This is a genomic window from Gemella sp. 27098_8_155 (assembly GCF_041433725.1).
Lineage (GTDB): Bacteria > Bacillota > Bacilli > Staphylococcales > Gemellaceae > Gemella > Gemella haemolysans_D.
Map to the genome: position 1 here is coordinate 1 of NZ_JAPWCA010000011.1, position 57,671 is coordinate 57,671.

The 57,671-nt window shown below is 34.4% G+C and carries 28 protein-coding genes (1 of these 28 running past the window's edge); 4 read left to right on the top strand and 24 right to left on the bottom strand.

Annotated features, from left to right (window positions below; translation table 11 throughout):
- Nucleotides 1-364 precede the first annotated feature (364 nt).
- From O5Y44_RS05765 to O5Y44_RS05825, 13 genes are all read right to left on the bottom strand, one after another.
- A complete protein-coding gene (locus O5Y44_RS05765) occupies nt 365-3,607 on the bottom strand; it encodes an SIALI-17 repeat-containing surface protein (protein WP_371465689.1) in 3,243 nt (1,080 codons plus the stop codon).
- A 251-nt stretch (nt 3,608-3,858) separates the two neighbouring features.
- Nucleotides 3,859-8,811 carry a mucin-binding protein gene (locus O5Y44_RS05770; RefSeq protein ID WP_371465690.1) on the bottom strand — a complete coding sequence of 1,651 codons (4,953 nt, stop codon included), beginning with the start codon at nt 8,809-8,811 and terminating at the stop codon, nt 3,859-3,861.
- A gap of 480 nt (nt 8,812-9,291) precedes the next feature.
- On the bottom strand, nt 9,292-10,536 hold the full coding sequence (locus O5Y44_RS05775; RefSeq protein ID WP_371465691.1) for a glycosyltransferase family 4 protein: 1,245 nt from the start codon (nt 10,534-10,536) through the stop codon (nt 9,292-9,294).
- 3 nt (nt 10,537-10,539) lie between these two features.
- Entirely contained in the window at nt 10,540-12,123 is a 1,584-nt protein-coding gene (locus O5Y44_RS05780) for a glycosyltransferase family 52 (protein ID WP_371465692.1), read from the bottom strand.
- Nucleotides 12,124-12,497: 374 nt separating this feature from the next.
- The gene (locus O5Y44_RS05785) at nt 12,498-18,260 is read right to left on the bottom strand and encodes a mucin-binding protein (protein WP_371465693.1); all 5,763 of its coding nucleotides are present in this window, start codon (nt 18,258-18,260) and stop codon (nt 12,498-12,500) included.
- Nucleotides 18,261-18,841: 581 nt separating this feature from the next.
- Entirely contained in the window at nt 18,842-24,337 is a 5,496-nt protein-coding gene (locus O5Y44_RS05790; RefSeq protein ID WP_371465694.1) for a mucin-binding protein, read from the bottom strand.
- Between the two features lie 477 nt (nt 24,338-24,814).
- The gene (locus tag O5Y44_RS05795; protein WP_316447421.1) at nt 24,815-26,755 is read right to left on the bottom strand and encodes a PTS fructose transporter subunit IIABC; all 1,941 of its coding nucleotides are present in this window, start codon (nt 26,753-26,755) and stop codon (nt 24,815-24,817) included.
- Between the two features lie 70 nt (nt 26,756-26,825).
- Complete coding sequence (locus O5Y44_RS05800) at nt 26,826-27,743, bottom strand: 1-phosphofructokinase family hexose kinase (protein WP_271965681.1); 918 nt, start codon at nt 27,741-27,743, stop codon at nt 26,826-26,828.
- A gap of 2 nt (nt 27,744-27,745) precedes the next feature.
- Nucleotides 27,746-28,501: a DeoR/GlpR family DNA-binding transcription regulator gene (locus tag O5Y44_RS05805; protein WP_271987962.1), complete on the bottom strand. Its 756-nt coding sequence runs from the start codon at nt 28,499-28,501 to the stop codon at nt 27,746-27,748.
- A 492-nt stretch (nt 28,502-28,993) separates the two neighbouring features.
- A complete protein-coding gene (locus O5Y44_RS05810; RefSeq protein WP_371465695.1) occupies nt 28,994-30,331 on the bottom strand; it encodes a DUF805 domain-containing protein in 1,338 nt (445 codons plus the stop codon).
- Nucleotides 30,332-30,677: 346 nt separating this feature from the next.
- Entirely contained in the window at nt 30,678-31,604 is a 927-nt protein-coding gene (locus tag O5Y44_RS05815; protein ID WP_371465697.1) for a nitronate monooxygenase, read from the bottom strand.
- 60 nt (nt 31,605-31,664) lie between these two features.
- Nucleotides 31,665-32,651 (bottom strand): YeiH family protein, encoded by a 987-nt coding sequence (locus tag O5Y44_RS05820; protein WP_371465698.1) that lies wholly within the window; start codon nt 32,649-32,651, stop codon nt 31,665-31,667.
- 177 nt (nt 32,652-32,828) lie between these two features.
- Nucleotides 32,829-34,010 carry a CD0519/CD1768 family membrane protein gene (locus O5Y44_RS05825; RefSeq protein WP_271965676.1) on the bottom strand — a complete coding sequence of 394 codons (1,182 nt, stop codon included), beginning with the start codon at nt 34,008-34,010 and terminating at the stop codon, nt 32,829-32,831.
- Between the two features lie 491 nt (nt 34,011-34,501).
- Between O5Y44_RS05825 and O5Y44_RS05830 the strand changes: the two genes are divergently transcribed.
- Nucleotides 34,502-40,765: a ZmpA/ZmpB/ZmpC family metallo-endopeptidase gene (locus O5Y44_RS05830; protein ID WP_371465699.1), complete on the top strand. Its 6,264-nt coding sequence runs from the start codon at nt 34,502-34,504 to the stop codon at nt 40,763-40,765.
- A gap of 150 nt (nt 40,766-40,915) precedes the next feature.
- Here O5Y44_RS05830 and O5Y44_RS05835 read toward each other — a convergent pair whose 3' ends face one another.
- Complete coding sequence (locus tag O5Y44_RS05835) at nt 40,916-41,665, bottom strand: DeoR/GlpR family DNA-binding transcription regulator (protein WP_371465700.1); 750 nt, start codon at nt 41,663-41,665, stop codon at nt 40,916-40,918.
- A gap of 264 nt (nt 41,666-41,929) precedes the next feature.
- Here O5Y44_RS05835 and O5Y44_RS05840 point away from each other — a divergent pair, with 264 nt between their 5' ends.
- Entirely contained in the window at nt 41,930-43,270 is a 1,341-nt protein-coding gene (locus O5Y44_RS05840; RefSeq protein WP_371465701.1) for an ISL3 family transposase, read from the top strand.
- 88 nt (nt 43,271-43,358) lie between these two features.
- Here O5Y44_RS05840 and O5Y44_RS05845 read toward each other — a convergent pair whose 3' ends face one another.
- From O5Y44_RS05845 to O5Y44_RS05880, 8 genes are all read right to left on the bottom strand, one after another.
- Nucleotides 43,359-43,967 carry an RDD family protein gene (locus O5Y44_RS05845; RefSeq protein WP_371465703.1) on the bottom strand — a complete coding sequence of 203 codons (609 nt, stop codon included), beginning with the start codon at nt 43,965-43,967 and terminating at the stop codon, nt 43,359-43,361.
- 7 nt (nt 43,968-43,974) lie between these two features.
- Nucleotides 43,975-44,694: a YebC/PmpR family DNA-binding transcriptional regulator gene (locus O5Y44_RS05850; RefSeq protein ID WP_003144482.1), complete on the bottom strand. Its 720-nt coding sequence runs from the start codon at nt 44,692-44,694 to the stop codon at nt 43,975-43,977.
- Between the two features lie 284 nt (nt 44,695-44,978).
- Nucleotides 44,979-45,314: a glycine cleavage system H family protein gene (locus O5Y44_RS05855; RefSeq protein WP_060914166.1), complete on the bottom strand. Its 336-nt coding sequence runs from the start codon at nt 45,312-45,314 to the stop codon at nt 44,979-44,981.
- A 205-nt stretch (nt 45,315-45,519) separates the two neighbouring features.
- Nucleotides 45,520-46,542, bottom strand: coding sequence for a lipoate--protein ligase (gene lplA, locus O5Y44_RS05860; protein WP_371465705.1), 1,023 nt, complete (start codon nt 46,540-46,542; stop codon nt 45,520-45,522).
- A gap of 138 nt (nt 46,543-46,680) precedes the next feature.
- Nucleotides 46,681-47,853: an NADH-dependent flavin oxidoreductase gene (locus O5Y44_RS05865; RefSeq protein ID WP_371465706.1), complete on the bottom strand. Its 1,173-nt coding sequence runs from the start codon at nt 47,851-47,853 to the stop codon at nt 46,681-46,683.
- 32 nt (nt 47,854-47,885) lie between these two features.
- The gene (lplA, locus tag O5Y44_RS05870; protein WP_371465707.1) at nt 47,886-48,908 is read right to left on the bottom strand and encodes a lipoate--protein ligase; all 1,023 of its coding nucleotides are present in this window, start codon (nt 48,906-48,908) and stop codon (nt 47,886-47,888) included.
- Nucleotides 48,909-48,993: 85 nt separating this feature from the next.
- Entirely contained in the window at nt 48,994-49,872 is an 879-nt protein-coding gene (locus tag O5Y44_RS05875; RefSeq protein ID WP_371465708.1) for an SIR2 family NAD-dependent protein deacylase, read from the bottom strand.
- Nucleotides 49,872-50,864: an MsnO8 family LLM class oxidoreductase gene (locus O5Y44_RS05880; RefSeq protein WP_371465709.1), complete on the bottom strand. Its 993-nt coding sequence runs from the start codon at nt 50,862-50,864 to the stop codon at nt 49,872-49,874. Before O5Y44_RS05880 ends, O5Y44_RS05875 begins: the two co-directional genes overlap by 1 nt.
- 376 nt (nt 50,865-51,240) lie before the next feature.
- On the opposite strand from O5Y44_RS05880, the gene O5Y44_RS05885 reads away from it, so the two are divergent.
- Nucleotides 51,241-52,419 (top strand): NADH-dependent flavin oxidoreductase, encoded by a 1,179-nt coding sequence (locus tag O5Y44_RS05885; protein ID WP_371465710.1) that lies wholly within the window; start codon nt 51,241-51,243, stop codon nt 52,417-52,419.
- Between the two features lie 582 nt (nt 52,420-53,001).
- Nucleotides 53,002-56,340 (top strand): SIALI-17 repeat-containing surface protein, encoded by a 3,339-nt coding sequence (locus O5Y44_RS05890; RefSeq protein ID WP_371465711.1) that lies wholly within the window; start codon nt 53,002-53,004, stop codon nt 56,338-56,340.
- 214 nt (nt 56,341-56,554) lie between these two features.
- Here O5Y44_RS05890 and O5Y44_RS05895 read toward each other — a convergent pair whose 3' ends face one another.
- Both O5Y44_RS05895 and O5Y44_RS05900 read right to left on the bottom strand, forming a co-directional pair.
- Nucleotides 56,555-56,716 (bottom strand): LPXTG cell wall anchor domain-containing protein, encoded by a 162-nt coding sequence (locus tag O5Y44_RS05895; protein ID WP_371465712.1) that lies wholly within the window; start codon nt 56,714-56,716, stop codon nt 56,555-56,557.
- A gap of 153 nt (nt 56,717-56,869) precedes the next feature.
- A protein-coding gene (locus tag O5Y44_RS05900; RefSeq protein WP_371465713.1) for a mucin-binding protein crosses the window boundary here: on the bottom strand, nt 56,870-57,671 show its 3' end. 866 nt of this gene lie beyond the right edge of the window; the window shows 802 of its 1,668 coding nt (coding positions 867-1,668); the start codon falls outside the window, past its right edge; it ends in the stop codon at nt 56,870-56,872.

The following is a 57,671-nucleotide window of genomic DNA, read 5'->3' on the forward strand; positions in this document are numbered from 1 at the left end:
ATTATTTTACCGTTTTTTTACATCATTTAAATAAAAAAAATTTTACAATACTAAAAAATAAGATAATACTTATATTACTTATTAAAAAGCCCTATATTTTTTCTTACTTGATTTATGTAAACCTAAATAAAAAACCCAAGAAAATCCTTATTTAAAGGGCTTCTTCACGATTAAAAAAAAAATACAACTTGACATTTATGTCATAAAAAAATATCTAATTATTTATCAAACAGATTGTTTAACACTTCTTAGCTTAAGAACTATAACAATAGCTTAAAATGAAAAAACAACCCAAAAATCAACATCTTTAAAATTGATTTTTGAGTTATTTTCATGTTTTCAAACTACATAGTGTAATTTAAATTTATTTTTCTTTTCGGCGTTTACCCACACTCATTCCTAAAGCAGCTAACATCGTCACAAATCCTAATGTCGCAACATCTGAGGAAGTAGCTCCAGTATTAGGTAATCGTTCAGATTTTTTTCTATTTACAGTGCTAAGAGTCAAGATCTTTTCTTCAAGTTTTTCTACAGTTGGTAGATTCTGAAGTTGTCCCTTAGGATTTGGTATAGGTTCAACAGTACTCGCCAGCACCGAACCTCTAAACTCCGGTACTTCTAATATAGTTGGTCTTTCTGAAGGAACCCCTCCTTCAAATTCTGGTACTTCTAAAACGGGCGGCTCCTGTGATGAAACACCCCCGTTATACTCAGGCACTTCCAATACTGGCGGTTCTATCGGCGATACTCCTCCTTTGTATTCCGGAACTTCCAACACTGGTGGTTCTACTGGTGACATCCCACCTTCATATTCCGGAACTTCTAATATAGGTGGTTCTACCGGTGACACTCCTCCTTTAAATTCCGGAACTTCCAACACCGGAGGTTCTACCGGTGATACTCCTCCTTCATACTCTGGAACTTCATTTATCGGTGCATCTGACGGAACTTGCCAACTCGGTTTTACAGGAGTATCATAATCATATTGATAGACTACTGTCGTCATGCCTTCTACTACTTTTCCTGTTTCTTCAGTTACATTGCTAAACTTAGTTGAAACTGGATAAACTCCATGGTATTTATATGTTTTACCATCTGCTGTTTTTATTTGTTCAACTAATTTTTCTTTTGTATTATAATCTTGTGCAGTAAACTCCCTAACCACTTCTCTAGTCGATACTACCTTATCTCCTGATTTTGTAGTATATGTGTAAGTTGTTCTTAAAACTGCTTCTTTCACCAATGTTTCAGCTGGTTTTATCTCGTTTCCTTCAGCATCAACATACTTAACTACTACAGATCCTACTACTTTTTTTTCTGTAGGCTTAGGATCTTCTTTACTCACTAAACGATAAATATAAGTAACCTGTGTTTTTTCTTTAGCTATTATTCCTTCTTCAGGTTCAGATCCTTCTTTTATTCCTACATATTCATAAGTAAATCCTGTTTTATCACCTATGATTGTTTTATATCTCTTCTCAGTTACATCGTATGTTGGTTCTAATTTTTCTGTAACTTTCTCTTCTCCTACTTTCGTAGCACCTGAAAGAACATCATACGTTTTCACTTTTTCATAAGGAACATCAGATACAACAGCTTCTGACTCTTTTAGGATTTCCCCTGACTCAGATTCATAGTTTACATTCACAGATCCTACTTTTGTATTTTCAATTTTCACAGGTGCATCAGATAGTTTTGTAGATAATCTATAATAATGATTTACAACTGTTTCCGCCTCTCCCATTACTTTATAAGCACGAACAGGAGTAATAACCTCTTTAACTTTGTAATTCGTTTCTTCTTTAGTTTTTATATCTTTCTTAGTTAATTCCATCTCATTTGTAGTTGAATTTTCATTAACAACATTAATATTACTCAAATCATCTGAAATTGCCACTGTACCTTTATTTGCATAAACAGAGTCTTCTCTTGTTTCTACTTCAGGATTAACCTTTTCCCAATCGCTGTAATGTTCTGATTCTGCATCTTTATGGTAAGAGAGTGTATAACCTTCTCGTATCCCTCTGTCAAAGCTAAATTTTAAATAATCATTCTTCGTTTCTGTCACATTTTTATGATTGTCATACATATCAACAATTCTTTGAGTAGAATTCACTAGGACAGATAAATCGTTTAATACGTTTTGTCCTTCCTCAATATGTGTTCTTAATTTTTTAAGAGCTTCTTTATTTTGTTGGAAAAACATAATTCCACGATCAGATTCTACCGCTATATCAATGTTATTTTGTTTAATCATTTCTATTGTACTAGCGATATTTTCATCAAGCTTAGTTTTTTTCGCTTGAATGACCTGCCTTTCCGCATCACTTTTTGAATTTCGACTGAAATATTCTAATATACCATATACTTCAGAATGCATAACCTCTAAAATTTCTCTTAGAGATTCTTTTCTAAAGTCATGAACTTTCGGATCAGTTATACCAGGAGGATAACTTTTTGAACTGTTTGAGTAAAATAAAGTAGTCTCATTATTAAATGTAACCTTACCATCATCTGCCGTTCCGAAGATTTTATCCTCTCCTATCGTTGTGTAGTCCCCAGTTAGCGGTTGATCCCAAAATGCATAAGATGGATAGCCCTGAATTCCTTCACCTCTGACATACGGATCAGTTTTATTATACTCCGGCTTCGCAGCGATTTTTTCTCTTCTATATTGTACTGTATTAACAGTTCTTGTCCCACTACCGTGAGCATATGTATCTCTATCCATCACAAGAATCGTATCACCTTCTTTAAGAGTTACATTTTCCTTAGTAAAATCTTTTGCCACCCCTTGACCATTTTTCCATTTCGCAACTGCATCTTCATCACTAGATACCCCGCTAGCTTCTACGAATTTTCCATAATGTCCATCTGAAGTTTCTTCCACTAAATACACTTTTCCTGTAATTTTTCTGTAGTTAATTTCTCCTAGATTATTGTGCATTCCCTCCGGAGATACCGGAGCTTCTATATCATTGAATGTAGTTTTTTTATAAGTTGCTTTGTTTTCGCCTACTACTTCTGAACGAATCCATTTGTATTCTTTATTGTTAGCTTGAATTACCGCTTCTTTACCTGTATCTTCATCAATAGTGCTACCTGTCTTTTCTACAGTTGATTCGCGATAATCTTTTCCATCTGTATCGTACGCAATTCCTTTTTTATCATAAGGTGTCGATACCGTTCCTTCTTCTCCAGCTACTTTTTTCGAATCTTTAAGTTTTGAACTATCGTCTTCTAATAGGTAATTAACCGTTGCATTAGACTCGAATTTTACAGAGTCTGTACCATCGGCATCTCCTGTATTTTGATTCGCTTTAGCAGGTCGATTATATCGTATATCAGCTACCGCATCAACAGTTACTTTTTTCGCAGGATTTTGATCATCTGTGAAAGTCGTTTTTGCACTCGATGAAACTTTTTTAAATTCACTTACAAGCGTTGTTTCATTCTGTCCGCCAGAACTTACATTGGCAGATGCAGTTCCACCTCCAGCTAACATCGCTATACCTAGAATCGTTATCGCTCCAATTAATTTCGAATCTGTTCTTCCATCTTTGTATTTTCTTAGTGAAAATTTCTCTTTTTTGATGTTTTTAAACATAATTTTCCCCTTTTCTCTGTTCAATACATTATTTTTCGTTATACAAAATCACTAAAACTGAATTTTAGATACTTTAAGAATAACTATGTAATACGGTTTCAATTTTATCATAATAAAAAGATTTTATCAAATATTCACGAATACTCTTTTGAAATATAAAATTCTGAAACATAAAATGTAACAACGCCCCTGGACTTTCATCCAAGGACGTTGTTAGTTTATACGATGAAATCGATCATCTTTTAAACTTATTATTTTTCTTTTTGGCGTTTTCTTATCGCTAACGCTATTCCTGCGATTAAAACTCCAAATCCTAATGCTGCTGTATTAGATGTTTCGCTACCTGTGTTCGCTAAACGTTTCACCTGCGTAGTTACTACAGGTTTAACTGATTCTACTGCTTTTTCAGGAGCTTTTGGAGTTGGTTTTACTTCAGGCATTGGTTCCAGTTTAGGTGCTGGTATTGGTTCTAGTGTTGGCTCTGGATGTGGCGCCGGAGCTGGTTCTTCTGGAATCTTAAGCTCTGGTTTGTCCACGATTGGTGGATCTAACGGAACTACTCCTCCTTCATACTCTGGAACCTCTACTTGTGGAGCACCTATTTGCATTACATATTGGTAAACAATAGTAGTAACCCCTTCTTTAACTAAACCTTTTTCCTCTACAGTATTTTTAAACTTATCTCCTGCCGGAAGAACACGTCTCAATTTGAATGTCACTCCGTCTACCTCAATAGTTTCAGGAGCTGTTACAGAGTATTCTTCTCCTGTAGCTTTGTATGTAGTTTCTTCTTTATCACCAGTAGTTGTAGTTGTCGCTTCAGCTACAATTACATTGTTCTTAACTACTACATCATCTGCAAGGAAGTTTTCATTAATATCTACGAATTTAACAACAACTTTTCCTTTTTTGTCTTTAGCGTAATCACGTACACTATTTGGTTTGTTTTGAGTATATTTAACTACAACCGCTGAATCTTTTGATTCATGTGTTACAGTTAATTCATCTACTTTAGCTTTATCTACAGTATAATCTTTAATTTCCGGTGATACTACTTGAGGTAGTTTTTGTTCTGGAGTCCAGCTTGCTGTGTACGTCACTTCACCTGTTCTACTGTTGATCTCTGCAGTTCTCGTGAAGCGAGCTGTTTGGTTAACTGGTGCACTTGCTTCTTGTCCTGCTTTTGGTCCACTTTCATAAACATAAGTAATATTACGTTTCACTTCTGTTAATAGTCCTAGATCTTTGTATGTACGACCTTTTGGATCGTTAGGGATTTTATCCTCTGGTTTTGGAGGAGTATTCTCTCCTTCGTTAGGTTTAGTTGGATCTACTGGAATTAAGTAGTCGTATCGGTAAACAACTGTTGTAGTTCCTACTTTTACCTTACCTGTTTCTTCTAATACGTTATTATATTTATCAGAAACTTCATATACACCACTGTATTTATATTTCTTACCTTTAGCTTCAATAACATCTTTACGGCTTGCTACAGTGCTATATTCTTCATTTGTAGCTGTATAAGTAGTTTCTTCGCGATCAGCATAAACTTTTGTCGATGCTTTTTCAACAATAACACTATCTTTAACAGTAACTGCAGTGTCGATTTCATTTCCTTGACCATCAACATATTTAACAACTACAGATCCTTTTTTATCTTTTGCTGCATCATGTTCGATAATTTCTGGATTTTCACGATATTTAACAACTTCACTACTATCTTCAGAATCATGTGTTACTGGTAATTCCGCTACTTTTTCTTTATCAACTGCATATTTATCGATTTTTGGCGATACTACCTCAGCAAGTTTTTGTTCTTTAGTCCAGTCACTTGTGTACTTCACTTCACCTGTTCTACTGTTGATTTCGGCAGTTCTTGTGAATCTTGCATTTTGATTAACAGGTGCACTTGCTTCTTGACCTGCTTTTGGTCCATTTTCATAAACATAAGTGATGTTACGTTTCACTTCTTTTGCTAGACCTAAATCTTTGTATGAACGATTTTGTGGATCGCTAGGAATCTTATCTTCTGGTTTTGGAGGAGTGTTTTCTCCTTCATTCGGTTTAGTAGGATCTACTGGAATAACATAATCGTATTGGTAAACAACTGTTGTAGTTCCTACTTTTACCTTACCTGTTTCTTCTAATACGTTATTATATTTATCAGAAACTTCATACACTCCACGGAAGACATATTTTTTACCATCTTTATTGATTGTGTCAACTTTTTTCTCAGCAGCATTGTAGTTTACATCATTTTCTGTTACTTCGTCACGTGTTGATAGTACAACATCACCTGATTTAGTAGCGTATGTTTTCGTTGTTTTTACAACTGCATCTGTCACTACATTTTCTGGATCTTTGATTTCATTACCATCAACGTCTACATATTTAACAACTACCGATCCTTTAGTTTCTTTTAATGTCGGTGTTGCATCTTCTTTTTTATCTAACACATAACTGTAGATAACGTGTTTTTCACCTTCAGTTACGTCTCCTGTTACTGGGGCTGAGTAAGATGTTGGTGCTACATATTTATATACTAACCCTGTTGCTTCATCTTTTAGCGTTGGGTATTGTTTATCAGTAGTGTCATATTTCTCAGTAACTGCTCGTTTTTCTTTACGTTCAGACACTTTTACACCTTTTGAGTAAGTTACATAAGTATCTTCATACTCAACTGGCACTTTATCTTTTACAACTTCTGTTTCTTTTAATGTTTTTAACGTTCCATCTTCGTTGATCACAACGTGTTTCACATCAACAGAACCTGTTTTTGTAACTTCTGATTTAGACGGAGTTTTCTCTTCTTCGCTTACTAGACGGTATTCGTAAACAACTTCTGTTGTCCCTTCTACTACTTTCCCACTAGCAGCTGGAGATCCTTGTTTTAGACCTACATACTCGTATGTAAATCCAGTATCAGCATCTACTAATGTTGGATATTGTTTTGGAGTTGTATCGTAGTTTTGTTCTACTGTTGCGATATCAGTACGCTCATCAACTTTTGTTTCACCTGAATATAGACTTACGATAGTTTTTGTTTCAAGTGTAACATTATCTTTATCAGTTTCTGATTTTAATTGTTTTCCATCAGTAGTGACATACTTGATAACGACACTACCTTGTTTAGTAGCTGTTGCAGTACCCGCTTCTTCTTTTGTAATCTTCAAGTTATAGTAATGAGTTACAACTGGTTTTTCTTCACCCATTACTTTATAAGCACGGATCGGCGTGATGATTTCTTTTTTAGTAAATGTTGCTGATTCAGTTGTTTCTGTACGTGTTCTTGTTCCATTATCACCACTTATGATGTATTTATTTTCAGCAACAGTTTCTGTTGGAATATACTTCTCATCTGTTACTTTAGCATCTCCTGTAACTGTTACTGTACCATCCGCAGTAATTTCAACTTTACCTTTGTTAACTAAAGTAGTTACAGTCGTTTCCTTATCAGGTTCAGTTTCCTCTAATGGAATATCGACATCTGGCTTACCAGTATAGACAGTGTACTCTTTAATATTTTTAGTCGTTTCTACATCGATATAAGCATGTGGCGTATAATCATCAGGAGAATATTTATATACTGTAGTCGTGTGAATTTCTCGATACCTACCATCTTGCAGTTCTGTAGTATCTGTTTTAGCTGCAGTAACCGATACTTCTCCAATAATTTTTGGAAAACCTGCTAAAATATCTTTAAATTTATCAATGGAAGCAGATGAGATAAATCCAGTATTAACGTCTATAGGAGCATGCAGCACGAATTCCCCAGCATGCTTCCCTGTTTTTATCAACCCTAGTTCCAATTTTCCAGATTGGATATCATCTTCTAAAGTTTTTAGATGTGCATCTAAACGTGCTTTAGCTGCTTGCACTTTCTCTCTTTCAGTTGCATCTGTCGCTTTGCCTTCTAAGAATTCTAAAGCTTTATAATTAGCAATTGTGTAATTTTTTAAAATATCTTTTAATGATGATTGTGACTTATTTAACCTATAATTATAACTATATTCATCACCTGTTGCTAAGTTTTTTACTTCAGACCCAGAATAACCAGTTCCAAAACCTAATAATGCATAAGTAGGATTTTCGCTAGGTGTTTTTTCAATATCATCAGCAGTCCCATAGATTCCATCTGGACCAGGTAAGAAGTAGTGATTAGCTCTATAATTATCAAAAGTATAGTCATCGATAATATAAGTTGAGAAAGGGTCTCTGTTTTTCTTAGTTATTTCTGTACTGCTCATCGCAGAGAAAGAAATTGTTCCTTTTTTAGTTTTTGTAACAGATTTCCCTTCACCTACTGCATAAGTATCTTTATCAAGAACAAGAACTGTATCTCCTTCTTGAAGTTTTACATTAGCTTTAGTGAAATCTTTAGCTGTAGCTTGACCAGCCTTCCATTTTGTTACTACATCTTCATCACTAGACACACCGCCATCTGCCACAACATACTTACCGTATTGACCATCAGCTGTTTCTTCCACAAGATAGACTTTACCTTTTGTTTTTGTATAGTCGATTTCTCCCAGTTTATTGTGCATTCCTTCTGGAGACACTGGAGCCTCGATATCGTTAAAATGCGTTTTATCATAAGTAAGTTTATCAGAACCTTCTACTTCAGATTTTCCAGCGTACTCATAAACCTTACCATTCGCTTCTACTGTGTCTTTTTTACCAGTATCTTTAGACACAACAGTTCCTGGTTGAGTTACAGTTGATTCACGGTAGTCTTTACCATCTGTGTCATAAGCTAGACCTTTTTTATCATAAGGAGTTTTTACAGTACCTGTTCCTACTTCTACTGTGTCTGATTTTAGTAATGATTTATCAGAATCAAGTTTATAATTTACAGTTGCTTCTGATTTAACATTTAGAGTGTCAGTTCCATCAGCATCACCAGTATTGCTGTTAGCTTTTGTTGGTTCAGCAGTTCCTTTTTCTAACACTGCATCTACTTTTACAGTTTTTGTTGCATCTTTATCATCCGTAAAAGTTGTGGCTGTCGTCGAAGCTACTTTCGATGTATCAGTCACCATTGTTGCCATATCTGTTCCATTAGAGCTTACGTTAGCTAAGGCAGTTCCACCACTAGCTAATAATCCCATACCAACTAATAGTGTTGCACCTATTAGTTTCGAATCGGTACGTCCATCTTTATATTTTCTTAACGAAAATTTTTCTTTTTTATTATTTTTAAACATAACCTTTCCTCTCCGTTTCTTCAGAACATATAAGCGCGTTAATTTCAGTATAATAATATAAAAAATCAACAATAATTACTTTTGTTTCAAAAATAAATTATATTAGTTAGTATTTCATTAAATCTCCTAGTTATTTTTTCAGAATAACTCTATGTAAACTTGCTTATACATTCATAGTCTATCAACTAAATTTTATCATTTTCAGAAAAGCTAGTCAATTATTTAAACGTGATTCTATCAATATATTTAACACATTCTTTTTCATTTGAAATATATTATCAACTTCTAGACTATAGATTTTTCAAAAAAATGAAAACAATGAAATAATATGTAAATTACATCTAGTCTATACTAATATAAAATTGAAAATTTCGAAAATCTATTTTCAAAAATATAAAAATATCTTCCTGGATTTTTACCAAGAAGATATTAAGTCAACATATATTTATTTACTTTTTAGACACAACAAGTATCTTTTTACTATAGTTTCAATACTTTCTTATAGTGTTCTATCGCCTTACTCTTCACATATTCTCTAGCAAAAGCAGAAGACTTATATTCACCTTTCTGCTGATATTCCACAAGAAGTTCTAACAATTCATCAAAAGAACTGAAGGTTTTCATGTTTTCGCAGATACTTGCGTAATATCTATGACCTAAATCGACATTAGAAAGCAGACAGACTAATCCTTTCGAAGATGCTTCTACCGCCGAGTTGGCGAAGCATTCACTTAAGGAACAAGATAAATAACCTTCATGATTTTCATACGGTACTTGTTTTACAAACCCTGCAAATTTAACATTATCTGGTAAGTTATCCTTGGTATATCCATCTGGTAAGTTACCGTAGATTGTAAGTGTACTATCCGGTGTTCTTCTAAACGCTTCAATCGCGACCTCGCATTTTTTTATAACCGTCATATTACCAACTATACACCAATCTTTTACAGTTGTATATACTTCTTCTTCAACTTTTTCTACATAGACAGGAGGAAGAAATCTTACCTTGTCACTTCCTAATCTTTCTTCTAAAACTGGGCTTGCTACAACATTAGTGCACCAATTTTGCAAGACAAACTTCATGAATGGCGCAAGAATATTATAATGCGTATAAGCAAAAAGCTCTCTACTTGTATTTTGGAAAAACTTCCTTAGTTGTAGAGGATATTCATTAACCATATCTATAATGAATCTATCATTGACAGTTGAATTTTCCGCAAGGTATTCACTCACCAATTGCCATTGCGACATTATCGCACCAGTTTCTTTTATGTGATACTTATGATAATTCTCAGAAACATCACCTTCTAATACTACTCCATTTTTATTAAAAAGAATAAATCTATCTTCTTTAGGGATATATTTATACAATAGTTGCGAAGTATAACACTCTACAGTTCCATCTTTGTAGTGAACTAAACCTACATAACCTTCTTTAGTGTATTCCACTTCTAAAACATCCTCTAAATTTTCTAGAAAACTTTTATCTACGCTAGGTTTATCCCTTGCTATATCTGATTTTTCAAAAATTACATGATAGAAGTTTTTGAACCCTAGGTTTTCAAGAGTCTCTACAAAATTCGGTACAAAATTAGTCAGATTCGTTATGACTAACTTCTGCTCGACACCTATTTCATCAAAAATTTTTTGCCTTGCTAGTTGACTACTCTCGAAACCATAGATAGTGTAAGGAACCCCTTCTTTTATCGTAAATACTTTAACCATTTCCTACTCCAATACATCTTCTAATCTTAAACCGCGACTCTTCGCAAGTCTACTTCTAAACATCATACCTTTATCATCTTCTTCAGGAAGACCATAGTAGGCAGTCAGTGTATTCATCACCATCGCATTATCTTTAGTTACCATACGCGCCCACAGGTGCCAATCTTCAAAACCATCACACTCTGGATCATACCCACCAGCTTCTATAACTGCAGATTTCTTATAAATTACAGTAGAGTGATTGAACATATTTTTATAGGCTAACTTAAACCATAGTTCCTCTCCTGAAAGGTTATTGAAATTATTTCTTTTAATACCACCTTGCAACTTAGTTTTATCAGCTTCAACTTTCGAACCAATGATATCTAACTTGTCGTTTAACTCTAATTCATTAAGAAGAAAATCTAAATGCCAAGGCATCCATTCATCATCGGAGTCCTGCCTTGCGATATACTTCGCAGTCGCTAACGAAATCCCCGCATTAAGACCTCTCGATATACCTCCATGAAGAACTTTGTGATAAACTACTCTCTCATCATTTAAATATTTTCTACATACTTCTTCAGTCCCATCACGCGATCCATCATCAACAATAATCAACCGGAAGTTTTTATGAGTTTGATTCAAAACCGATTCGATTGCGTTACCGACAGTTTTTTCACGATTATAAACAGGCATGACGATGTCTACCACTGTATCCGATAAAGGCAAATCTGTCGATTCAATACCGTAATTACTTAGAATTTCCACCTCATTGGTTGTTAAAAACGTTCTGAAACAATGAACACTTACACCAGGAATATCTCTTACAAGAAGTAGGGAGGTAGAATAAAAACCATAAACCTCTACATTCTCATAGTTAGACAATAGGTCGTAAATTTCTTCTTCAAAGCATTTATCTGACTGGATAATCTCAGCATTTTCTAAATTTACTGAAACACGTGGATGAGCATAGTACAATACATCCTCAAGCATCTCTAAGGCCTTCTGCGTCAGTTTTTCTGTAATTTTTATGTCTTTTTCATCTATATAATTACCAAGTGCCTGCCCTAAAAAGACCTTAAATGTTTTCCCATTAGTTGCTCTAGTGAAATCTTTTGGGTTAATATCGAAAGGCATTTTTATTAATTTTTCAGTTGGGAATACGGTGTTTGTATCAAATATTGTATAGTGACCTTGAGATAAGCTTATAACCTTAGCTAGAGTTATTTCATTTGGTCCAACTACTCTATCGGTATAGCGAGTGTACATATTCGGCGAAATAATAGAGGTACTACCATCATCAAACGTAAATAATCTCATAAAATTAGGATTAAAGATCATGTGTGCGACCGGATTATCTAAACTTGCTAGATAAAACTTGTCAATCTTGATATTTGCTAATTTTTCTCTAAGTTCACTAGCCCACTCTTTATTATCAATAAATAAAGTATCTTCGCAAAACTCCTTCATTTTCTCAGCGTATATTTTCTGCCTATTATCATTAGACATTTTCAAATATATTCCAAAAAACTTCTCACCTATATCCTTAGCAACCTCACGTGCAACTAAGACTTGAAATGGTGAAGTACAAAAAATAATATTCATACACTATACCTCTCTATTAACCACTCTATTAGGCATTAAAAACTACGCCAAAAAGCCTGTTTCTTTCATAATTATAAATATTTTATCACGTGGAAAATTTCTAGTCAAATGTGGTAGGTGGGGAGTACCAAGAGAATAGTGTGATTTTTGAAAGTTTATATATTAGAAATAACTATGCTTATGTAAACAAAGCGTACATCTCAGTAGAGATTATTATTATATTTTAGACTATGTAAATAACAATACGACTTCTGCACAACATATAAATCCAAAAAGAAAGCACCCTCGAAAATTATCAAGAGTGCTTTCAAGCCATTTATTTTATTACTTACTATTTTGTCTTTATGATTTTATTTATTATATGTTTTTTTATTTTATTTTTCTTTACGACGTCTTGCCGCTGTAAGGAGTCCAGCAATTGTTGCTAGTCCTAATCCTGCTAAGCCAGTGTTAGTTTCTGTTGTTCCAGTGTTTGCTAATCTCTTAACTTGAGTATTTGCTTTTGGTTGAACTGGAGTTACTTTCGGACCTTTTTCCGGAGTTTCTTTTGGAGTTTCTTTTGGTTGCTCTTGTTTTGGTTCCGGTTTCGGCTCAGGTTTTGGATCTTGGTTTGGTTGTGGTTGAGGGTTTGCCACGTAGTTGATTGGTGTATCTTGACCCGGATTTGCAGGAATATCTGGTACGATATATCCTTTAGTTGGGTCTTGTGGATCAACCGGTTTAAGTGGATTTCCATTTCCATCAACTGGAGTGTATCCTGGTACGTATGGTAATACCGGTTTGTCACTTCCTGGTTTTGTTGGATCTTGTGGATCGTTTGGATATTTAATTGGATTTGTTGGTTGTCCTGGAATGTTTGGAATCCATGATCCTAATGGTTTGTAAACATATGTTACTGTTGAACCATCTGTTCCAATCTTACCTTTAGCTTCTCCATCTACTCGTACAAGTACGTATCCTGAGATAACTTTTCCAGTTGTTGTATACTCATCTCCTACTTTTCCTTCTGTTGTTTCTGAAGGGATTAAGTCTTTTCCTTTTTCATCTACATATTTAACTACTAATTTTGCTTTGTTCGCTACGTAGTTAATTACTGTATCTTGACTTGGATCTGTTGGAATGTTTGGTACTACATATCCTTTTGATGGATCTTTTGGATCTACTGGTTTAAGTGGGTTTCCATCTTTATCAACTGGAGTGTATCCTGGTACGTATGGTAATGTTTCTGTTGGTTGTCCTGGTTTTGTTGGATCTTTTGGATCGTTTGGATATTTGATTGGGTTTGTTGGTTGTCCTGGAATGTTTGGAATCCATGATCCTAATGGTTTGTAAACATATGTTACTGTTGAACCATCTGTTCCAATCTTACCTTTAGCTTCTCCATCTACTCTTACAAGTACGTATCCTGGGATAACTTTTCCACTTGTTGTGTACTCATCTCCTACTTTTCCTTCTGTTGTCTCTGCAGGAATTAAGTCTTTTCCTTTTTCATCTACGTATTTAACTACTAATTTTGCTTTGTTTGCTACGTAGTTAATTACTGTATCTTGACTTGGATCTGTTGGAACGTTTGGTACTACATATCCTTTTGATGGATCTGTTGGATCTACTGGTTTAAGTGGATTTCCATCTTTATCTTCTGGAGTAAATCCTGGTACGTATGGTAATACTTCTGTTGGTTGTCCTGGTTTTGTTGGATCTTGTGGATCATTTGGATATTTGATTGGGTTTGTTGGTTGTCCTGGGATATTTGGAATCCATGAACCGATTGGTTTGTATGTTACTACTTCTGTAGTGTTTTCTGAGTCTGCAGTTACTTTAGTAGTTGGTACAGTTGCTTTATCAGCTAAGAATCCTTTAACTACTGGTGATTTAACTTCTGCTAAGTCTTGCGCTGGTGTCCAGTCTCCGTATGTAACTTCTCCTGTAACTAAGTTAACTTTTGCTTCACGTGTGAATTTAGCTTCTTGTGTTACTGTTTTTGGTGTTCCATCTTCGTTTAACACTGGAGTTCCATCTTCGTATACGTATGTGATTGTACGTGTTACTGTTTTGTTTAGATCTTTTTCTTCTAATCCAGATGGGTATTTAGGTCCTTCTTGGTTATTTGGATCTACTGGAGTTCCTGGTGTTTTTGGTTGATCTGGTGTTACTGTAACTACTTTAGCTTTAAGTGTTACTTTGAACTCTTGATCTGTATCTTTATCTTTATCGAACTTACCACCTTCTGGGTATGTATTAGATACTAATTCGTATCCTTTGTTTTCAAGTTCTTTGATCTTAGCTTTTACTTCAGCTTCTTTTGTTAATGGAGTTTCTGATCCACCTTCTTCAGTGATAGCGTCTACTCCTGGAATTGGGTTTCCTTTTTCATCTACGAATGTTGTTTTAGCTTTTTGAGTATCTTTTACGTAGTTGATTGGAGTGTCTTGACTTGGATCTGTCGGGATACTTGGTACTTCGTATCCTTTTGTTGGATCTTGTGGATCTACTGGTTTAAGCGGTTGTCCGTTTCCATCTTTTGGAGTATATCCTGGTACATATGGTACCACTTCTGTTGGTTGTCCTGGTTTTGTTGGATCATCTGGATTATTTGGATATTTGATTGGGTTTGTTGGTTGTCCTGGAATATTTGGAATCCATGATCCTAGCGGTTTGTATGTTACTACTTCTTTAATATTTTCTGAACCTGCAGTTACATTTACTACTGCAACACTCGCTTTATCAGCTAAGAATCCTTTAACTACTGGTGATTTAACTTCTGGTAAATCTTGCGCTGGTGTCCAGTCTCCGTAAGTAACTCCTCCTGTAACTAAGTTTACTTTTGCTTCACGTGTAAATTTAGCTTCTTGTGTTACTGTTTTTGGTGTTCCATCTTCGTTTAATACTGGAGTTCCATCTTCGTATACGTATGTAATTATACGTGTTACTGTTTTGTTTAAATCTTTTTCTTCTAATCCAGCTGGGTATTTAGGTCCGTTTGATTTGTTTGGATTTACTGGCGTACCTTCTGATTTTGGATTTTTTGGATCTACTGTAACTTCTTTAGCTTTTAGTACTACTTTGAACTCTTGGTCTGTTGCAGTATCTTTGTCAAATTTACCATTTTCTGGATAAGAGTTTGATACTAGTTCATATCCTTTATCTTCAAGTTCTGCGATTTTAGCTTTAACATCAGCTTCTTTTGTTAATGGAGTTTCTGATCCACCTTGTTCAGTAATTTCAGCTACTCCTGGAATTGCATTTCCTTTTTCATCTACAAATGTTGTTTTCGCTTTTTGGATTGCTGTATATTTAACAACATATTCGTAATCTTCATCTGTAGCTGTTGTTGCTTGCACTGGTACTTTTTCAACACTTGCGATATATCCTTCTTTTTGAGGTACTGCAAGTTCTGGAAGATCAGTACTTTGACCATTAGTTCCTTTCCAGTTAATATAAACTGGTCTGTCATTAGAGTTAATTACCGCTTTACCTTCTGCAGTTAACTTGATTGAACCTGTGTAGCTTACAGTTTGTTTTTGTGATGGGAATACTTCAGTTCCTGCTAGATCTGCAACATTATCAGCGTATACAAATTTAATTGTACGGTTTACTTCTTCTACTTTTGTTTTCTTAACATAATCATATTCTGCTGGGGTAACAAATGCAGATCCATTTATACCTTTAGCTCTTAATTCTTCTTCAGAATATAAATCTCTTGCTCTTGTCTTAGTAACACTTAGTGTTCCTTTTGTATTTTCAGCAGGGATATCTGCAAGAATGTATTCTTCTCCATTAACTTCTTTAACTAAGTCTACGGGATCATTACTTACATCATATTTATTTCCAAGTACATTAGTATAATCTTTTGAACCATCTTCACTTAAAGGAATATTCCCTGTATATCTTGTTGGTTCGAAACCTATAACTTCACCTGTCACTAAATCTTTGAATTTTCTAACAACAGCTCCTGTTGGTGGCTCACCTTGAACTTTACCGTCACCTATAACTTTCCAACCGTTTGGCACTGTAGTTGTAACATCTTCTTTTTCACCATTAATAGATTCTCCACCTGATACAGTAAGAGTTGCTGCAGTTTTATCGTTTCCTACATAACCTTCTTTAATCAATCCATTTTCATAAGTAATTTTAGAATATTCACTTGTTAAAGTTTTATCTTTTATTACTTTCTCAATACCTAAAGATTGAAGAGGCATAGAGACTATAGAATCTTCTTGAATAGTTCCTTCTGTTACAGTAAGCTCTAATTCCGTTGGTGAAATTAATCTAGGTGTTAATGTAAAACCAGTATCTCGACCATCTTGTAAAATCCATACATTGTTTTCATTAGCTCTAGCATTAGACCAACGGTTTTGCGGGCGATAAGTAATACTATCTCCTTTATTAGGGTTAATAGTTGATGCCGTATTTAATCCATTTACAAAGTTAGAACTTCCTTCAAGTTCTTTAAATTCAGTGAAATCTGCATTTGGAAGTTTAATAGTAAATTTAGATCCTACTCCATAACGAACATCTGAATCAGTTCTTAATACGATTGAATCACTTCTTCTTTTCAATTCATTGTTAAGGTAGTCCAATCCATTGTTTTCACTTAGTGATGCACTAGTACCTTGTTTTTGATAGCTAGGTTGTTGACCTTTTCTTGTATAAGTATGTTCAAGAACTATACGCCCATCAATTTTGATAGTCGCTGTATACGGAGTATCTTTTGAAATTTGTGGTGCTAAATATCCATTACCCGATAAATTACTCGCTCCAAACGACACATTCGGATAGTCTTTTACTTTATCGTTCCACTCAATGTTGTAAGTATATGTACCAGTTTCGTTAGCTACCGCTGGTTGCTCAGCAACACGCTGATCATAAGTCATACCACGTTGTGTACGTTGCGCCCAATATGGCGTAGATTTGTTATTGTTGTTCCCTGTAGTTGTTTTATAATCGATAGATTTAACTTTACCAACTACTGTTCCATCAGTCGCTCTGATTTCTGTATTTACAGCCAAACCAGCACCTAGCTCAGCTAAGTTAGTAAGTTCAATTTTTGTAATAGAACCCGCTTTAAGTGTAGATGTACTAATAGTAGTATCAAATCCCCATCCTGTAGGAGCCGTATTATCAGCATTCATCTCAACATAAGCGTTTGTTACTGCTTTAACTGTTTCTCCGTCTTTAAGAACATCTTTTCCTGTGATTTTTGAAGCAGTATCAGCTAATACTGTTTCTACCTTCCCACGGTGTCCTGCACGTTGCATTGTTACGTACACTGCTTCAATTGCTTTTTCTAATTCTTTACGTTGATTATCAGCATCTTCTTTTGTTGAAGAATCTGAGTTGAAGATATCTAATGCTTTTACGATTTCTTTTTCAGATGTCGCTACCGCTGCTTTGATTTCTGCTTTTGGAGCTTCTTCTTTAACTTCTTTTGTTGCGAATGTTGTTACAGCTTGGTTTACTGCTTTTGCTTCTGAAACTGCTTTTTCTAAGTTTTCTTTAGCTACTTTAGTTTCAGATTTTTCTTCTTTTTTAGCTTCTTCTTTTTTATCTGCTGCTTTTTCTGCAGTTTTTTCAACTTTGTTTAAGTTATTGATTGCTGCTTCTAATGCTGCTACTTGTGCATCTACTTCTTCTTGTGTAGCTGATGCTGACGCCACTAAGTCTTTAGCTTTGTTTAATTCTACTGCAGCACTTACAGTTTTAATTTGTTTGTCTTCTGATAACTCTTGTCCTGCTAACGACACGAATAAGTTATCTAATTGACTGATTTTTGCTTGAAGAGTAGTTTTATTTACTTCTTTAGCTGTTGCTTTTTCAGCTTTTGTTTCTTCTGCTTTTTCTTCTTTAGCAGATGCTTCTACTGTAGTCTCTTCTTTAACTTCTGCTTTTGGAGCTACTGCTGGTGTTTCTGCTTTAGCTACTTCTACTTTCTCTTCTGTTGCAGTTGCTTTTTCTGTAGCTGCTACTGTTGCTCCTTGTTTGTTAGTGTCCGCTGCTTGTGCTGCGCCACCTAAGAACATAAAAGCAGATGCAATAAGAACAGATGCTGTTCCCGCATTAAACTTTTTAATACCGTAGTGGTTAACTTTCTCATATTGTTTTTTATTATTCATTTTTGTATTGTTTTTACTAAACATTACCGTCTCCTTTTTCTATTAAATTAAAATTGAATAAATATAAATCATAATGACTATGTGTAACATTTTACAAAAGCAAACTTAAACGTACCTAAAATTACAACTATATTTTTTGTAATTTTTACAACTAATATTTTCATTTTAAAACACAGGAGAAATACTGTTATATCAACATTCCTAAAAACCTAAAACACCATTAACCATTGATGTATAAACAAGTTTTAAGTTTATTTCAACTTAAAGTTAAAGTTGTTATATTTTGAAAGTTATGAAAATACATTTATTAACTAATAAAAAATCTATGTTAAATTATCAATATTTATTATATTTTTACTTTAAATATAATTTAAATTTTAAAAGAAAACGTTTTATAATTTAATTAATTTCTATAGCTTTTTATTTTTTTCTATAATAAACTAATTAAACTACACATCAACGTACTTTAAATTAAAATTTTATAATTAATGTAATTTGCCTTTATACATACGAAAGCACCCTCGAAAATTATCAAGGGTGCTTTCAAGTCATTACTTTATTCTATTTTGTCTTTTATGATTTTATTTATTATATATTTTTTAGTTTTATTTCTCTTTACGACGTCTTGATGCAACAAGCATTCCAGCAAATGTCGCTAATCCTAATCCTGCTAAGCCAGTGTTAGTTTCAGTTGAACCTGTGTTTGCTAATCTCTTAACTTGAGTATTTGCTTTTGGTTGAACTGGAGACGTTTTTGGATCTTTTTCCGGAGCTTCTTTTGGTGTTTCTTTTTTATCTTGTTTTGGATCTTGGTTTTGATCTTCTTTTGGTTTGTTGTTTTCTGATTTCGGCTCAGGTTTTGAATCTTGATTTGGTTGTGGTTGAGGGTTTGCCACGTAGTTGATTGGTGTATCTTGACCTGGGTTTGCAGGAATATCTGGTACGATGTATCCTTTAGTTGGGTCTTGCGGATCAACTGGTTTAAGTGGATTTCCATTTCCATCAACTGGAGTGTATCCTGGTACGTATGGTAATACTGGTTTATCACTTCCTGGTTTTGTTGGATCTGCTGGATCGTTTGGATATTTAATTGGACTTGTTGGTTGTCCTGGGATATTTGGAATCCATGATCCTAATGGTTTGTATGTTACTACTTCTGTAGTATTTTCTGAGTCTGCAGTTACTTTTGTTGTTGGCACTGTTACTTTATCAGCTAAGTATCCTTTAACTACTGGTGATTTAACTTCAACTAAATCTTTAGCTTCTGACCAGTCTCCGTATGTAACTTCTCCTGTAACTAAGTTTACTTTTGCTTCACGTTTGAATTTAGCTTCTTGTGTTACTGTTTTTGGAGTTTTATCTTCATTTAACACTGGAGTTCCATCTTCGTATACGTATGTGATTGTACGTGTTACTGTTTTGTTTAGATCTTTTTCTTCTAATCCAGCTGGATATTTAGGTCCATCTGGGTTGTTTGGATCTACTGGAGTTCCTGGTGTTTTTGGTTGATCTGGTGTTACTGGTACTACTTTAGCTTTAAGCGTTACTTTGTACTCTTGATCTGTGTTCGCATCTTTATCGAACTTACCACCTTCTGGGTATGTATTAGATACTAATTCGTATCCTTTGTTTTCAAGTTCTTTGATCTTAACTTTTACTTCAGCTTCTTTTGTTAATGGTGTGTCTGAATCACCTTCTTCAGTAATAGCTTCTACTCCTGGAATTGGGTTTCCTTTTTCATCTACGAATGTTGTTTTAGCTTTTTGAGTATCTTTTACATAGTTGATTGGAGTGTCTTGACCTGGATTAGTTGGAATATTCGGTACTTCATATCCTTCTTCTGGATTGTTTGGATTTACCGGTTTAAGCGGGTTTCCATCTTTATCTTTCGGCGCGAATCCTGGTACGTATGGTACTTTTGGTTTTTCAGTTCCTGGTTTTGTTGGATCTTGTGGATCGTTTGGATATTTGATTGGATCTGTTGGTTGTCCTGGAATGTTCGGTACCCATGATCCTAGTGGTTTGTATGTTACTACTTCTGTAGTATTTTCTGAGTCTGCAGTTACTTTTGTTGTTGGTACTATTACTTTATCAGCTAAGTATCCTTTAACTACTGGTGATTTAACTTCTGCTAAATCTTTAGCTTCTGACCAGTCTCCGTATGTAACTTCTCCTGTAACTAAGTTTACTTTTGCTTCACGTGTGAATTTAGCTTCTTGTGTTACTACTTTTGGTGTTCCATCTTCATTTAATACTGGAGTTCCATCTTCGTATACGTATGTGATTGTACGTGTTACTGTTTTGTTTAGATCTTTTTCTTCTAATCCAGCTGGGTATTTAGGTCCTTCTGGGTTGTTTGGATCTACTGGAGTTCCTGGCGTTTTCGGTTGATCTGGTGTTACTGGAACTACACGTTCTTTAAGTGTTACTGTAAACTCTTGATCAGTGTTAACATCTTTATCGAATACTCCGTCTGTTGGGTACGTATTAGATACTAATTCATACCCTCTATTTTGAGCTTCTTTAATTTTATTAGCAACTTCTTCTGCTTTTGTAAGTTTTTCTCCATTTGTACCTGTTTCAGAAATAGGTTCATTTCCTTCTACTTGTTTAACATTACCATCTTTATCTTGGTAAACAAATGTTGTTATTGCTTTTTGAACTGGTGTATATGTAACTACTTCTTTAATGTTTTCTGAAGTGTTAGTTACTTTCACTGTCGGTACTATAGCTTTATCAACTGTGTGTTTAGCAATTTCCGGTGATTTAACTTCAGCTAAGTCTTGAGCATCTGACCAATCTCCGTATGTAACTTCTCCTGTAACTAAGTTTACTTTTGCTTCACGTGTGAATTTAGCTTCTTGTGTTACTGTTTTTGGAGTTTTATCTTCATTTAATACTGGTGTTCCATCTGCGTATACGTATGTAATTGTACGTGTTACTGTTTTGTTTAAATCTTTTTCTTCTAATCCAGCTGGATATTTAGGTCCTTCCGGGTTATTTGGATCTACTGGAGTTCCTGGTGTTTTTGGTTGATCTGGTGTTACTGGTACTACACGTTCTTTAAGTGTTACTGTGTATTCTTGGTCAGTATCAACATCTTTATCGAATACTCCATCTGTCGGGTATGTATTAGATACTAATTCATATCCTTTGTTTTGAGCTTCTTTGATCTTCGCAGCGATTTCATCTGCTTTTGTAAGTTTATCTCCACCTTTACCTGTTTCAGTTATTGGTGTGTTTCCTTCTACTTGTTTAACATTTCCATCTTTATCTTGGTAAACAAATGTTGTTTTAGCTTTTTGGATAGCTGTGTAAGTCACTACGTATTCATAATCTTCATCAGTTGGTGTCGTTGGTTGCGCAGCTACTTTTTCTACACTTGCAATATATCCTTCTTTTTGAGGTACTGCAAGTTCTGGAAGAACAGTACTTTGACCATTAGCACCTTCCCAATTAATGTAAATTGGTTTTCTATTAGCATCTACTTCTGCTTCATTTTTATTATTTACTTGGATAGTACCTGTGTAACTTACAGTTTGTTTCGTTGGTTCAAATACTTGTTGTCCTGCAAGACCTTTAACATCATCTGCGTACACATATTTAATTGTACGATTTACTTCTTCTAATTTTGTTTTCTTAACATAGTAGTAAATAACGTTGTTCACGAAAGCTTTAGCCTTCACTCCATATTTTTTTAGCTCCTCTGATGTGTAAATCTCTTCCGCACGTTTTTCACCAACATTTAAGGTACCTTTTATTCCTTTAGCTGGAACATCCACACGGATGTACTCAACACCTTTGATAGTTTTAGTTAAATCAGGAACTTGGTTTGAAACATCATATTTTTTTCCTAGGATACTCTTAGTTTCGTATCCACCTTCTTCTTTAGGCGAACCATCTCCATTATATTCAGTCGCTTCATACGCAAATTCTTCACCTGTTTCTATATCTACTAAGGTAATGATAGCGGCCCCTGTCTCAAACGGACTATTTCCTCCGGCTCCAACTTCAACTTTCCAACCGTTCGCAACTTTAGTAGTTACATTTTCTTCTCCTCCATTAAGAGGTGTTCCACCTGATACAGTAAGAGTTGCTGCCGTTTTATCTGTGTTACCTACTACACTTCCATCTTTTAGACGACCTACCTCATCGTATATAAGTTTAGAGTACTCGTCTGAGAATGTACGGTTTGTTATAACTTTTTCAACCCCAAGTTTATCTAGAGCTATTGAAACTGTTGAATCTTCTTGGATTGCTCCATCGATTACTTCTATTTCTAATTCTGTCGGTGATTTTACAGTAGCTTTTACTGTAAAGTTTGTATCACGTCCGTCGTTAAGAATCCAGACGTTGTTTGCATTAGCTTGAACATTATTCCAACGACCTGCTGGACGGTAACTTATACTATCAGCCTTATTAGTATTTGTAGCAGTATTTTTTGAACCATCAATCGTTTTAAAATATGTGAAATCATCATTTTGTAAAGTAATCGTAAATTTCGAACCTTTTCCATAACGGACATCACTATCAGTATTGATAACTACTGCATCACTCTTTCTAACACGTTCACTTCCTTTATATCCTAATATGTTATCTCCCATAATAGTAGCAGACGTGTTTTGTTTTTGTGCTGCTGATTTTGATGCTTTATGCGTATACTTATGTTCTAGAACTGGTTGTCCATTTACACTAATCGCTGCCGTGTATTCAGTATCTTTAGAAATATTAGGTGCATAGTAATCAATCGCTGTTAAGTTTTCTGCATAGAAAGTTGTTACAGCATAATTTTTCGCCTTATCATTCCATCTAATTGTGTAAGTAGTGGTTCCTACTTCATTAGGAATAGCTGGTTGTTCAGCAAGACGCTCTTCATAAGTCTTACCATCTTTCTTACGTTGAGACCAGAAGGGACTTTCTCCTCCTCTACTTCCTGCAGAGTTAGTAGTCACTTTAGATACAACTTCCCCTATAACAGTCCCATCTGCTGCTGTAATTTTTGTACCAGGTTTAAAACTATCTCCAAATCCTGTTAAGTTTTTCATTTCAATAGTAGTAGTATCACCATTTTGAGCCTGAGATGTATCGAATACTACATCAATTCCCCATGCTTTAGGTGCAGTATTATCTGCATTCATAGTTACATATGCATTGTTAACTGTTACTATTGCATTACCATTTCTGATAACACCTTTACCTGTGATAGTTTTGTCACCACTTGTTGCATCAGCTAGAATAGCTTCTACTTTCCCACGGTGTCCTGCACGTTGCATTGTTACGTACACCGCTTCGATTGCTTTTTCTAATTCTTTACGTTGTTGATCAGCATCTTCTTTTGTTGAAGAGTCTGAGTTGAAGATATCTAATGCTTTTGCGATTTCTTTTTCTGATGTTGCTACTGCTGCTTTGATTTCTACTTTTGGAGCTTCTTCTTTAACTTCTTTTGTTGCGAATGTTGTTGCAGCTTGGTTTACTGCTTTTGCTTCTGAAACTGCTTTTTCTAAGTTTTCTTTAGCCACAGCTTTTTCTGTTTTTTCTTCTTTTTTAGCTTCTTCTTTTTTGTCTGCTGCTTTTTCAACTTTGTTTAAGTTGTTTATAGCTGCTTCTAATGCTGCTACTTGTGCATCTACTTGTTCTTGTGTAGCTGATGCTGACGCCGCTAAGTCTTTAGCTTTGTTTAATTCTACTGCTGCACTTACAGTTTTAACTTGTTTGTCTTCTGATAACTCTTGTCCTGCCAATGACACGAATAAGTTATCTAATTGACTGATTTTTGCTTGAAGAGTCGCTTTGTTCACCTCTTTTTTAGCTTCAGCTTTTGGCGCTGCTTCTACTTCTTTTACTTCTGCAGCTTTTTTGGCTACAGCTGGTTTTGTTTCAGCTTTTTCCTCTGTTGGTTTTTCTGCTGCTACTTTTTCGGTAGTTGCTACTGTTGCTTCTTGTTTGTTAGTGTCTACCGCTTGCGCTGCTCCCCCTAAAAACATAAAAGCAGAAGCAATTAAAACTGACGCCGTTCCAGCATTAAATTTCTTAATACCATAATGGTTAACTTTTTCGAATTGCTTCTTGTTATTCATTTTTATGTTATTTTTACTAAACATTATCTTCTCCTTTTTCTTATTTTATAAATAAAACGTATAAAAAAAATTAAAACGATTACAGTATATATTTTAAGAACCCTTGACTTGAATATACCTAAAATTCTAACTATATTTTTTAAATTTTTTACGCTTAATTATATCATTTTTGAAAAATAAAATCAATATAAACTTTTTTGAAAACAAAAAGAAAACTAATATGGATGCTATTTCAAACGTTATTTATAAAAATAATATAAATCATATATTTTAAAGTTTTATAAATTGAAAAAAAAAAAAAAAATACATACATTTTCTTATATTTTAGATATTTTCAAAACTAAATATTCCACCATTTAAAAAATATATTTAATGTTTTAAATTTTTCTTTTTCATAAAACAAGTAATCTTACTACAGCCTTTATATGAATTTTCGTAATTAAAATAAACACTACTTTTACAATATATAAAGTAGTGTTTATTTTAAAAATATTTAATGTATTAATTTACTATCTTTTTCCCAAAGCTTAATGATGCGATTAATAGCAATGCACCTAATACTGCACCAATCACTAATGCTAATAGATACATAAGTGGATTACTTACAGCTCCTGCAGCGATAGCGAAGATTCCTCCGTGAGGAGCTTTTGATACAGCACCAAAAGTCATACTTAAAGCTCCAGCAATACCGCTTGAGATAAATAATGGTGGAATAACACGCGCTGGGTTACTTGCTGCGAATGGAATAGCTCCCTCTGTAATGAATGATAATCCCATTACGTAGTTTACTAATGCTCCACTACGTTGAGCTTTCGGCCAGATATTTTTGTTGATTGTTGCTGAGATTGCGATTGCTAATGGAGGTACCATACCACCGATCATAACCGCAGCCATTACATCACTTCCTGCTGAACCTGCAGATGTTAATAGAGCTGTACCTGTTACGTAAGCAGCTTTGTTAATCGGACCACCCATATCGATAGCCATCATCGCAGCTACTACGAATCCAAGGATGAATTTACCGCTTCCGTTAAGACTTTCAATAAAGTGTTTTAATCCTTCCATTACACTTGCCATAGGCGCGTTAATTAGGAAGATCATTAGTAATCCCATAATTAGTGACCCTAAGATAGGGAATAGGAAGATTGGTTTAATACCATCTAATGAACGAGGCATCCAACTGAATGCAATTTTTAATACGTGGATAATCCCACCAGCTAAGAACCCGGCTACTAACGCTCCTAAGAATCCTGAAGGAGTGTACGCTAATAAATCACTTTTCAGACTTAAAATTCCTGGGTCTGCTAAAATACCACCGATCATACCAACGATGAATCCAGGACGGTCAGCGATAGAACGACCGATGAATCCAGCTAGGATTGGCAACATCATACTAAATGAAATTTTACCGAAGTAGAATAATACTTCTGCTACTTTGTTGTAAGATGGGTCTTTCGGATCAAATGAGTTAATACCCCAGATAAATGATAATGCGATAAGAATACCACCAGCCACTACGAATGGTAGCATGTTACTTACACCTTCCATTAGGTGTTTATAAGCACGACGTCCGATACTTTCATTCGCTGAAGAATCTTCTGAATCTTCTGCTGCTCCGTCATGTTTGTAGATAGGAGCTTTCCCATCTAAGATTGTTTGGATAAGTTCTTCTGGTTTGTTAATTCCATCAGCTACTTTTGTCATAATTGTTGGACGTCCATCAAAACGTGCAACTTCTACTTTTTTATCAGCCGCAACGATGATTCCCGTTGCTCTTTCAATATCTTCTTTTGTAAGTTTGTTTTCGACACCGATTTGACCGTTTGTTTCTACTTTAACATCTAATCCCATCACTTTAGCTGTTTCTTTAATTTTTTCTGCAGCCATGAATGTGTGGGCAATACCTGTTGGACAAGCTGTTACCGCGATGATATATGGTTTTTCTCCACTTGGAGCTGCTGGTTTTTCTTCTTTTGGAGCTTCTGTTTTAGCTACGAAGTCCGCAAATACTTTTTCTACATCTTCTTTTGTTGTAGCTTTATCTAATCCTGCTTTTACATCTGCATCCATAAGAGCTTGTGATAATGAAGCTAGCGCTTTAAGGTGCTCGTCTGCTCCACCGTCTGGTGCACAGATCATAAAGATGTGTTTGGCAGGTTGTCCATCAAAGCTTTCCCACTCAACACCTTCATCACTTTTCGCATAAACGATCATCGCTTTGTCAAAATCTGCACTTTTTGCGTGAGGGATAGCTACATTTTCTCCTACTCCTGTAGTTGATTGAGCTTCACGAACTAGCAACGCGTTTAAAAAGTTATCTTTACTAGCGATAATATTTTTTTCCACTAACATGCTTGTTAGTTTATCCAGAGCTTCTTTTTTATCAGCAGCACTGAATCCGAATTGAACTAAGTCATAATTTAGAACATCTGTTAATTTCATTTCTTTCTCCTTTGTTAATTTCATATTCCCGAGGAAATATTTTATTTTTCTTCAAAAAATTTGTTTAATTCTATTTTAATTTTTTAACTTCAATCTGAGGTAGTAATTCTTCTATTAATTGTTTACTTCCTACTCCTACTGAGAATGATGTTGCACCACCTGCAGCTGATGCATAACGTAGAGCCTCTTGGTAATCTTTTGTTTCGTTGTATTTCGCAACAAACATCGCAAGCATACTGTCTCCTGCCGCAACAGTAGACACTATCTTACCTTTAGCTACGTTAACTTCGAATACTTCCTTATTTTCTGTTAGTAGTAATGCTCCGTCTGCTCCACGTGAAACAAGTACGTTTTTCGCACCGCGATCTTGTAATTTTTCAGCGTATTGTAGTATTTCTTCGATACTATTTAAAGTTACACCGAACATTTCTCCAAGTTCGAATTCATTCGGTTTAACTACGAATGGTTTGTACTCTAGTGTGTCTAACACTAATTCTTTATTACTATCTACTACTAATGTAGCACCTGATTCCGATACTTTCTTCGCAATAGCCTTAAAGTCATTTACACCCATTCCAGCGATAACATTACCAGATAAGAATACTACATCTTCCTCAGTCAGTACTTCTAATTTCGTAAAAAAGTCGCTAACGTTATCTAGGTTTACACTACTACTTTGACCGTTAATTTCAGTCTCAGTTTCTGTAGTTAATTTCATGTTGATTCTAGTAGCTCCACTCGTTTCTACAAAATCGTGTTTTACACCTAGATTATCTAGTTCTGATTTAATAAAATATCCTGTGAATCCAGCAACAAACCCCCACGCTTTACTATCAACACCAACGTTGTTAAGTAAGATTGAGATATTAATTCCTTTTCCACCTACTACGTACTTCGCTTCTTGTGTTCTATTTAGTTTTCCAAGCGCGAAATTTTCCGCCGTTGTCAGCATATCAACAGCCGGATTTAAAGTAATTGTATAATACACTTTTAGTCCTCCTTTATACTTTTTACTTCTATTATATTTTTAAATTTCTTATATTCTTCTGGAACTTCATACGATACTATAATTATGTCATCTAGTTCGGCAAATTTTTGGAACTTTCTATGACCGAATTTCGATTTATCAGCGAGAATATATTTCTTCTTACTACCTTGTATCGCTGTTGTTTTTATAAAAGCTTCATTTTCTTCTGCGGTCGTCACACCAAAACTTTCATCTATTCCGTTACAGCCGACAAAACACATGTCAAAACTATATTTCTTTAGTTGTTCAACGGCTGAATATCCTATCACCGCCTGTGTAGAATGTTTCAGTGTTCCACCTAATATAATAGTATGTATTTTATTATTAATAAGCTTTGGTAAATGATATGTTGAATTAGTCACTACAGTTATCCTTCTATCTCGAAGGTGTTCAATCATTTCGTACGTCGATGTCCCTGCATCTAGATAAATCGTCTGTCCTGACTGAACAACATTATCACAAAGGTACTTCGCTACCGCTCTTTTCTCCTGCAGATACTCTTCACGTTTCGCTTCAACACTTTCTTCACTACCACGTGCCGCCGAGCGTTTCATCGCACCACCGTGAGTTCTATATAATAAATTTTTATCTTCTAGGTTTGTAAGATCGCGTCTTATCGTTGCTTCCGAAACATTACAATATTCCATCAACTCCTTTAGGTTTAGCGAACCTTTCTCATCTAACAAATCTAAAATTTTATTCCATCTTTCATTTACCAATTTCTCTTCTCTCCTAACTCCCATGATTATTATATCTAATATAATATAGCTATTCAATCAAAATCAAGCAAAAACACTCATAAATAATCAAAATAAACGATTAAAATGAGTGTTTTTATTTTTGTATTTGATTGTTTTTCTAAATGATGAGCGTTTTTCTATTTTCAGAGTAATTTCTAAAAGTTTTCATAAAACATAATCCGACATAGTTCAAATCGATTTTTGAAATTATCACCGAGGATTTTTTCTTGTGCAACGATGAGCGATTTAATATTATTATTCCGCTCAATCGATAATTAACTTTCAAAATTTCTGCAATCGAATTTTACTACTCGTGAGTATTATACTTTAGAGTAGTAAAATTATCAAAAAATGAAATAACCTTAGTTACGACTCTGAAGGTAGCTATATAATTAGAATCCCATAAAATACAAAAAGAGGTTCAAGTACTTCTACCTGAGCCTCTTAATTCTGATCTATTAGATCATTTTTTTATCTTCTTTTTTTGAATACAACTTCGTCTTCTGCTTTGTTCAGCTTTTGAAGTCTTCTGCTTCTAGCTCCACCTGCAACTTCTACTTTTACTTCTTGAGTCTCTTCTACTTGTGGTGCTTCTTCTACTACTGGAGCAACTTCCACTTGTGGAGTAGCTTCTACTAGTACTTCTTCTACTGTTGGAGTAACCTCAAGTTGTGGTGCTACTTCTACATTTTGTTGCTCAACTACAACCTCTTCTTGTTTTACTTCTGGAGCTTGTTGAGCTTGTACTCCAGCCGTATTAAAACCCTGATTTTGCTCTCCTTGCGGTGCATTTGGGTTTACATTTTGTTGTGGTTGCCCTTGAAATCCTGGGTTCTGGTGCCCTTGTGGTGCATTTGGATTGAATCCTTGTTGTCCTTGCGGGTTAAATCCTTGTTGTGGTTGCCCTTGGAATCCTGGATTTTGGTGTCCATGTGGCGCATTTGGATTGAATCCTTGTTGCCCTTGCGGGTTAAATCCTTGTTGTGGTTGCCCTTGGAATCCTGGGTTAGGACGCCCTTGCGGTGCATTTGGATTGAACCCTTGTTGTCCTTGCGGGTTAAATCCTTGTTGTGGTTGCCCTTGGAATCCTGGGTTAGGACGTCCTTGTGGTGCGTTTGGATTAAATCCTTGTTGTCCGTGTGGGTTAAATCCTTGATTCATTCCATTGTTAAAGTTTGGTTGGTTGGGAATTGGATTCCCAAATTGATCATATTGAACTGGTTGTCCAAATGGATTTCCAAATTGACTATAATATTGTTGAGCTTGTGCTGTTTGTCTTAAGAAAAATTTAGCAAATTCACTATTAGAATTCGTTTCTACTGCATTAGATGGTAATGACATTAATACAAATAAGAAAACAATACAGTACACTGGAGTTAATAAATACACTGTGAAATAAGATAAAATATAATATAAAGCTATTAAAATAACAATTCCCCATGTAGCAAACCCTACGTCACGTAGTCTTCTTGAAAAACTTGCAGTTAGAGGTAAAATTAAAATAAGTCCAGCTATTAGCATAAATATACCGAACGCTAATCCTGTTTGAAGAGTAGAAACTCCATCACTAAACGTACTTCCACCTAATAAGTATCCAAAATCATTTGTTGATTTTCTTCCAATACTAGAAAATGAAGAAAGTACACCTTGGAATACTAAAACTGTTAATAAGATAAATCCTCCTAGAATACTTCCCACAGGGAACCAGTGACCTGCCACAGACGAATAACCTGTGAAATCCACAAACCCTTTAAAGAAGTCTTTAAAAGAAGAACCATAAGTTACATGCTTATATCTTTGGTCTATCATAAAAACCCTCCTATAAAATAAATAAATATATAACTATAATATAATAAACATTAATTATAGTCAATTGAAACATGGTTAAAGCATGTAAATTTTACTCTATTTTTCTTCTTTTTAAATTTTAAATTAACATTAATATTAAATTAATATATCCATTCGTACTATCACTTTTGAAAATAAATTAAATAACACTAAATATAACACTTATCTAAAAACTAAAATTTCATTTTAATTTATCCTATAATATCTTAATCATACCCTCCAAACACTACCATATGTTCTAAACTCATAACCAATTGTACATAAAAAACAACTCAGGTTCTAACATAACCTAAGTTGTTCTTAAATATTATATTTCTGTTCTTTGTAAAACTTCTTTTGCTTCTTTTACAGTTTCTTCTATTATAATTTTAACTGGTCGAAGTTCACTCACTAATCCTGCGATTTGCCCTGCCATAACAGAACCATTTTCGACATCTCCGTCATAAACCGCTCTTCTTAACGAACCTAGAGTTAATTCTTCCAACTCCATAAGTGTTGAAGATTTTTCTTCTAATTCATGATACCTTTTCGTAAGTTCGTTTTTAATACCACGAACAGGAGCTCCGAATTTTTCTCCTGTTAGTGTAGTCGATGTATCAACCGCTTCTAAGATCATGTTTTTATACTCTGTAGAGATTGGACACTCTTCAGAAGCTAAGAATACAGTTCCCATCTGAACTCCACTTGCTCCAAGACAATATGCAGCAGCCATACCTCGACCATCCGCGATTCCTCCAGCTGCTATAACGGGGATTTTCACCGCAGAAGTTACCTGCGGCAACAACGCCATCGTAGTACTAGTTCCTACGTGTCCTCCTGCTTCCATACCTTCTACTACAACTGCATCACAACCCAATTCTTCCATTTTCACCGCAGCTTTTACAGAAGGAATTACTGGAATTACTTTTATCCCCGCCTCTTTTAAGCGTGGCATGTATTTTCTCGGAGTTCCAGCTCCTGTTGTAACGATTTTTACACCTTCTTCGATAACAACATCTATTATTTCATCAATATTGTGCATCATAAGCATAAGGTTAACACCGAAAGGTTTATCTGTAAGTTTTTTACATTGCTGAATTTCTTTACGAAGTTCTTCTGGACTTACTCCTCCTGAAGCTAAAATACCTAACGCCCCCGCATTTGATACCGCTGAAACAAGTTCATGTCTAGCTATTTGAGCCATAGCACCTTGAAATACCGGATACTTTATACCTAATAATTTTGTAATTGTCATAATTATTCTCCTCTTTGATATTATTTTTTTATTATCTCTTAAACCTTCTTTAATCTACTACTAAAAGATAAATCTGGCTACAAAGTAACAAACTACCATTAAAATAACAGACGATAAGAAACACGCTGTAAATACTCTTACACCACGTTCTTTAATAACTTTGAAGTTAACACTCATTCCTAAAGCAGCCATCGCCATACCTAAGAATACATACGCAGCGTCTACAAAGAATGGTGCTAATGGTTTTAAGAAAGTGACATAACTTCCTAAAATACTCATAAAAATGAAGCCTAAAATAAAGTACGGCATCGGAACTTTTCCTTTTGTTTCATCTTGAGTTTTTTTGTTAACTACAATCAATACACCCGCTACTACTATAAGCATAAGAACACGTGATAATTTAGTAAGAATTGCAGCATCAAGCGCCACTTGTCCACCTGCTCCTCCTGCCGCAACTGCGTGAGCTATTTCATGAAGACTTCCTCCTGTAAATACTCCGTAGTTGTATGCATCAAGCCCCAAGTATGGTTGTAAAGTTACTTCTATTAAGGTAAATACTGTACCTAGTATCGCAACAACCGCAACCGCAAGAACACTGTTATCCGTTTTTGCTCGAAGTTGACCACTTACTCCCATAACTGCCGCAGCACCACAAATACCGCAACCACATGAAGAAAGTAACGCAAGCTCATGATCCACCTTAAAAGCTCGACACATAAAGTAAGTTAAAGTTACCATGAATAACACGATAAAGAACGCTACAATCAACGTCTTTTTACCTTCTGATAAAAGTCTATCCAATGCCAACTTGAATCCTAATAAAATTATTCCAAGACGTAAGAATTTATTACTTATAAATGGAATATCCGCCTTAACCTGTTCTTTTAATCCTTTTGACGCTTGCAATGCCATACCTATAACAAGCGCAATTACTAAATGCCCAAATAATTTTAACGCCGGTACCTGAGCAAGATATTTCGCTACTAACGAAATAATTAACATTATACCTAAGGTATAATAAAAATTGACACTCTTGAATCTTTCCATACGAGATTTCCCCTTTTTTATATTTATCTAAATAAAAACTATTTATAATTTAATTATACTATCTACATTACCTCTATTCAATACTTCACAGGATAAAATAAATATATATTAGATTCTAAAAAAAGACGCAACTCTGAGAGTTACGCCTTCTTAATTCAATCTGTTATTTTTTATTTACTACCCTAGCAATACGAATAAGTAGTGAGCTATAACTCCCGCTGCAAGACCACCTATTGTATGTGATACAATTGCTTTTGAAGATAATTTACGTACTCCAAGAGCATCCATCATACCGATGTGAGTACTTAAGTATCCACTCCAACACATACCCATCGCTGTGAATACCGCAACGTCATTTGCTCCAATTAATCCATTCTTCAAGAATTCTGGAACTAATGAGATTGCTCCTCCTACTGCTCCTAAGGCTGTAATCGGGAAGGCAATTGCTTCTGCAGAATGGAATCCAAATAGTGGTTCTAGGATGAATGTTAGTTTCTCTCCTAACCAAGGTAAGAATCCAACACCTTCATATGCCGCACCTGTATATCCTCCGGCTGGCATTTTGAATGTTAACATCATTACGAAAGTACATACTATAAGTACACCCGGAATGATTGCTAGACCCATTTCAACCCCTGTTTTACCACCTTCTAAAACAGTATCTAGTACTCGTTGGAACATATTTCCATCACGTACTATTCTTACTTTATCCGGTCTATCATCACCTTCAGCTAATTCAATCGCTGGTTCTTCCGCTTCATCACCATAGTATTTTTTTGTTTGTCTTAACATTAAACGAACACTTATAATACTACCTAAAATCGCTCCAACGTTACCGATAATCGCTGCTTTAATAAATCCTTCTCCTTGACCCATCATAAACATCGTTACGATAAGCCCCATACCAAAAGCTGTCCCTAAGTTACACAAAGCTGGTACTTGGTATTTTTTAAAGAAAGATGTAAATCTTTTATCTTTCGCAAATGGAATAATAGCTGGGTTATCTGATAGATATGTAGCTACCGCACCTGTAACACTCGCTCCAGGCATCCCCCAAAGTGGTTTCATAAGAGGTGCAAAAATCTTATTGATTAGTGCAATCGCACCAAATTCTGATAACAGCGCACTAATAGCACCTGCGATAACCGCCATTGCCATTATGAAAAATACTGTGTTAAGCAGTAAATCATGGGCTGTTGCCATCATCGTTTTAAACATAAGCGGTGTTCCCATTTTTCTAGCCATTAAACCAAATATTAGGAAGAATATAGCTAAGAAAACAAATGTCTCTAAGCTTATTGCTTTTTTAACCACTACATTTTTCTTACTTTTCTTTTTCTTGGTTGTATCTCCGTCCATAAAAATCATCCTTTCTGATTTTGTTTTTAAATATTTACCCTTAAGTTTACATATTTCATACTGTACTAATACAACTTATATAGATATTATATCATAGATTCTTTACCCTTGCAACTATTTCAACAATTCCGAAATTATTTAAACTAAATTACTATTATAAAAATTTCAAAATAAAATAAATACACTTCAACTTAACCTTTTTACAACAACATTCACAGAACATATCTCTCCTAAATAATTTCTTAAAAAATAAAATTAATTATATTTATATTTTACCACTTATTATTCTACAGTACTAGTACAGTTGTATTTTGGTGTTATATTTGTATTATTATCATAAAAAAATCTAGTATTTTTATACTAAAATTGTTATCAAAATATAAAATTAATGCACTTTACATACTGTTTTTCGAGTTTGATTAATTGCTTTAAACTTGGTTTTTTGATAGAATTAAGAGGTAACTAAAAAATATATAGGAGAAAATAATTTCATGCGATTGAAAAATGAAAATAATAATAAAATTTTAAAGTTTTCAATTAGAAAATTATCTCTTGGTGCAGCACCGGTCGTTATCGGGGCTTTATTTTTTGGAAGTCATGCACCAAGTGAAGCACTTGCCAACGAAAACAACACAAGTGTTAAATATACTTATCTAGCTGAAAATGAATTGACCGAAGCTGAGAAAACTTTAATTAAAAGAAGTATTCCGAATGATGTAAAAAACAACGAAACATACTACATGGTTTATAAAAAAGAAGCACAAACTTCCACTAAACCTACAGAATTAAAATCATTACCAAATACTGGACAAAGTTCACTTCCTGTAGCAGGACTTGGAATCGGTACCGCAGTATTAGTGGTTCTTTTAATGTCGAAAAAACACAGAAACAAAGTTCTTAGCGTTGTGTTAATCGGAGCAATGGGACAAAGTATCGTTATGCCATATCAATCATTCGCCTTCGAAAACAAAGAATTAGTGCGATACAACACAGAAACAACAGTAGCTAATTCTGCAGAACTTGCGAACGGTGTAATCAGCATCGATGGCTATCGCTATGTTGGATACTTCACTCTTAGCGATTTAGGTGCCTTACCTCAAGCTGAACAGAAGGTTCTTCCAAAACCAACACAACCAGCAGTTGAACCAACACAACCTACTCCTGCTCCTGCAGTAGATCATAAAATAACTCCTGATGAAGGACCGAAAGTTCCAGTTGAAAATAAACCTGAACTTAAATCAACTACTGAAGTTGTTCCTTTCGAGACAATCGAGCAACCTGATGCTACTCTACCAAAAGGGCAAACTAAAGTTGTTCAAGAAGGAGTTAACGGTGAGCAGATTGTATTTAGCGAAGTAACTACTGCTGATGGTAAACAATCTAGTAAAGTTATCAAAACTTCAATTACAAAACAACCTATAAACAAGGTTATCGCCATTGGAACTAAGGAAGAATCCACTCCTCAACCTGAGGAAACTAAACCTACTCCTCAACCTAAAACTCCAAAACCTGAAGAAGCTAAACCTACTCCTCAACCGGAAACTCCAAAATCTGAGGAAACTAAACCTACTCCTCAACCGGAAGCTCCAAAACCTGAAGAAGCTAAACCTGCTCCTCAACCGGAAACTCCAAAACCTGAGAAAACTAAACCTACACCTCAACCTGAAAAAACTGAAGAAACTAAACCAGAAGAAAAAGTAGATAAAACTGCACTAAAAGCTCAAATTGATAGAGCTCTTGCACTTATTCCTGCTGATTACTCTGCAGCAAGCTATAACGCTCTTAAACCAATTTTAGAAGCCGCACAAAATGTCTACTCTTCTGACTCTGTAAAACAACCTGAAGTAGATAGTGAGACAGCTAAACTAAAAGCTGCTATTGACACTCTTAATGTTGACAAAACGGACTTAAATAACACTATCGCCGATGCTAAATCAAAAACTAAAGAGCACTACAACGATGCATCTTGGGCAAATCTACAAACTGTATTAGCTGAAGCTGAAAAAGTTACAAACAATCCAGCCGCAAAACAAAGCGAAGTTGATCATATTAACGAAAAACTTAAAGCGGCTATCGCAGGATTAAACACAGATAAAACTGAACTTGAAAAACAACTAGCAGATGCTAACTCTAAAACCGCTTCAGATTTCAGTCCTGAAACTTGGACTGCATTAGGAGAAGCTAAAAAAGCAGCTCAAGCTGTAGAAGATAACACAACTGCTACTCAAGCTCAAATCGATGAAGCTGCTAAGAAACTTAAAGCCGCTATTGATGCTCTTAATGTTGATAAAACAAAATTACAAAAACAATTAAAAGATGCAGAAACTAAACAAGAAGCTGACTACAGTCCAACAACTTGGAATGAATTTAAAAAAGCTGAAATAAAAGCTAAAGAAATCAACAACCAAACTACTCCACTTCCTAAACAAAGTGAAATAGATGCGGCTACTCAAGCTCTTCAAGACGCTATTAAAGCTCTTGCCGTTGATAAAACTGCATTACAAAGCGCTATTAACTCAGCTAACAACAAACGTAAAGAAGAATACACTACTCAAACATGGAAAGCTTTAGAAGAAGCCCTTGCAGCAGCTAACCCTGTAAACGCAGATGAAGCTACTACTCAAAGCAAAGTGAATGCAGCTACTGAAAAATTAGAACAAGCTATCAAAAACTTAGTTCCATTAACTGAGAAACCAATACTAGAATTTAAAAATACTGACAAGAAAGTATTAGATAAAGAAGTAGTTGCTAAGTATTCTCTAGAAAATCCAACTAAGACAAAAATTAAATCAATCACAGCTACTCTGAAAAAAGATGGAGCAGTTGTTAAAACTATTGATTTATCAGAAAACAACTTAGATGCATTATTAGATAATCTAAAATACTTCCAAAAATATACTCTATCTACTACTATGGTTTACGATAGAGGTAACGGTGAAGAAACTGAAACTTTAGAAGATCAACCAATTCAATTAGATCTTAAAAAAGTTGAAATTAAAAACATTAAAGAAACAAGCTTAATAAGTGTTGATCCTGAAGGTAACGAAACTGATAGCAGTTTCTTATCATCTGTTCCAGGTGATGTAACTCCATATTACTTAAAAGTTACAACTCACGACAATAAAGTAACAAGACTTTCTGTTGATAAGATTGAAGAAGTTACTGTAGATGGCAAAACTCTATACAAAGTTACTGCAACAGCACCTGATTTAGTCCAACGTAACGGTGAAAATAAACTTAGCGAGACATATACTCACTACTTCGCTAAACCAAAAGCTCATGAAGGTGATGTATACTATGACTTCAATGAACTTGTTAAAGCTATGCAAACTAACCCTACTGGTACATTTAAACTTGGTAGCGATATGAATGCAGCGAACGTTAACCCTGCTGGAAAATCATATGTAACTAACTTATTCAAAGGTACATTGACAAGTACAGACGGTAACAAATTCGCAATTCATAATATTTCTAGACCACTATTCTCTAATATTGAGGGCGGTACAGTTAAAAACTTACTACTTGAAAATGTTAATATTAATATGCCTGAAACTGACAAAGTTGCTCCATTAGCTAATACTGTTAAGAAAGCAACTATCGAAAACATTAAAGTAACTGGTAATGTAACTGGTGCTAACGATGTAACTGGTATGGTTAATAAAATGGATGAAGCAGACATGACTAACGTTGCATTCATCGGTAAAATCCATATCCAAGGTAATAAAAACTGGTGGGCTGGCGGACTTGTAAGTGAAAGCTGGAGAAGTAACACAGACAATTCTTATGTCGAAGCTGATATTACAGGTAATAAAGCTAAAGTCGGTGGACTTGTTGCTAAATTAAACCACGGTGGCGATCCTAATGATGTTGGTAAACGTGGTCGCCTGAAAAACTCTGTTGCCAAAGGAACAATCGATCTTAAAGAACCAGTAGAAACAGGTGGTTTACTTCACTCTAACTGGTCATGGGGACTTGTTGAAAACAACGTAACTATGATGAAAGTTAAAAACGGCGGAGAAATCCTTTACGGTTCAAAAGATATTCAAGAAGATGATTATTTCGGTGCTAACTGGGTTAAAAACGATAACGTTACAGTTAACGATGTGAGTGAAGGTGCGAAATCTTATCCACGTTCTAACAAATGGAAAGGAGTTTCCCAAGAAGAAGCTAATGCGAAAATCGCTAAAATGGGAATTACCGCTCATGAATTCACAAGCACAAAAACTGTCGAAGACAAACTTAATAACATTATAAATAAAGATGATCAATACAAAAACATCGATGACTACGATGCATCTCGCGAACTTGCTTATCGCAACATCGAAAAACTTCAACCATTCTACAATAAAGAGTGGATCGTTAACCAAGGTAACAAGATTCCAGCAAATTCTAAATTATTAACTACAGAAGTTTTATCTGTTACTGCGATGAAAGATAATGAATTCGTAACTGAACTTGGCGATGCCAACCGCATTATCGTTCACTACGCTGATAAGACAAAAGAAATCTTTAACATCTCACCTAAAGAATCTCAAGTGAAACAAGTTAAAGAATACAGCATCGCTGAACTTGGAGAAATAGTTTACACTCCTAACATTGTTGATAAAGAGCGTAGCGATTTAATCAGCGCTATCGAAAGTAAATTAAGTCCAGTAGAATTACAATCTGATCCTGTTTATCAACTCTTAGGAAGAACAGGTGGTAACAAAGTAAATGCAATTAAGGATCTTTACTTAGAAGAAAGCTTCAAGTACGTTAAAGATAACCTTAATAAATTCATCACTAAGTTAGTTCAAAATGAAGACCATCAACTAAATACTGATGAAGCTGCTAAACGTGCATTAATTAAGAAAACTGATGACAATAAAGCTGCAGTTCTTCTTGGATTAGCTTATCTAAACCGTTACTACGGCGTTAAATTCGATGACTTTAATATTAAAGAATTAATGTTATTCAAACCTGATTTCTACGGTAAGAATGTTAATGTGTTAGACTTCTTGATTAAGATTGGTTCTAAAGAAAGTAACATTAAAGGTGATAGAACTTTAGAAGCTTATCGCGAAGCTATCGGTGGAGTTATCGGTATAGGCGAGTTAAACAGTTTCTTAGACTATAATATGCGTCTATTCACAAGTGATACAGACTTAAACGATTGGTTCATAAAAGCTACTAAAGATAATGTATATATCGTTGAACCAAAAACAACAACTCCTGAATTTGCTGATAAGAAACACAGAGCATACGAAGGATTAAATAATGATGTTCACGGTAAGATGATTCTTCCACTATTAAACTTAAAAGATGCCCACATGTTCTTAATCTCAACATATAACACTATGGCTTACAGTTCATTTGAGAAATACGGTAAGAATACTGCAGCAGAACGTGAAGCATTCAAGAAAGAAATCGATAAAGTAGCAAAAGGTCAACAAAATTATCTAGACTTCTGGTCTCGTCTATCATTAGATAAAGTTCGTAATCAACTGCTTAAGAGCAACAACATGGTACCAACACCAGTACTAGATAACCAAAATTACAAGGGAATCAGCACAGATAAATATGGACACACTAATAGTGGTAAAGACGTAGCACCTATCCGTGAATTATACGGACCAACAGGACGTTATCATGCAACTGACTGGCGTATGGGAGCTGTAGCTCGTATTTACGGTAACCCTTATAAAGATGACTCTGTATTCTTCATGGTTACTGACATGATTAGCGACTTCGGTATCTCAGCATTCACTCACGAAACAACTCACGTAAACGACCGTATGGTATACTTAGGTGGTTCAAGACACCGTGAAGGAACTGACTTAGAAGCATTCGCACAAGGTATGTTACAATCACCTGCTGAATCAAGTCCAAACGGTGACTTTAAAGCATTAGGATTAAACATGGCATACGAACGTCCAAATGATGGAAACCAATGGTACAATACTAATCCAAATGATCTTACATCTCGAGCTGAAATCGATAATTACATGAAAGGTTTCAACGATACATTAATGCTTCTTGATTACCTTGAAGGAGAAGCCGTAATTGATAAACACAGTAAAGAACTAAATAACGCTTGGTTCAAGAAAGTAGCTAAAAAATTACGTGGAGCTAATACTAAGAACCAATACGATGAGGTTAGAGATCTTAACGAAGAAGAAAAAGGATATGAGTTAAACTCTGTTAATGACTTAGTAGACAAAAACTTCATGACTAAACACGGTCCAGGTAATGCTATCTATGATCCAACTGGATTTGGAACTGCCTACGTGACTGTACCTATTACCGCTGGTATCTATGGAGGTAACACAAGTGAAGGTGCTCCAGGATCTATGTCATTCAAACATAACACATTCAGAATGTGGGGTTACTATGGATATGAAAAAGGATTCTTAAACTACGCTTCAAATATGTTAAAAGCTGAATCTAAAAAAGCTGGTAATGCTACATTAGGTGATGACTTCATCATCAAGAAAGTTTCTGATAACAAATTCAGTACTTTAGAAGAATGGAAAAAAGAATACTTCAGAGAAGTTGTTGAGAAAGCTAAAGCAGGATTTAACCCTGTTACAATCGATGGTACTACTTATAGTAGTTATGACGATTTAAAACAAGCATTCTCTGCTGCTGTTGATAAAGATAAAGCGACTCTTAAAAACGGATCAGTTAAATTTGATAATACTGTATCACTTAAAGAGAAATTATTCAAAAAACTTCTTCAACAAACAAACAGCTTTAAAACTTCTATCTTCAAATAATAATTCAAACAACAAAAACCTAGGTTTAGAAATTTCTAAATCTAGGTTTTTTGATGTTTCAGAGAGTATTCTTTATACAGTAAGATTACGTAAACTATATTGCCATGAAAAAATTCAGGACCAAAAACTTAGCCCTGAATTATATTTTTTTTATATTATAGCTACTTCTTTTTTATATTGTTCTTTGATATTTTCATCAAGAACATCGTCACTGATAATTGCTGTAAGATCTTTTAGTTGGAAAAATGTGTAAAATGCATGTGTTGAAAACTTGCTGTGGTCTGCAAGGACATAACGTTCAGTCGCATTATTAAGAATCGTTTCATTACAACGTCCTTCTTCTTCATCAGAGATAGTAACCTTCTCTAAATCTATTCCATTTACCCCAACAAACGCCTTATTTACACTTATTTTACTAAGTGCATCTTGTGTGAAGTATCCGATAAATCCTTTTGTTTTTTGACGGTATCTTCCTCCAATAAAAATAAGATCACAAGACGGATTGTCTTTAAACTGTTCGAATACTGTTAATGAATTCGTCACAATATTAATATCTCTATCTTGAAGATACTCCGCTAAGTAACTCGTAGTACTACCTGGTCCTATAAAAATAGTTTCATTATCTTTTATAAGCTCTGATACTTTTCTAGCGATTTGTTTTTTCTCTTCAACATTTACAGAGATTTTCTTGTTGTAATTATCCTCTTGATAGAAATTTTTCGGTTTTAACTTCGCTCCACCGTGTATTCTAGTAAGGTGTCCATAATCTTCTAACTCTTGCAAATCACGACGAATCGTCATCTCAGTTACATTCATGTCATGAGCAAGATTGCTAACACGTACCAAATGTTTGTTTTTCAATTCATTTAAGATATAACTATGTCTGTCTATTTTTAACATTTTTTCTCCACTCTAAAATAATAAATTTAACATTTATATTTTAACACTTTTTTCGAAAATATAAAACAGAAAACATAAAAGAACTATCAAAACGAACGTTAAATCTAACATAAAACAAAAAAACTAGCTGCTTTTAGAGGTTGTATACTAAATCCGGGGCATGGAAAAATTCCAGCCCCGGATTTCAATTTTTATATACAAAAAGACAAATATCCAATATAATTAAAGTGTAGAAAAATAATTAACTAAGAAAGGATATTTGTCATGTCTAATTTTATCACAAATTTACTATTAATAAAAGACCAAAATATAACTATGGATGATAAACTTGATTTAATTAATGTAGATGGTCAAGATACATTCGTATTTCATGGGACTTTATCATACAATCCAAAGTGTTGTACAAACTGTGGTTGTATAAAAGAAGGAAATAATATAGTTAAAAATGGATTCACAGATCCATTAAAAGTAGCTTTATTAAAGATATCAGAATGCCCTACATATCTACGATTAAAGAAACAACGCTTTAAATGTAAAGAATGTAATTCTAAGTTTTGTGCTGAAACATCATTTGTACAAAAACACTGCAGTATATCTAAAAATCTTATATTTCACATTATGAAGAATCTTTCTAAGACAATATCATTTAAAGATATAGCTGAATTAAGTAATGTATCAGTATCTACAGTAGTAAGAGTAATGAAATCATGTAGAGAAGCCGTAGAAGTTAAGACTCATTCAAACCTACCAGAACACCTATGTTTTGATGAGATAAAGTCAACTAAAGATAGTAAAAATGGAATGAGCTTCGTATTCTTAGATGCTAAAACACATGATTTTATAGATATTGTAGATGGAAGAACACAACATATATTAAAACAATACTTTATGAGATATCCAAGGAAAGTAAGAAAGAAAGTAAAAACAATCTGTATAAATATTTACCCTCCTTATATGAATATGATTAGAGAGATGTTTCCTAACGCTAAAATAATTATAGATAGATTCCATATGGTACAAAATATTAATAGAGAATTAAATAAAGCTAGAGTAAGATTAATGAATCAATATAAGAATAAAAAAGGTTCTACTTACACTATTTTAAAGAACTTCTGGAAAGTAATATTAGAAGATAGAGATAAAGTAAATTCAACAAAAACATTCTATTCTAGAAGCTTTAAACGCTATGTAACCAGAAAAGAAGTATTAGATTATATATTAGCTATAGATGATGAATTTACAGCTAGCTATGAGAGAGTGCATGAGATAAGAGAAGCTATTAAGGCTAAAGCTTCTGTAGAATTAGAGAAATATATAGATATGAATACTAGAGGATTATCTAAAGGTGTATCTAAAGCTATAAATACTATGAAAAAGCACAAAGAGTATATGCTTAATGCTGTTAAATATAAGTATTCTAATGGCCCATTAGAAGGATTTAATAATAAAATAAAACTACTAAAGAGGGTATCATACGGATACTCTAGTTTTAGTAATTTCAGATTGCGTATTTTAATTATGTCTAGATTATTTGTTTCTGAGTATAAAAATAATGTCAAACTTAAAGAAAACAAGAAAAAATCTAAGCAGCAAAATGCTGCCTAGATTTCATTTCCTATTTTTCTCCATGCCCCGAATTTGACAAAGAGCCCTTTTAGACTATATTAGCCCTCAAGCAACTATTTCTTATTCATTATTTTTCTTTATCTTCTTTTTCTTTATCTTCTTTTTCTTTATCCACTTTTGGTTGTTCTGTTGCTGCGACAACTCGCATATTTAGAAGTCTATCGTATAGCATTATAGGATTCTTACGTTTAAGTACATATTTCTCATATAACCAGAATATTGCAGAAACTGGTACTGCACCCCAACCAATAGTAACTTTAATTAAGAATTCTCTAATTAAATATCTAGAAAATTCGATTTTCTTATTATCTGTAGGCACTATTCTTATTTTAAGAAGTTTTTTCCCGATAGTTTGACCTTGCCATTTATGCGGTAGGTATCCATATAAAAGAATTGCGAAAATAACTATTGAAAGTGTCATATATAATGCGTTTCTTTCGTTTTCCGCTCCACCTTGTGCACGTAAGTTTACAGTAGAATATTGGAAAATAATCGCTATTGGTAAGTAAATACCTAAGTCAATTAAATACGCAATTAAACGTTTTATAGGCGAAGCTTCTTCACCGTGTACATCTAATAATGGTTCAGCTGTTGGTGCTGAAATATCATTTAAAGTTGGTTTTATATTTCTATCATTATAGCTATATGAACTATTTTTTTTAATTTTCTTAACCATAGTTCACCTAGGCTTCTAAGTCAACGTTGTGGTATACTTGTTGAACATCTTCACAATCGTCAAGCATTTCTAACATTCTTTCGAATTTAGCTTTATCTTCTTCGCTTAATGTTACTTCGTTTTGAGGAATCATTGAAATTTCAGCAACTTCAAATTCTTCGATTCCAGCTGCTTTAAGAGCTTCTTGGATTTCGTGGAAGTTTTCTGGTTCACCATATACTAATGTTAACTCATCTTCTTCAATAATATCACGAGCATCGATATCAGCTTCCATAAGAATTTCTAATAATTCATCTGCACTCTTACCTTCAACACCGATAACTGCAGTGTTATCGAACATGTAGTTAACAGAACCAGTAACACCTAAGTTACCTCCATTTTTACCTAATGCTGTACGCACTTCAGCAGCTGTACGGTTAACATTGTTTGTAAGTGTATCGATGATAACCATTGTTCCACTTACACCGAAACCTTCATAACGTAATTCATCGTAGTTCTCTTCACTTCCACCTTTTGCTTTTTCAATAGCACGGTCAATAATGTTTTTAGGAACACGGTAAGTTTTCGCTCTTTCTAATACTACTTTTAGATTTCTGTTACTTTCTGGATCTGGTTCTCCAGTTTTTGCAGCTTGGTAAATTTCACGTCCAAACTTAGCATAAATCTTACTAGTATTAGCGTCTTTTGCCGCTTTTTTTTCTTTAATATTATTCCATTTACGACCCATAGTCTTTTAATCTCTCTTTCTTTATATAAATATTTTCCATAATAGTAATTTCCCTCACCAAAAAACGGCTAGAAAGTTATTACATACCACTCTATATTACTATATTTAGCTTATTTTTTCAAGCATCGACTAAGTAATTTAGCTATCTTCTTTTAAATTTTATCTCAATATTAAATATGGTTATTTTCTAGCTAAACTTTTCCCTTATCGCAAGTTTTAAAAATAAAAAAATTCGGCATATAAGAAAATTCTTATACACCGAATCTATTAAATAACGAATGTTATTATTTGTAGTCTGGTAATTTGTTAAATTCAGCTTCATCAACGTTTGTTAATTTAACGATCCAAGATTCTTTTGGATCAGCTGAGTTTAATACAGTTGGCTCTTCTTCAGCTTTTTTGTTGTATTCTACTACATCACCAGCTAATGGTGCGTTAACGTCTAATACAGTTTTTGATGCTTCTAAACGTAAAATAACATCGTCTTTTGCTAATTTTTCATTTTTTGAAAATTCTACGAATCCTACAGTACCAACGTCATCTTGTAATTCAGCTGTTGGTCCAACAATGTAAACTCCTTCGTTCTTTTCAATCCATAAAGCTTTTGCTAATTTTTTCATTTTACAACCTCTTTCTTTCTTTTTTATAAGTTTTCTTGAGTATCAATGTTCTAATTTAACACTGATTTTTTACTGAAGTGACCATTATACAACATAAATAAAAAAAAATCAACAAAAATTTTAATTCTACAGAAATTGATTTTTAATTTCAATTAGAACTAAAAACTGATAAGTCACTGCGTCAAGATATCATTTAATATTTACCTTAACTCAATATCAAATCTACTAATTCTTGTGCTTCTACTTTTCCGAAATAATGAGCTAAGTCTATACTTTCTAATACTTCTAGCAAGTCCTCTTCTTTTACCCTTACTCCGATTAGTTTCTCCTCGACATCACCGACATTACCTTTTCCGAAAAAATCACCATAAATCTTAGCTTTTATAATTCGTCCCACTTCTACTTCCAGATTAAACTCAACAGTTCCTACCCCTAGTCGTGCATCTCTATTATAGTTATAACGTGGTGATTTCCCGTAGTTCCAGTCCCAGTTTTGATATTTCTTAGCGAGTAATTCGTCAATCGCTCGCCAATCATCTTCTGTCAGTTCATAGCGTTTTATATCTTCTATTCTTTCGCAATCAAACAAGCGACATAGGTATAAATCTTTGAACTCTACTACAGATAAATTTCTATATTCCTCATCTAAATATTTTCTAAGACCTGTAACTCTACTTCTTACCGAATCTATACCTTTCGACTCAATTTTCTTACGATTAGGTGTTAGTACATTGACCATAGCTTCATAGTTAACATCTAAGAGCAGAGTGTATCCTCCATAAATCTTACCATTAACAAGAGTCATCGCAGCTCCACTAACCTTCTTACCATCAACAACAAGGTCGTTTCGTCCTGTTTGTTCTACCTTACTCACACCAAGATCATATAATATATTTACCGCAGGTTCATAGAATTTTTTGAAGTTACCATAAACATTACTATCACCATTCATAATAAGGCAAATATTCACAGCTCCTTCATCCAAAAACACTGTTCCCCCACCTGTATCACGTCTAACAAGGGTTATACCATGAGATTTCATGTACTCATGATTAATCTCTTTTTCGGCATTTTGGAAAAGACCAATCTGTACCTTTGGTTTGCAACAATAAGGAAATATTATATCCTCATCCAAATTCAACTTATTAAGCACATGAACCTGTATCGCTAAAGCTACCGCTCCATCGTAAATATATTGTCCATCTCTTATCGGCTCTATTAAATACATAAGCACTCCTCATTTTTTCACACTACAACATAAACAGCTACTATTATTCAAGTTCAACTTATAATAGTAGCCGCTTTGCCTTAATAGTCTTTTATTCTTTAATTACTACTTCACCCCTATATTGTAGCGAGCTTCCTATTAGTAATTTTCTTCTAATTTTCTAAATTCATCTCTCGTATGTTGTGGCAAACTCTTACCGTAGTCCATCATAAGCACAATATCTTTAAATGCAGCTTTCGGAATAGCTAAACTTTCGATATCTTCCACACCTACATTTAAATTAATATCTTCCTCTCGATTTTCTTGAAATTTAACTACAAAATCTGGTTCAGCAACAAAGATGCTAGATAAACCTACCATCTCAGCATGCATAATAGCTTCACGGCTTTTTTCTATACTATTAATTCCACCAGTCGCCATTAACGGAATACGTCCCGCTAGGTGTTCATGGACTACTTCATTAATCAAACGCCCCTCATTAGGTCCTTCAGCACGAACTTTATTCAGATAAATATTTTGTCCCCAACTCGCTATCGCAATATAAGATAATGGCACTCTTTCTAGTATCCAATCTGTAAGTTGATTAAATTCTTCCACAGTGTAACCTATTATCGCACCACGTGTTTCTTCCGGGGTTGCTCTATATCCTAAAATAAAATCCTCAGGCGCTTCATCTTTTATAACTTCATATACCGCTTCAAAAACTTCGAGTATAAATCTAGCTCTATTTTCTAGTGAATCTACACCATACTTATCATGGCGTTTATTCGATACCGTTGAGAAAAACGTCTGTAGCATTAGTTTTTGAGCTGTAGATATTTCTATCCCTGCAAAACCCGCGCGTATAGCTCTTCTTGTAGCATCTTTATATTTTTGTTTAATCACATTAACCATCTCATGAGACAACTCTTCTACTTCATGTTCAAACGGAAGGTGCAACTTCAATTTACTTGGACCATAAACTTTATGATTTACCCCATAGTAATTAGCACCCGCACCCGAATAAGTTAGTTGTAAAATAGCTTTGGCTCCAGCGTCTTGCATAGCATCCGCCATCTTAGTAAGTCCTGGAATACAACTATCATCATGTGCGCCGAAACCAAACTCGAACAATTGTCCATCTACATCAACATAAGCCGCCCCTGTTATCTGTAATGGAGCTGACTTAGCTCGTCTTAACGCATAATCTAAGTCTTCTTTTGTGATAATTCCATCTTTTGTAGAAGAATTAGTCGTCATCGGCGACAGCACAAACCTATTTTCTAACTGAACACCATTTGCTAGTTTTATGGGAGTTAATAATTTTTCCACAAACTCACACCTCTTTTACATAGTTTGTAAAACTAGCTTAAGATTAAATCTACTAATTCTTTAGCTTCTACATTACCGAAGTAGAATGATAGATCAATACTTCCTAAAGCTTCAAGTAAATCTTCTTCTTTAACCCTTACTCCGATAAGTTTTTCCTCTACATCACGTACGTTACCTTTACCGAAGAAGTCTCCGTAGATTTTCGCTTTCGTAATGCGTCCTTCTTCAACCTCTAAACTGAAATCAACTGTTCCGATCGCAAGGTGAGCATCACGGTTATAGTTATAACGTGGTGATTTTCCGTAGTTCCAATCCCAGTTACGGTATTTTTCATCTGCTAATTTTTCAATTGCAGCCCAGTCTTCATCAGTAAGTTCATATCTTTTCGCATCTTTGATGTCTTCGATTCCCATTAATCCACAGATGATTAAGTTTTTGAATTCATCGATTGTTACGTTTTGGTATTCAGGTTTTAATAGTTCACGCATACCCATTACACGCGCTCTTACTGATTCAATACCTTTTGATTCAATTTTTTTACGGTTTGGTGTTAAAGCATTAACCATCGCTTCATAGTTTACATCTAAAAGTAATGAATATCCTCCGTAGATTTTACCACGTACTAATGTCATCGCAGCTCCACTTACTTTTTTTCCACGAGCAGTTAAATCGTTACGCCCTCTTTGTTCAACTTCTGTAGCTCCTAAGCTGTGAAGTACGTCTACTGCTGGTTGATAGAATTTTTTGTAGTTTCCGTACACATCAGTATCCCCTGGCATTAAGAAACATACGTTGACAGCACCGTTATCAACGTACACAGCACCACCACCTGTATCACGACGTACTAGGATAATATCTTTTTCCTTCATGTATTCGTGGTTTACTTCAGTTTCAGCATTTTGGAATAATCCGATTTCTACTTTTGGTTCACAGTAATATGGAAAGATTACAGTTTCATCAATATCGATGTTGTTAAGCACGTAAACTTGCATCGCCATTACTAGCGCTCCGTCTGGTAAATATTTTCCGTTTCTAATTGGTTCTATTAAATACATAATTTATTCTCCTTTATTTGTTAATTTTTTTAAATGTATTTTTTAGCTAATATAATTTTATTTAAAGAGTAGTTTGTAACTTTTCTCAGCAATTTTTCTTCAACAACTCTTCAACATCTAGCGTTAACTCTTTACTATTCTGGTTAAACCATAACACCCTTGAAGCTATTCTTTCAGGGAATTGGTATTTCTTCTGATTCATAGTAATCATCAACGCTTTTTGATTTTTATCTAACTCTCTATAAAATGGATATTTTATAAACTGAGGTGTCGTAAATCCTACTCCTATTTCTATAAATAATGTTTTCTTATCACGATTTTTTTCTAAAAATTCATTGTACTTATCTAGATGTTCGAAAAAGATTGGATCTTCTACCATCCCCTTTTCAGCATTACGTTTATTAACTTCAAGTGGTGCACCACATTCCGGACATAATGGAATAGACCTGTAGTCAACTTCCATATTTTCTTGCTCAACAGCCAACCTACGCATTAAAGCTTCATCTTGATATGTTTTCGCATGGCAATGTTTACTGCACTGCATAAGCCCGTACTTCCCTTGAATATGGAAGACCTTATCCATATCGTAACCAGCAACATCGAAGGCATTATCCGCATTTGTCGTAATAATATGATAGTTTTTATCCTTTAGAATGTTTTTTAAGGCTACGTAACTCGCTCCGACAGGTTGATCAAAGTAATTTAATAAGACAAAACGACTTTGAAATGCCCAATATTCTTGTGAACTAGGAAAATCAAATAGACTCGCCTGTAACATATCTAAAAACTTATATTTTTCCACAAAGTCTTTGAAATTACTCGTAAATCTCTCTCCTATGTAGGTGAATCCATCCGCAGCTGACATTCCTGCTCCTATTCCTATGACTATCGCCTCAGCTTCTTCTATTAACTGTGCTAATTTTTCGGCATTGTTTACTTCTAACTCTATCGCCTTCCAAGTCATTAATTTTTCTCCTCTTTTTCCATTAGCTCTTTTGCTAAAATCTCTATAATATTTTTTCTTCTTTCTATAGTTGGTACTAAAGGTATACACATAAGTTCTTTTAACTCTAATTCTATAGCTAAATCTCTAAGTTTTTCTACTACAACATCCTTTGTCCCCCAAACTAAACGTGTTCTATTCTTTTCTACTTTTTCTTTATCAATTTCAGCAATTTCATACTCTTTTGCTGTATTTATACTAGGGAATCTATCAAATTCTGTAAATTCTTTCTTACCAAGAAGCCATACATCTAAACAACGTACTAAGTTTTGTACCTCTTCTTCATCTTCCCCTATCGCAATAAACACGGCAACCACGTCTTGTGGTGTTTTTTGTTGTTCAAGCATCTTTGTACGATAAGTTTGTAAACATCTTTTTGCTGTTTCTATATAGTCTACAGCTTGATTAAAGAATAGACCATAAACATAGTTTTGACCTAACTCTGCGGCTAAATTCGCACTTTTCTCACTAGTTGATAGTAGCCACATTGGATCAACCTTTGCTTCTGGTGGTTGCACTAATATTTCATTTCCCGTAAGAAGCTCCAGCAATTTCGTACAACTTTCATTGTATTCATCTCGTGTTATCGGTGTAGTATCCATCAGTTTTTGAACTACTTTAGTTCCAGGATTATTACCTATACCTAGATTCACCCTATTTGGATACAAAGCACTAAGAAGTTTTATCCATTCGCTAATTTTATATGGTGTATAATGAGGAATCATTATTCCACCTGAACCTATTTGTATTTTTTCTGTATTTTGCAAAAGGTGCAACATAAGTAGTTCTGGGCTACTGCTCGCAAGAGCTGGTACCTGATGATGTTCAGCCATCCAAAAACGACTATATCCCAACTTTTCTGCTAAACGAGCTAGCTCCGTACTTTCTTCTATAGCCTCTAATGCAGTTTTCCCTTCATCTACAATAGCATAATCTAAAATACTAAGTTTCATAGTATCATCCTCTTATATTTTATCTTATTTTATATAACTTCAAATATCTATTTTCTTCTTTTTAGTATTTTATTTCTCACTCTTCAATTTATTTTTACCTTTTTATATACTTAATAATCTGATATAATAAATTATAAGAAAACCTTTTCTGAAATTACGAACTTATTATATCATATTTTCAGCAAAAGTACACATACCTAGCACCACTACTTTAAATTTTTTATAAAAAAATTATAGTAACTTAATCTACTGAATCTACCTTTAATTTACATAATTTTAGATAATATCAGCAGTTTATTTTCTATAGTATTTTTTATTGTTGTATATTTTTTGGTATAGTTGTATGTTATTTACATTACTTAAAGAGGTATTTTTTATGGAATCAAAATTATTAACACCTGTCAAACTGGCTAATGGAATAGAACTTGAAAATCGTTTTGTTCTTTCTCCGATGACTACAAACTCATCTACCGCAGAAGGCTTCATTACAGAAGAAGATCTTCTTTACGCAAAAAGACGAAAAAATACAGCACCCTTACAAATTACCGGCGCTGCCTATATAAATCTAGAAGGACAACTTTTTGAATATGGTTTTAGCGTTCATGATGATGCATGTATTCCTGGTTTAACAAAAATGGCAAAAGCTATGCAGTCTGGTGGAGCAAAAGCTATCTTACAACTTACTCATGCCGGTCGTTTCGCTAATCACTATGTTACTACTAACAAACGCGCCGTCGGTCCAAGTTATATGGAATTAAACTCACCTGTAGAACACATCGTTCATCCCCTTTCTATAGAAGATATACAAAAAATAAAAGAAGATTATAAGCGTGCTACGAGCCGTGCTATCGCAGCTGGTTTTGATGGTATCGAAATATCTAGTGCTCAACGTCTTTTACTACAAACATTCTTTTCTACCTTCTCAAACGAACGCCACGATGAATACGGAGTAGATACGTTAGAAAACCGTTCACGTTTCATCCTTGAAGTTTTTGAAGAAGTATATGAAGTAATAAAAAAAGAAGCACCAAAAGACTTTATCTTCGGTTATCGTGCAACACCTGAAGAAACACGTGGTGAAGAAGTCGGTTATACAGTTGAAGAATTTAATCAACTTACAGACTGGTTATTAGAAAGAGTGCCTCTATCATATATGGCAATCGCAAGTTGGGGGCAAAACATTTATTTAAATACAGTACGAGCAGAAGGTCCACACCATGGAAGACTTATTAACGAAGTAGTCTATGAACACTTAAATGGAAGAATACCATTAATCGCATCAGGTGGTATCAACACTGTGGAAAAATGTGAAGCTGCAATTTTGCATGCTGATATGATTGGTTTATCTTCTCCATTTGTCGCAGAACCAGATTTCGTTGAAAAACTAAAAGCAAATCATATAGAAGATATAAATCTAAATGTCGGTATTGAAGACATAGATCGTTTAGCTATTCCTAAAGCTGCGTTTAAAGATATCGTGCTTATGATGGATTACGGACGTTCACTACCACAACACACTAGGGATGAATTTAGAAAGTTAGAAGAAAATTATTAAATTATATAAGTTAGAAGAATCTCGAAGACTAAGGTTTCAAAAATCTTGTTTTTGGAGGTTCTTTTTTTTATATTACTTTTATGTTATGATAATTCTGTAATTTTATTTTTTCTTTATTAAACTGTATAAATTTTATTATATTCTATTTTTATTACTTTTTACAGAAATACTATTTAAACGTTAAATATACAAAATTATCATTTACATAACCTTTGTAACATAAATTTAATATTTAAATTTTTTTAAACATTTATCTATCTTTATTAAGTGTTATGTTTATATTTTTATCAATATAATCAGCAGTTTAAAAACACTTGTATTAATACGTTTACATTTTATTTTTCATTTATTTATGTTCGTTTTTTATATAATTATATTTGTTTTATAATTATCACTTTTTACGCTTTACTATATAATTATAAAGTTACATTAATTACCAAACCTCTTGTTTTAACATTTTTCTTTTAGTATAATAACAATTACCAATACACTAATTGTCTCTTTATGTCTTTTTACAGAGTAAAATCAAACATTTTGAGAACATAGTCATTATTATTTTTTTAGAAAAAGGGGATTTATTTTATGACAACACAAAGAAAATATTCATTACGTAAATTTAAGGTAGGGGTAGCTTCTGTTCTTGTTGGTATCGGTGTTGCAACTACTGGAGCAGCTGTAGCTCACGCTGGCGAAGCACCAGCAGCTACTGCAACACAACCTGCAGATGGAAGTGCAAACACAACACAACCTGCAGAAACTGGAACTGCTAACGCATCTGGAACTACTGAGGCGCCTAAATCAGAAGTTACAAGTCCAGAAATTAAACAAGCTGAAGCTGACGCTAAAAAAGCTGAAGAAAAAGTTACTGAAGCTCAAGCAAAAGTAGATACAACTACTACTGCAGCTAACGAAGCAAATACTAAATTAGAAGCTGAGAAAAAAGAAGCTGCTGATGCTGATGCTGCAAAAACTAAAGCTGCTGAAGCTAAAAAAACTGCAGATGATGAATTAGCTGCTGCTAAAGCTAAAGCTGCTGATGCTGACGCTAAAGCTAAAGAAGAAGCTAAAAAAGAAGAAGACGCTAAGAAAGAAGAAGCAGACTCTAAAGATGCCTTATCAAAAGCTTTAGATCAATTAGAAAAAGATATCGATGCTGATACTAAGATTACAAATAAAGAAGAAGCTAAAAAAGCATTAGGTAAAGAAGATATTTTAGCTGCCGTTGAATCTGGTGATTTAAAAGCTAGTGATGTTCTTGCTGAATTAGCAGATGATAACGAAAAAGCTGAAGCTAATAAAGAAACTGAGAAAAAATTAAGAAATAAAGACCAAGCTAATGAAGCTAACGTTGCAGCAACTCCAGCTGAAGAAGCTAAAACTAAAGATCAACTTCCTAAAGACGTTAAAGCTGGAATCGAAAAAGCTGAAAAAGAAGATGCTGCTCGTCCTGCATCAGAAAAACTTCAAGATAAAGCTGATGATTTAGGTGAAGAAATCGATGCTCTTAAAAAAGATACTGATGCATTAAAAGCTGAAGAAGATAAAAAAGCTGAAACTCTTAAAAAACAAGAAGACACATTAAGAGAAGCTAAAGAAGCATTGAAATCTGCTAATGATAATGGTTCTGATGCTGATATCGTTGCTTCATTAGATAAAGCTGTTAAAGCTATCGAAAAAGCTAAAGATGCTGCCCAAGATGCATTTGATAAAGCTGCTTCAGATACTAAAGTTTATGCTGACGAACTTAACAAACTTACTGATGAGTACAATAAAACTCTAGAAGAAGTGAAAGCTGCTAAAGAAGAAGAAGCTAAAAACCCACCTAAAAAAGAAGAACCAGCACCTGAAGCTCCAAAAGAAAAAACAGAAGCTGAAAAAGCTGCTGAAGCTAAAAAAGAAGCTGACGATAAAGTTGCTGAATTAGAGAAAAAAGTTGCTGAAGAAGCTAAAAAAGTTGAAGAAGCTACAACTAAAGCTAAAAAAGAAGCTGACGATGTAACAGCTGCTCAAACTAAAAAAGATGAAACTGATAAAGCTAAAGCTGACGCTGAAGCTGAATTAGCTAAAGCTAAAGAAGAGGCTGAAAAAGCTAAAACTAAAGTTGAAGAACTTAAAAAAGAAGAAAAAGATAACTTAGAAGCTCTTAAAGCTGCTTTAGAGCAACTTGAAAAAGATGCAGAAGCTGAAATTAACAAAAATACTAAAATCACTGACAAAGCTAAAGCTATCGAAGAAGCTAAAGCTGCAATTGGTAAAGACGCTTTACTAAAAGCTATCCAAGATGGTGTTATCACTGCTACACAAGCTGCTAAAGAATTAGAAGATCAAAATACGACTGCTGAAGCTACTAAAGATCAAGATTCTCAAGCAGACGAAATCGGTGCTACAAAACAAGAAGGTAAACCTTTATCTGAGCTGCCAGCTGCCGATAAAGAAAAATTAGATGCTGCTTATAACAAAGAAGCTTCTAAACCAATCGTTAAAAAACTTCAAGATATCGCTGATGATATAGCTGAAAAAATCGAAAAATTAACTAAAGTAGCTGATAAAGACAAAGCTGATGCCACTGAAAAAGCTAAAGTAGTAGAAGAAAAAACTGTAGCATTAGATAAACAAAAAGAAACTTTAGACAAAGCTAAAGCAGCGTTTGAAACAGCTAAGAAAAACAAAGCTGATCAAGCTATTCAAGATGGATTACAAGATGCTGTAACTAAATTAGAAGCAGCTGTTGCTTCTGCTAAAACTGCTGCTGACGAAGCTCAAGCTAAATTTGACGAAGTTAACGAAGTAGTAAAAGCTTATAAAGATGAAATTGATAAACTAACTGACGATTACAACGCAACTTTAGGTTATATCGAAAACTTAAAAGAAGTTCCTAAAGGTGAAGAATCTAAAGACTTCAGTGGTGGAGTAAGTGATGAAGAAGCACCTACTGATGATGCTAAACAACCTGATGAAGTTCCAACTGTTCCTAACGCTCCTGAGTTTAACGGTGGAGTAAACCCTGCAGATGCTCCAACGGCTGAAGAAAAACCAGAGTTCAATGGTGGAGTAAACGATGAAGAAGCGCCTACAACTGAAAATACTCCTGAGTTTAATGGTGGAGTAAACCCTGCAGATGCTCCAACGGCTGAAGAAAAACCAGAGTTCAATGGTGGAGTAAACGATGAAGAAGCGCCTACAACTGAAAATACTCCTGAGTTTAATGGTGGAGTAAATGATGGAGAAGCACCTACAACTGAAAATACTCCTGAGTTCAATGGTGGTGTAAACGATACAACACCTCCTACTGAACCTAACAAACCTGAAGGAGACGCTCCAAAACCAACTAAACCTGAAGCTTCAAATGGTGATGCACTTGTACAACCTGCACTACCTGAGTTCGGTGCAAACAATCCTGAATTCAAAAAAATCTTAGATGAAATTGCTAAAGTAAAAGAACAAATCAAAGACGGTGAAGAAAACGGTGCTGAAGATTATTACCTTGGAGGATTAAAATCTCGTTTAGAAGATTTAGAAGAAGCTTTCAATATCTTATCTCAAAATCTTCCAGCTGTTAATGAAGTTCCAGAATACACAGGACCTACAACTTTAGAAACTCAACCAAACACTCAACCTCAGCCAACTCCTAGTAACGATCAAGGCGGAGCTGGACAACAAGGTGGCGGAGCTGCTGGTGAAGTAGTAGATCCTAGTCAAAACCTTGGATCAGTTAGTGGAGCCGCAGCTGCTCAAAACGTAGATTTCGGACAAACACCTGCTGTTACTCAACTATCTACAAAACCTGAAGAAGCTAAACCTGCAAAAGCTAAATCTGAAGAATTAGCAAGTACAGGTATGAATTCTTCTAGCACTACTGCATTAGGATTAAGCTTAATCGGGCTTATCGGACTTGCTGTAAGACGTAAACTTTCTAAATAGTCGATTAGTGTATAAAAAACTTTAAAGAGTATGGATTTTCCATACTCTTTTTATTTTGGTAAAAATAATAAAATGGATCCCCTTCGATAAAATTGATTTCTCCGAAATCATAATTTTCGAATCTCTTCCGCTTCCTTTTTCTTTCGTTAAATATGAAAAATAGCATAATAGTTATTTACTACTACGCTATTTTTTATATCAAAACCCTTACTGTCTAATCTTTCTTAGTTCTTGTAAGTCTAGCTACAAAACCAGTCAATAACAACATTAACATTCCTAAAATTGTAGTTTTTGGTTGTTCCATTCCTGTATTCGGTAACTTAGAGTTTTCTTTTTTATGAACTTCTGGTGTTGGTTTAATTTCACCTTTGTACACCTCTGGTACTTTTGGTTTTTCCGAAACTTCTTTCTTAGGAACTTCTGGAACTCGTGGCTGTTCTATTTTTGGTACATTCGGTTTTTTAGGAGTTTCTTTTGGTTTCTCTGGAGTCTTAGATATTTCTTTTGGAACTTCCGGTGTTTTTGGTTTCTATTTTGGAACTTCTGGAGTCTTAGGTGTTTCTTTTGGTTTCTCTGGCACTTTTGGTTTTTCCACTTTTTTATAAACAACCTTAGTATCCTTAGCTAAATCTTTTGGTACAACACTTTTTACTGTTGGTGTATAGCCTTTTAACTCTGGTACTGGTGTTTCCATTGCTTTTGTCGGATCTTTTAAGTCATTTAGATAGTCTGGCGTTGGGGCTTTCTCTATTAGATTACCTTTTTCATCTACAGGTACTATTTTTCCTAAATGTTTATACGTTACCGTATCTGTTACTTCTGGTTTTTCTGGTGTAACTTCTTTTCCGCCTGCTTGTTTTTTATCTGCAAAATATTTTTCCACTACTGGAACATCTACACTATTATATGTATGTGTTTTTTCTGCCCATTTAGTTTCTTTTGTTACTTCGTTCTTTTTACCTTTGAATTTATAATCATCTTGAACATTTGTTTTCGGTGTTTTACCTTCTACTCCAACAAATTCTACAACTTGTTTTGTTTTCACTTCAACATCAGTAAGTTTTTCTTTATATACTACTTTTGTATCTACTCCAGGATCTTTCGGTAATACACTGCTAACAGAAGCTTCATACCCTGCTAGCTCTGGTACTGGTGTTTCCATTGCTTTTGTCGGATCTTTTAAGTCATTTAGATAGTCTGGCGTTGGGGCTTTCTCTATTAGATTACCTTTTTCATCTACAGGTACTATTTTTCCTAAATGTTTATACGTTACTGTATCTGTTACTTCCGGTTTTTCTGGTGTAACTTCTTTTCCGCCTGCTTGTTTTTTA

Coding starts and splice junctions, on each gene's coding strand:
- O5Y44_RS05765 (WP_371465689.1), bottom strand. CDS start 3,607: ATGTTTAAAAACATCAAAAAAGAGAAATTTTCACTAAGAAAATACAAA.
- O5Y44_RS05770 (WP_371465690.1), bottom strand. CDS start 8,811: ATGTTTAAAAATAATAAAAAAGAAAAATTTTCGTTAAGAAAATATAAA.
- O5Y44_RS05775 (WP_371465691.1), bottom strand. CDS start 10,536: ATGGTTAAAGTATTTACGATAAAAGAAGGGGTTCCTTACACTATCTAT.
- O5Y44_RS05780 (WP_371465692.1), bottom strand. CDS start 12,123: ATGAATATTATTTTTTGTACTTCACCATTTCAAGTCTTAGTTGCACGT.
- O5Y44_RS05785 (WP_371465693.1), bottom strand. CDS start 18,260: ATGTTTAGTAAAAACAATACAAAAATGAATAATAAAAAACAATATGAG.
- O5Y44_RS05790 (WP_371465694.1), bottom strand. CDS start 24,337: ATGTTTAGTAAAAATAACATAAAAATGAATAACAAGAAGCAATTCGAA.
- O5Y44_RS05795 (WP_316447421.1), bottom strand. CDS start 26,755: ATGAAATTAACAGATGTTCTAAATTATGACTTAGTTCAATTCGGATTC.
- O5Y44_RS05810 (WP_371465695.1), bottom strand. CDS start 30,331: ATGATAGACCAAAGATATAAGCATGTAACTTATGGTTCTTCTTTTAAA.
- O5Y44_RS05815 (WP_371465697.1), bottom strand. CDS start 31,604: ATGACAATTACAAAATTATTAGGTATAAAGTATCCGGTATTTCAAGGT.
- O5Y44_RS05820 (WP_371465698.1), bottom strand. CDS start 32,651: ATGGAAAGATTCAAGAGTGTCAATTTTTATTATACCTTAGGTATAATG.
- O5Y44_RS05825 (WP_271965676.1), bottom strand. CDS start 34,010: ATGGACGGAGATACAACCAAGAAAAAGAAAAGTAAGAAAAATGTAGTG.
- O5Y44_RS05830 (WP_371465699.1), top strand. CDS start 34,502: ATGCGATTGAAAAATGAAAATAATAATAAAATTTTAAAGTTTTCAATT.
- O5Y44_RS05835 (WP_371465700.1), bottom strand. CDS start 41,665: ATGTTAAAAATAGACAGACATAGTTATATCTTAAATGAATTGAAAAAC.
- O5Y44_RS05840 (WP_371465701.1), top strand. CDS start 41,930: ATGTCTAATTTTATCACAAATTTACTATTAATAAAAGACCAAAATATA.
- O5Y44_RS05845 (WP_371465703.1), bottom strand. CDS start 43,967: ATGGTTAAGAAAATTAAAAAAAATAGTTCATATAGCTATAATGATAGA.
- O5Y44_RS05850 (WP_003144482.1), bottom strand. CDS start 44,694: ATGGGTCGTAAATGGAATAATATTAAAGAAAAAAAAGCGGCAAAAGAC.
- O5Y44_RS05855 (WP_060914166.1), bottom strand. CDS start 45,314: ATGAAAAAATTAGCAAAAGCTTTATGGATTGAAAAGAACGAAGGAGTT.
- lplA (WP_371465705.1), bottom strand. CDS start 46,542: ATGTATTTAATAGAGCCGATAAGAGATGGACAATATATTTACGATGGA.
- lplA (WP_371465707.1), bottom strand. CDS start 48,908: ATGTATTTAATAGAACCAATTAGAAACGGAAAATATTTACCAGACGGA.
- O5Y44_RS05875 (WP_371465708.1), bottom strand. CDS start 49,872: ATGACTTGGAAGGCGATAGAGTTAGAAGTAAACAATGCCGAAAAATTA.
- O5Y44_RS05880 (WP_371465709.1), bottom strand. CDS start 50,864: ATGAAACTTAGTATTTTAGATTATGCTATTGTAGATGAAGGGAAAACT.
- O5Y44_RS05885 (WP_371465710.1), top strand. CDS start 51,241: ATGGAATCAAAATTATTAACACCTGTCAAACTGGCTAATGGAATAGAA.
- O5Y44_RS05890 (WP_371465711.1), top strand. CDS start 53,002: ATGACAACACAAAGAAAATATTCATTACGTAAATTTAAGGTAGGGGTA.